We start from the raw sequence: 57,671 nt of genomic DNA, 5'->3' as shown, positions 1-57,671 counted from the left end.
GTTCAGACCGACCCCGATCCGCTTAGCCAGCAAACGTCAGGCGATATTCTCGCCCGGGTGAAGCCGCGCATTGACGCCCTCGCCCTGCCCCACGGCTACAGCATTGAGTGGGGAGGCGATGCGGAAAACTCCAGCGAAGCACAACAGGGGATCTTTACCACGCTGCCGATCGGGTTCCTGGTGATGTTTGTCATCACCGTTTTGATGTTCAGCTCGGTGAAAAACGCCGTTGCCATCTGGCTGACCGTGCCGCTGGCGCTGATTGGCGTCACGCCGGGATTCTTGATCACTGGTATTCCGTTCGGCTTTATGGCGCTGATTGGCCTGCTGAGCCTGAGCGGGATGCTGATCCGCAACGGCATTGTGCTGGTGGAAGAGATCGAGCAGCAGAAAGCGCATAAAGGTCAGCACGAGGCTATTGTTTATGCTGCCACCTCGCGCCTGCGCCCCATTCTGCTCACCGCATTCACCACCGTACTGGGCCTGGCTCCGCTGCTGCTGGACGTTTTCTTCCAGAGCATGGCCGTTGTGATTATGTTTGGACTGGGGTTTGCTACAATCCTGACGCTGCTGGTACTTCCCGTAATTTACGCGTGCTTCCATCGTAAGGACAAAGCGGAACAACAATGAATGCGACAGGCCTGAACATTATCAAGACGCTGGGCTGTATGACGGCGGTAACCTTTTTCACCATCTACAATACGTGGGATCATTATGATTATGACTATCACTGGATCCTGGGGTTTTTAACCTTTATCTCGACCATCGCCACGCCGCTGTTTTTTGTGGTCGCGGGCTACCTCGACGGCCAGTCCCGGCACGGCACCCGCTGGCAACTGGGCAAAATTAAAAGCCTGGTGATTGTCTTTCTGTTCTGGATAACGATCTATTACCTGTGGGAGCCGTATCAACGCGGGTATTTAATTCAGCCGTGGTTCGTGTTTGCGTTTGTGGTTATTTACAGCTTCCACCCGGTGGTGGAGTGGCTTAGCCAGCGGCGCGCGTTGTTCTGCGGCGTAATTGCCTGTCTGCTGCTCTTCTCCTACGGGTATGATTTACTTTCAGCGCTCTATCCCGACGTCCACCTCCTTTCCCTTTCGCCACAGTACCGCCTGTGGACGTGGTTACTGTTTTACCTGACGGGGCAGCTTTTCTGCGATCCCAACATCTCCGGGTGGATTAGCCGCAAGAATGTGGTCAGGACGGCGGTAATCGCCATCCCGTTTATTTATCTCTTCACCTGGTTTTACGAGCGCCACTTCTTTTTTGCCCTGTTCAAGGCCGACAGAAACGCCTTTATTCTTACAGGTTCGCAAATCTACATTCTGATTATTGCGCTGGTGATTGCGGCGAATGGTGTGCGCTTTCGCCGCAATGCTGAGTTTAAAGAGTCGGTCCTGGCCGCCATCAGCAAAACGATGACCGGCGTGTACATTGTCCACTACTCGGTGTTTCACCTGCTGACGGCGCTGATACCGGTGACGTCTCTCGGCATGAAGCTGACGCTAATCGTCCTCACTTTCATCACCTCAGTTCTGTTTTCCATGCTGATACTGTCTAACGCGGTGGCAAAAAAGGTGATCACCCTTTAAAAGCCGAGACGCAGCCAGGCAAAGAGCACGTTACCGTTGTTATAGGTTCCAGGAATATAAGTGAACTGGACGGTAACGCGCTTATACCCGGCAGAGAACAGCGGGAAGATAAACGGCAGGGGCACATAGTTAGCAAAATCATCGCGCGCCGTGATGCCCGCTGCGGCACCGAGCCCAAGCCGGAAGTCCTGGGCATTATCCAGGTACCAGCCCTTCTCCCAGCCGTAGCCCATCGCGGGTTGCCATTCATTGTGCGAATCTTTGAACATCATGGCGAAGAGCGCGCTCCAGTTGCCCTCTTCGTTATAGCGGGACACGCCCAGTCCCCCGCCCCACGGCATTTCGTTATAATTGTCGGTTTTTTCTTTGTCGTACATAAAACGGGCGTGCCAGCTCAGAAACGGAAGGTAAAGATCGTATCGCTCTGGTTGATGCCAGGTCTGGGAAATATCCTCCGTCAGCGCATTCCACCAGCGGCTAATACGCTGCTCACCATAAACGCCGGGTTCCGCATGAAGCGGGAAAATAAATACAAACAGTGCCATCCAAAGTGCTGGAAAGAGGCGTTGCATAGATATTTCCTCAGCTTAAGTCACACAGTATCTCTAATACTTTAAACCATTCAGCACGAACCGGTGCCAAACAGACCGATTTATATTGCGGCCCGTGCAGATGAAATTTTTTTATTCAGCACCCTCAGGAAGGATAAAAACGTTTTCTCATGTCCCCTGTCGCGGTAGTCTCATACCTTCCGCCAATAACGCGGCGGCTATGTGAGTAACCTTTTCTTATACCAATAAATAAAAAATCAGTGCAGACAGGACAACTATGGACTCCACCCTCATCTCCACACGTCCCGGCGAGGGGACACCTTGCCTTAACCGTGCCCGCCGCGCTGCCTTTGGCAGCTTCGCCGGGGCCGTCGTGGACTGGTATGATTTTTTGCTCTACGGCATCACCGCCGCTCTGGTGTTTAACCGCGAATTCTTTCCGCAAATTAGCCCGGCTATGGGCACGCTTGCCGCGTTTGCCACCTTTGGCGTCGGGTTTCTGTTCCGCCCGCTGGGCGGGGTGATCTTCGGCCACTTCGGCGACCGCCTTGGCCGCAAACGTATGCTGATGCTCACCGTCTGGATGATGGGGATCGCCACTGCGCTGATCGGTATTTTGCCGTCGTTTGCCACGATTGGCTGGTGGGCTCCGGTACTGCTGGTCACCCTGCGCGCCATTCAGGGCTTTGCCGTGGGCGGCGAATGGGGCGGCGCGGCGCTGTTATCGGTCGAAAGTGCACCGAAAAACAAGAAAGCGTTCTACAGCAGCGGCGTGCAGGTCGGCTACGGCGTGGGTCTGTTGCTCTCCACCGGGCTGGTGTCGCTTATCAGTCACTTCACTACCGATGCGCAGTTTCTGAGCTGGGGCTGGCGCATTCCGTTCATCTTCAGCATCGTGCTGGTTATCGCCGCGCTGTGGATCCGTAACGGAATGGAAGAGTCCGCCGAGTTTGAACAGCAGCAGGAAAACCCCGTAGCCAGAAAACGGCTGCCGGTGATGGAGGCGCTCATCCGCCATCCTGGCGCTTTTCTGAAAATTATCGCCCTGCGCCTGTGTGAACTGCTGACGATGTACATCGTTACCGCGTTTGCCCTCAACTATTCCACGCAGAACCTTGGCCTTCCCCGTGAGCTGTTCCTGAATATCGGTCTGCTGGTGGGCGGGATCAGCTGTCTGACAATCCCCTGCTTCGCCTGGCTCGCGGACCGGTTTGGCCGTCGCCGCGTCTATATTACCGGTGCGCTGATTGGCTCCCTCAGCGCCTGGCCGTTCTTTATGGCACTGGAGGCGCAGTCGGTCTTCTGGATAGTCTTCTTTGCCATTATGCTCGCCAACATTGCCCACGACATGGTGGTTTGCGTGCAGCAACCGATGTTTACCGAACTGTTCGGCGCAAGCTACCGCTACAGCGGGGCGGGCGTGGGGTACCAGGTGGCGAGCGTCGTGGGCGGCGGATTTACGCCGTTTATTGCCGCCGCGCTGGTGACGTTCTCCGGCGGAAACTGGCACAGCGTGGCGATCTACCTGCTGGCAGGCTGCCTGCTGTCGGCCGCCACAGCGCTGGTGATGAAAGAGACACACCATCCCTGATCTCCCTTTTGTTTCACAGGCGTGTGACATACTATCGGGTATAGCAGCACACCTGTGGAACAAGGAGACAGACATGAATAATAAGGGCTCCAGCCTGACCCCGACTCAGGCACTGGAAAAACTCGACGCGCTGTACGAACAGTCCGTCAATGCGCTGCGCAGCGCCATCAGTGAGTACATCGAAACAGGGAAACTTCCCGATGAAAAGGCCAGAACCCAGGGCCTTTTTGTTTATCCATCGCTCTCTGTCACCTGGGACGGCAGCGCCAGCACCACGCCAAAGACCCGTGCCTACGCGCGTTTTACCCACTCCGGCTGCTACAGCACCACCGTGACCCGCCCTGCGTTGTTCCGTCCTTACCTTGAGGAACAACTCACTCTGCTCTATCAGGACTACGGCGCACACATTGCCGTTGAGCCATCACAGCATGAAATCCCGTATCCGTACGTGATTGACGGTTCGGCGTTAACGCTCGATCGCTCCATGAGCGCAGGGCTGACGCGCCATTTCCCAACCACCGAGCTGTCGCAGATTGGCGATGAGACCGCCGACGGCATTTATCATCCGGCGGAATTTTCTCCCTTGTCGCATTTCGACGCCCGCCGGGTGGATTTCTCTCTGGCGCGCCTGCGCCACTACACCGGGACGCCAGCCGAACATTTCCAGCCGTTTGTGCTGTTTACCAACTACACCCGCTATGTCGACGAGTTTGTCCGCTGGGGCTGTAGCCAGATCCTGGATCCGGAGAGCCCTTATATCGCCCTCTCCTGCGCGGGCGGGATCTGGATCACCGCGGAAACCGAAGCGCCTGAGCAGGCTATCTCCGATCTGGCGTGGAAGAAGCACCAGATGCCAGCCTGGCACCTGATCACCGCCGACGGCCAGGGCATCACGCTTATCAACATCGGTGTGGGTCCGTCAAACGCCAAGACCATCTGCGACCATCTGGCGGTGCTGCGCCCGGACGTCTGGCTGATGATTGGTCATTGCGGCGGGCTGCGTGAAAGCCAGCTGATTGGCGACTACGTGCTGGCCCACGCCTACCTGCGTGATGACCACGTGCTTGACGCCGTGCTCCCGCCGGATATCCCGATCCCGAGCATCGCCGAAGTGCAGCGCGCGCTGTACGACGCCACCAAAGAGGTGAGCGGCATGCCGGGTGAAGAGGTCAAACAGCGTCTGCGTACCGGCACGGTCGTCACGACAGATGACCGTAACTGGGAGCTGCGTTACTCCGCCTCTGCCCTGCGCTTTAACCTGAGCCGCGCGGTGGCGATTGATATGGAAAGTGCCACCATTGCCGCACAAGGGTATCGCTTCCGTGTGCCTTACGGCACGCTGCTGTGCGTTTCCGATAAACCGCTGCACGGTGAAATCAAGCTTCCGGGACAGGCAAACAGGTTCTACGAAGGGGCGATATCCGAACACCTGCAAATCGGCATTCGTGCCATTGATTTACTGCGGGCGGAAGGTGATCGGCTGCACTCACGCAAGCTGCGTACCTTTAATGAACCGCCATTCCGCTGATAACAATAAGGAAAAATAATGCACAACACATCACCGTTATCGGCCCTGCGTCAGTGGCTACAGGAAAATCAACTCGACGGGATGATCGTCCCGCGCGCGGATGCCTGGCAGAGCGAATACTGCGCACCGTATGATGAAAAACTGGCCTGGCTCACCGGCTTCGACGGCTCGGCGGGGCTGGCGCTGGTGCTAAAAGACAAAGCCCTGCTTTTTGTCGATGGCCGCTATCAGGTTCAGGCCCGCGTGCAGGTCAACATGGATGAAGTTGAGATCCACCATCTGCACAACGAGCCGCTGGCACAATGGCTGACGGCAAATGTTGAAGCTGGCACGCGTATTGGTTTTGAAGCGCTGCTGATGACCAATGCCGACTATGAGACGCTGTCTGCGACACCGTGTGAGATGGTGCCGCTTAACCAGTCACCGTTTGATACGTTATGGACCGATCGCCCTGCCGCTCCGGCGGGGCTTATCCGCGAGATGCCGGTTGAAATCAGTGGTGAAAGCAGCGCCGATAAACGTCAGCGCGTCGCCGCCGTACTGGCCGCGAACAATGCCGATTATCTGGCCGTGACCCTGCCGGATAATATCGCCTGGCTGCTTAATGTGCGCGGTTCAGATATTCCCACCAGCCCGGTTCCGCTCTCCTTTGCCCTGCTGAATCGCGACGGTAGCGTTGAGTGGTTTGTTAACGACAATAAACTCAGTGACCTGCCTGATAGCGTGCGAAACGCTTTTACCATTGCGCCGCAGGATGCCTTTATTGAACGCTGCCAGCACCTTTCTCACGGTAAACGGGTCATGCTAGATGCCGATTCAGCGCCGGTGGCTTTGCGTTTTGCCATTGAGCCACACGGTGACATTCTCTGGCGCACCGACCCCATCACGTTGATGAAGGCCAATAAAAATCCGGTAGAACTGGCGGGTTACCGGGAGTGTCATCACCAGGACGGTGCCGCGTGGGTCAATTTCCTGGCCTGGCTGAGCCGCGAAGTGCCCGCACGTGCGGCAGCAGGTCAGCCGGTGACCGAGCTGGAGGCCCAGGCACAGCAACTTGCGTTTCGCGAGCGGCAGCCCGGTTTCATTGAGCAAAGTTTTGCAACCATTTCGGCCTCGTCCAGCAATGCGGCAATGTGCCACTACCACTCAAGCGAAGCCAGCAACAAGCCCATCGGCCATGACCACTTCTATCTGAATGATTCCGGTGGTCAGTACCATAACGGTACCACTGACGCCACGCGTACCCTGGCATGGGGCAAGGTCAGCCCGCAGCAGCGATTACACTACACCGCCGTGCTGAAAGGCTTTCTGTCGCTGATCACCCTGCAGTTTCCGTCCGGCACTCAGGGGCATCAGCTGGATGCCTTTGCACGTCGACCGCTCTGGGAGTTGGGGCTGGATTTCGATCACGGAACGGGTCATGGCGTGGGTCATCAATTGCTCATCCATGAGAACCCACATCGTATTGCCAAAAAGGTCAACCCGTGGCCGCTGGTGGCAGGCAATATTATGACCATCGAGCCGGGATACTATCTGGCGGACAGCCATGGGATCCGCATTGAAAACCAGGTCGAGATTGTGGAGAGCCGTCCAGGATTCTGCAAGTTTGTCTCGCTGACGCTGATCCCAATCGATCTCAGCCAGGTCGAACTCAATCTGTTGAATGAGCAGGAAAAGCAGTGGCTGGATGAGTATCACCAGCAGGTGCGCGAGGCACTGTCACCGTTGGTGGAGAGCGACGCGCGTCCGTGGCTGGTGGAAGCGACAGCACCGATTCGTGTTAACCGGTAGTGCGGTTTATTGCCGGGTGGCGGCTTCCAGAACGCAAAAAAGCAAAAAGCCTGCTTTAAAAGCAGGCTTTTCAAATTTGGCTCCTCTGACTGGACTCGAACCAGTGACATACGGATTAACAGTCCGCCGTTCTACCGACTGAACTACAGAGGAATCGTGTGAACGGGGCGCATATTATCGATGCTACCCGGTGTTGTCAAAGGCAGAATGCAGATTTCCGATCGTTTGCCGATTTATTCAACATTTCGCACATTTGTCAGGCATTGTGTCGCGGATATTTCCAGAGCCAGCGCCCACTTACCATCCGCCAGTAGAACAATGCCCCACGCACGGCCCAGTCAAGGAACATCCCCAGCCAGACACCGACAACCCCCATACCGAGCATGACCCCCAGCGTATAACCCGCCACTACGCGGCAACCCCACATACCGAGCATGGATACCCACATCGCAAAGCGGGCATCGCGTGCGCCTTTTAACCCGGCAGGCAGTACCCAGGACGCCGCCCAGATGGGCATAAAGGCCGCGTTAAGCCAAATGAGGATCTTAACGACCTCTTTGACATCATCTTCGTGGGTGTAGAACGAGGCCATCAGCCCGGCAAAGGGCGCACTCCCCCAGGCAATGAGCGTCAGACCGATGGTCGACAGCCAGAAGACATGGCGCAGCTGCCGCTCCGCCTGCCCTATCTGCCCTTTGCCGAGCCGTTTACCGGTGATGATGGTGGAGGCCGACCCGAGGGCGTTGCCCGGCAGGTTAATCAGGGAGGCGATGGAAAAGGCTATAAAGTTACCGGCAATCACATCTGTCCCCATACCGGCAACAAACATCTGGGTGAGCAGTTTACCGCCGTTGAACAGTACCGACTCGATACTGGCAGGAATACCAATCCCCATCACTTCCCAGATAATGGCGAAGTTAAAGGGTCGGAAGTAGCTTTTTAACGTGAGGCGCAGCGATGGCGTGATCCCCGCCATCAACACCCCGAGGATGGCTGCCGCACCAATGTAGCGGGAGATAGTCAGCCCCAGGCCTGCGCCAACAAACCCCATCCCCTCCCAGGAGAAAACACCGTAAATCAGGACACTACTGATCATGATATTCAGGATGTTCATTCCGCCGTTGATCAGCAAAGGAATTTTGGTGTTGCCTGCCCCGCGCAGCGCGCCGCTACCAATCAGCGCGATGGCCGCTGCCGGATAGCTTAAGACCGTCATTTCCAGATAGGTCAGCGCCAGATCCTTAACTTCATTCGTCGCTTCACCCGCGACAAAATCGATTATCTCTTTGCCGAAATAGTGGATCACCGCCGCCAGGATGATTGAAAAAATGGTCATGATCATCAGCGACTGCCGGGCGGCTTCGCGCGCACGCTTCGGATCCAGCTTGCCCAGGCTAAAGGCCACCACCACCGTGGTGCCAAGATCGATAGCGGCAAAGAAAGACATCACCACCATGTTAAAACTGTCCGCCAGCCCAACCCCGGCCATCGCCTCTTTACCCAGCCAGCTCACCAGGAAGGTGCTCAACACCCCCATCAGCAGAACGCAGGTATTCTCCAGAAAAATAGGTACGGCAAGCGGGGTGATTTCACGCCAGAACAGAACACGATAACTTTTACGTTTTGCATACCATGGCGTGCGCATAATCGCCTGGCGGAGAGTGGCAGTAACGTTCAAAATGGACCTTAGCGAGAAAAGTTGAAACTCCATTTCAAATGATGGGGGAGAAAAGCTCATCCTGCAAAGTATTTTCCATAAAAAGATGTCTGGATTTGCAACAAACTGATGACAGAATCGGCAATCGATCGCTAATCACTAAGATCAGGTTTGACAAAAGTTTTTTCGCCGCTAAGATAAGCCTCCACAACGATTCCTCTGTAGTTCAGTCGGTAGAACGGCGGACTGTTAATCCGTATGTCACTGGTTCGAGTCCAGTCAGAGGAGCCACATTCTGAAAAGCCCGCTTTTAAAGCGGGCTTTTTGCTTTTCTGGTGAGGAAAACATGGACTCTTTGTTTGTCTACGGTACGTTACGCCCGGGTCACTCAAATGCACATATTCTCGAAAACATCGGCGGCGAATGGCAGGTCGGTTTTGTCACCGGGACGTTTTATGAGCGTGGCTGGGGTGCTGCGGCGGATTTTCCGGGTATCGTGCTGCACGCCGATGGTCCGTGCGTAGAGGGCTATCTCTTTACCTCCAGCAACCTCCAGGCACACTGGCCGATGCTGGACGAATTTGAAGACGGTTACGATCGGGTCGAGGTCATGGTGACCACCGCCGAAGGTGACCAGGTTAAGGCCTGGATCTACCAGCTACAGCCGCGCTCTGTGTAATAAAAAAGGCTCTCTGTCACCAGAGAGCCTTTTTTTGCAATCAGCTGCGATTATTCGCTTTTGGCTTCAGCGTTTTTGATTTCGCCCATCACTTTCAGCTTCTTGGAGATGTCACGACGCTCTTTAGACAGCTCAGCGTTTTTGATGATGTAATCATCAACGCGGTCTTCGTAGTCGCTCTTCATGCTGGCGATGATACCCTGGATGGCTTCAACGCTCATACCTGGCTTGATGTAGTCGCTCAGGTTATCCAGCAGCAGAACACGTTTCTGGTTGTCACGGATCTTCTTCTCAACGTCCTGGATTTCACGCTGCAGTTTGTTTTTGCGGCGGAACAGGCGGACGAATTCCAGAACATCCTGGAACGAAGGCTTGGTAGTTTCCATTTTTACACCCCTGATAATGTGAGATTCGGATTCGTTAAAGCAACCGTTGTAACAGTAACCTTACTGACAGCGGTTGCGAATGACAATGAGTATATCGTTTAAAACTATCATAACCCCAATTGATGCTGAATCGAAGCAGCAGCCGTCACATATGGCGATAGCTGCTCTTTATTTGCGCAATGCCCGGCAAATAAGATGCGACAGCAACTCAAGCTGACGCGCCAGTTCCATGCTCAGCCAGACGTAGCCATGAATCGGTGTTTCCGCCACGTTGTCGCTCTGACGCTCGTTGATCAGCTGTTTCAGTTCGGCAACGATCTCATTCAGACGCTCGCTGTTCGCGAGGATAGGTTGCGGGTTACCTTCATAAAGGGCATGAGCGATGGTCAGCAGGGTTTGTTGCGTCATCTGCTGCGTCTCCTTCAGCGTCTGTGCGTTCAGCATCAAGAGATGGCTGGGGCGTGAGGCCCAGTGTGCGTTGATTTGCAGCTCAAGCATGCAGACCAGATTGCGGCTTACGGTCTGGATAGCTTCGAAAATCGATTTCTGGATATGGGTCTCTTTGCTGGCCGGGGTAATCAGACCGCGCATTCTGACCACATCATTAAGGATCTGCTGGAGGTGCTTCTCCAGCCGGGGACGTTCTACCAGATTCGGTGAAAAACCGGCCTGGTAGACGCGGTTAAAGGCAGTGACGTAGTTTGCCATCTGGATGCGCCAGTGCAGGAAAGCGCGCTGCGGCCAGATACCGGTGAAAAGCATCGCCAGCAGTGAACCAAGAATAACATCCCCGCTTCGCCACAGTGCCGTGGTCATATCACCCGCTGGCGCGCCGACCACCACGGCGAGGGTGATACCAATCAGCAGTGCCTGATAGGGCTTTTTACCCAGCGCCAGCCAGCCGCAGAGGAACATTGCGACACCGCACCAGGCCAGCATCACCGGAAATGAAATCAGCTCCAGCTTCAGGGCAATCAGCCCAAGGGCTGAGCCTAAAACCGTACCGCCAATGCGCTCGAAGGCGCGGGGGACAACGTTCCCCCAAAACGAGATTGGCCCCATGACGACCACCAGCGTGATCAGCGGCCACGTGCCTTCAGGAACATCCAGCAAACGGACCAGCACAAACGTCAGAACGAATGCCAGCGCAATACGGCACCCGTGGACCACGCGATAGTGTTTATACAGCCGAATTTCGAAAGATGTTAATGATTTGTCGGGACGCACACCCGCTCTCCAGCTACACGGCAAATCACAATTGTACTGCGTTTTCAGCCGGACGGATCACATCCGGCTGAAAAACCCTACGATTAACAGGACTATCTCGCTTTATTCTCTACGGCGATAAACATTTCGATGTCCCAGTATCCGTCAGCGTTGCCATCATTTAGATAGCGCTCGAAGCACGGTTTAAGCGCCATCTGGTATTTATTGTCCTGCAGGAGGGAATTAAAGAACTGATACCACGGGGTGGCGAAGTCGTAGTTTTCAACACGTGCTTTCGCGACGGCGTAATCTCCGGCAGCAATTTCCGTCATCATGACGCCTTCGCTGTTGTCCGGGATAACGAAATCATCCGGTACCGTAACGGCCGTATCGCAGCGCAGTTTTTCTGCCGGGACTTCGTCCGGATTATCGTAGTACACCGCAACCCACTCCAGTGGCTGAATGTGACGGCCATCGACCCACATGACCAGCTGTTCGAAGCCCTGTTTTACCGTGTGTTCCCATGGCCCGACCAGGTGAAAACCGGCAATCTTACGTTTCTTTTCCTGCCTGATGCTGTAATCCATACTGCCTCCGTTTATTACTGTATATTTATACACTATAAAGCAGAATTTATATTATCGGCAAACGGGGAGTGTTTATTATGTGAGCAGACTCGCAACCCTGCCAGTCTGCTCAAAAAGGTTAGATTTTGTGGTGCAGATAATCACTCAGACGGGAGAAAAGGCCACCTTTATCAACACGCTCAAGCGTCACCAGCGGCCAGTGAGCGACCACCTTGTCACGGTCGTATAACTGGATTTCGCCGACCCGCTGATGCGCGGCAATCGGCGCTTCCAGCTCTTTTTTATCCAGCACGTATTTTGCCTTGATGTTCGGTACTTCAGCTTTCGGTAATGCCAGCCAGAAATCCTGGTCAGTGCCCAGGTTCACCTGTTCTTTATCACCGTACCAGATCCGCTCGGTGCCCACTTTTTTACCGTTATGCAGGATCTGCACGGTATCAAAATTCTGTTGCCCCCAGTGCAGCAGTTTACGGGCCTGATCCTCACGTCCTTTCGGACTGTCTGCCCCCATCACCACGGCGATCAAGCGACGCTGACCGTCCACGGCGGAAGCAATCAGGTTAAACCCTGCGCCCGACGTATGCCCCGTTTTCAGGCCATCCACGTTCATGGTCTTATCCCACAGCAGGCCGTTACGGTTTTGCTGCGTGATCCCGTTCCAGGTCAGGCTCTTTTCGCTGTACATATGGTAAAACTCAGGCTCGCCGTGGATGATGGCCCTGGACAGCACGGCCAGGTCATACGCAGAGCTGTGCTGGCCCGGGGCATCCAGACCATGAACGGTTTCAAAGTGCGTATCGCGCAGATTCAGCTTTTGCACATAGTCGTTCATCATCTTTACGAACTGCGGCTGACCAACGGCCACGTGATCCGCCAGCGCCACACAGGCATCGTTGCCGGAATCCACAATCAGGCCGCGGCTGAGATCGCGCACAGAAACGCGGTCACCCTCTTTCAGGAACATCAGTGACGAACCGTCAAATACCGGGTTACCTTTTGCCCACGCGTCGCGCCCCACGGTCACAATGTCATCCGGCGAAATGCGGTGGCTATCAATAGCACGGTCAACAACATAGCCGGTCATCAGCTTGGTAAGGCTCGCCGGATTGCGTTGTTGATGTTCGTTGCCCGCCGTTAAGATTTGACCCGTAGTGTAATCCATCAGTACCCAGGAGCCGGCCTGAATGGCCGGGGGCTGCGGCGAAAAATCCAGCGGATCGGCCGCAAAAGCAGATGAGACACTCGAAGCGAGTAAAGAAACAGCAATAAACAGACGGCGTTTCAACGGTATATCCTCAGGTCATTAAAAATCGATGACCTTTTTACGGGAGTTCTGTTGTCGTTACCTGGCTTAATTGCAAAAAAATGTGACAGGAAGCATGTTTTGCCCTGAAGCACGCTCGCAAATTTGCAGCATGACGGTGCTTTTTATTCGGTCTGCTCCTCACGATCGTTTACCATAGTGGTGTCACTTTTTAACAGGATGGTATTACTGGTGTCTGACTCTGCCGCACGCCCGACTTTTTTGTTCCACGACTATGAAACCTTCGGCACCCACCCGGCGCTGGATCGGCCGGCGCAGTTTGCCGCCATCCGTACCGACGACGAATTCAATATCATTGGCGAGCCAGAGGTTTTTTACTGCAAACCTGCCGATGACTACCTGCCGCAGCCCGGCGCGGTCATGGTCACCGGGATAACCCCCCAGGAAGCGCGGGAAAAAGGCGTTAACGAGGCAGAGTTCGCCCGCCGTATCCACGATCTGTTTACCGTTCCCCATACCTGCGTGGTTGGGTACAACAATATCCGTTTCGATGATGAAGTGACGCGCAACATCTTCTACCGCAACTTCTACGATCCCTACGCCTGGAGCTGGCAGAACCGCAATTCGCGCTGGGATTTACTCGACATTATGCGCGCTTGCTATGCGCTGCGTCCGGAGGGGATTAACTGGCCGGAGAACGAAGACGGATTGCCAAGCTTCCGGCTGGAGCACCTGACGCGCGCCAACGGCATTGAGCACAGTAATGCCCACGACGCGATGGCCGACGTCTACGCCACCATTGCCATGGCGAAGCTGGTCAAAACCGCACAACCTCGTCTGTTTGAGTATCTGTTGAGTCATCGCAGCAAGCAGAAACTGATGACGCTGATTGATGTGCCGCAGATGAAACCGCTGGTGCATATCTCCGGCATGTTTGGTGCCTGGCGCGGCAACACAAGCTGGGTGGCACCGCTGGCCTGGCACCCGGATAACCGTAACGCGGTCATCATGGTGGATTTAGCCGGGGATATCTCCCCGCTGCTGGAGCTCGACAGCGATACCTTGCGTGAGCGCCTCTATACCCCGAAAGATGCGCTGGGAGATCTGCCCGCGGTGCCGGTCAAACTGGTGCATATCAATAAATGTCCGGTATTGGCGCAGGCCAATACGCTGCGCCCGGAGGATGCCGACAGGCTCGGGATCAACCGTCAGCACTGCCTGGATAACCTTAAAGTACTGCGCGAAAATCCGCAGGTGCGCGAGAAAGTCGTCGCCATATTTGCCGAAGCCGAGCCATTCGTGCCGTCCGAAAACGTGGATGCGCAGCTGTATAACGGCTTCTTCAGCGATGCCGACCGGGCTGCCATGAACATCGTGCTGCAGACCGAACCGCGTAACCTGCCCGCGCTGGACATCACCTTTGCGGATAAACGCATTGAGAAGCTGATGTTTAACTACCGCGCGCGTAACTATCCCGGCACGCTGGATGAAGCTGAGCAGGAACGCTGGCTGCAGCATCGGCGTAATGTGTTTACGCCGGAATATCTGCACGGGTATGCGCAGGAGCTGGAGATGCTTTACGGCCAATACGAAGGGAATGAAGAGAAGCAAGCGCTACTGAAAGCACTGTTCAAGTACGTACAAGAGATCGTCTGAAATTCAGCGATAAAAAAACCGGAGCCGATGGTCTCCGGTTTTTTTTGCCCGGTGGCGCTGCGCTTACGCGGGCCTACGGGTTTTGTCGGTCGGGTAAGCGTAGCCGCCACCCGACACGGTATTACGCAACGTCTTCGTACTGAGGTACCGGGTTACGGAAGCTCTTCGTGACGCAGGCCAGATAAACGAGACCGATACCCGCCCAAATCAGGCCAAGCACCATTGAGCTCTCTTCCAGGTTAACCCACAGTGCACCCACAGTCAGCGCACCGCACATCGGCAGGAACAGATACTGGAAGTGATCTTTCAGCGTTTTGTTACGCTTTTCACGGATCCAGAACTGAGAGATAACCGACAGGTTAACAAAGGTGAACGCCACCAGCGCACCGAAGTTAATCAGCGCAGTTGCCATCACCAGGTCAAAGTTGATTGCCAGCAGCGCAATCGCACCTACCAGGATGATGTTCATCGCCGGCGTACGCCAGGTTGGATGCACGTAGCCGAAGAAGCTTTTCGGGAATACGCCATCACGACCCATTACGTACATCAGACGCGCAACGCCTGCGTGCGCGGCCATACCCGATGCCAGTACGGTGATGGTGGAGAAAATCAGCGCGCCAACCTGGAATGCTTTACCCGCCACGTAGAGCATAATTTCCGGCTGAGAGGCATCCGGATCCTTGAAGCGGGAGATATCCGGGAAGTACAGCTGCAGGAAATAGGTCGAGAAGATAAAGATCAGACCGCCAATCAGCGCCGTCAGGAAGATAGCACGCGGAATCACACGCTCTGCATCTTTGGTTTCTTCAGACAGGTTGCTGATACCGTCAAAACCGGTAAAGGAGAAGCACAGAATGGTTGCCCCGGTAATCATCGGGATCACATGCGCATCACCAGACCAGAACGGCTTGCTGCTCGCCAGGGTGCCTGCGCCTTCGCCATGGAATACGCCATAAATGACCATACCGAGGATCACGGCAATCAGGACAACCTGAAGCACAACGATAACGGAGTTAAAGTTGGCAACAGACTTGATGCTGCGCAGGTTAAAGGCCGTCATAAAGGCCACCAGCGCCACGACGAACATCCAGGATGGGATCGACGGCACCAGTGCTTCAAAGTAAATTTTCGCCAGCAGAATGTTGATCATCGGCGCGAACAGATAGTCGAGCAGCGACGACCAGCCCACCATAAAGCCAACGGTAGGACTGATGGATTTCTGGGCATAGGTGTAGGCAGAACCGGCAGACGGATAACGACGAACCAGTTTACCGTAGCTCAGTGCGGTAAAGAGGATCGCGACCAGCGCGAAGGCGTACGCGGTCGGCACATGACCGTCTGTGAGGCCTGATACGATACCGAATGTATCGAACAGCGTCATTGGTTGCATATAGGCAAGGCCCATCATAACAACCGGAATCAACGTAAGTGTTTTACGTAATTCCACGCGAGAGGTGTTTGGAGTTGCGTTATGCGACATAGTTATTCTCCTTTACGGTGATAACCGCCACGTAAGCGAAAAATTGCCCCATTTCTTTCTTCCTCAGCGACAACAACTGTCGGATTTTAGTAAATATCTATCCGGTACGAAGCCCGGCCTCTTGGTTTTTAGTTTCGTTTCATACATGCAAAAAAAAATAACCGACGCCTTTTATATCGTCGATTATTCATTTGGTTGCTGCGGCGCATTTTGCCCCACATCAGATACAAAACGCAATACTTTACAAAGGCATTGTAAATTTTCCTGCGCTAACTGGCTGATTTCTCGACACCACTCTGCGTGTAGACGGCAGCGATAGCACTATTTGCTAAAATTTCGTCCCGCCACCAGGCGCTGGCTAACCCCGCTGTTTGTTCATTCCAGCCAACCCACACCGATTCATTACTGCTTTGGGCCAGCACCTGTTTTTCAACCAGCGCCCCGCTATCAAGGAACCGCTGTGCCAGGTAGCGGGGCAAATAGCCACACCCCAGCCCACTGATTTGCAATTCCAGCTTGGTTTTAAAATCAAAAACGGTGATGGCCTCTTGCTCATCAAGCAACTGCGACGAGACGGCGCATTCCGGGCGTGAGCTGTCGCCCACCACGATGGCGCGGTAACTTTTAATAATGCGCCGATTAATGGGCTCCGGCTCCCGGGCCAGCGGATGATGTGGAGCGACCGCGAAAACTTGCTCCAGTATCCCGAGGCGGGCAAATCCAAAATCGCTCAGCTGAGGGGGTTCATGTAATGCGCCGACGATGATATCCGCCCTGCCCTGAACCAGGGCCTCCCAGGAGCCGCCCAGCACACCATTAATGAAAATCAGCCGGGTCACGCTGTGGCGCTGATAAAACGCCTCAATCAGCGGCGTCAGGAGAGAAAACGGAAAGGTATCGTCAACACCAATCACCAGTTCATTTTCCCAGCCCTGATGAAGTTTGATGGCCTGTTTTTCCAGTTCGCGGACGGTGTGCAGAACTTCACGCCCTTTTTCCAGCAGCATCTGTCCGGTGCGGGTAAAGCGAGCCCGGTGGCCGGAGCGATCGAGGATCTGGATATTCAGATCGCTTTCCAGTTTATGAACGGTATAGCTCAGCGCTGAGGGGGTTTTGTAGAGCTTCGCCGAGGCAGCCGCAAAGCTGCCTTCTTTTTCCAGTGCATCCAGAATAATAAGAACATCCAGCAGCGGTTTCATGTTCGCCCCCTTCCGGTGTGCGATCGTCTCCGCTGCGGGACTTATGCCATGGGCATCACCAGCGGATCGGGATATTGATACTCAAACCCCAGCTCATGACAAATGCGATTGCCATCAACAATTTTGCCTTTACTTCCGTCCTTCGCGTCACCAAAAACGGGTGGCGCCAGGCCCAGCTGACGCGCCATTAGCGGGTAAAATGTACTACGCGCAGGATGAGAGGGCGCACATATATTATAGATGTGCCCACCCTTTGGAGCCTGTAAGAGAAGCTCAATTGCGCCAATAACGTCCTCTAAATGCACCAGATTGACAACATGTTGCCCATCAGGGGCTGACTTGCCGGCAAAAAAGCGTCCCGGATGCCGGCCTGGGCCAACCAGCCCCGCCAGACGCACGATATCGACCTGCGTACCCGGCAGGTTGTGCAGCCAGTCTTCCAGCTCTTTCAACACCTTGCCGCTCGCGGTGACAGGATGGCGCTCGGTGCCCTCTTTCACTACCCCTTCCACATCGCCATAGACCGATGTTGAGCTGGTAAAGATTATACGCGGTACATGGTGCGCCAGCGCGCTGTCGACAATCTCCTGCATCGCCTGCAGATAAAATGATTCGCCCGGACCGCTGCGTCGCGCGGGAAGCGTAATGACCAGCGCATCCACATTCATCAGCGTGTCCAGATCGTCAGCATCACACACCAGCTCAGGTTCAAGACGCAGTTCGACGCCATCAATACCGCACATGCGCGCCGCCTCTACCCCGTCCGCCGTGGTTTTGCTCCCGGTCACTTGCCAGCCTTTCGCGGCTAATGACATCGCCAGCGGCATTCCCAGCCACCCTAAACCGACAATCGCGACCTTTTTCATGCGAATTCTCCTGACTCTCACTCGTCTGTCTTAAGGCTACGCCAGCCCGGCAGAACACACAATTCATAGCGTCAATATGAAATGAATTAATGATCAAAAAAAGCCCTTGCAATCTGTCATACAACTGGTTTAGGTTAAAAGACATCAAATGAATAAGCATTCATCGAGAATATTTATATGACACGCGTTCAATTTAAACACCACCATCATCACCATCATCCTGACTAGTCTTTCAGGCGATGTGTGCTGGAAGACGTTTGGATCTTCCAGTGGTGCATGAACGCATGAGAAAGCCCCCGGAAGATCTTCTTCCGGGGGCTTTTTTTTGGACCAAATTCAGACAGGTTAACGAGGAACACAGAATGTTAGATAACTCACGTTTACGCATAGCTATTCAAAAATCAGGCCGTTTGAGTGATGATTCACGCGAACTGCTGGCCCGCTGCGGGATTAAAATCAACCTGCACACCCAGCGCCTGATTGCTCTGGCTGAAAACATGCCCATCGACATTCTGCGCGTGCGTGATGACGATATCCCGGGACTGGTGATGGACGGTGTCGTTGACCTTGGCATCATCGGTGAAAACGTGCTGGAAGAAGAGCTCCTGACCCGTCGCGCTCAGGGTGAAGATCCGCGCTATTTTACCCTGCGTCGCCTGGACTTCGGTGGCTGCCGCCTGTCGCTGGCGACACCGGTTGATGAAGCCTGGGACGGCCCGGCCGCGCTGAACGGCAAACGTATCGCGACCTCCTATCCTCACCTGTTAAAACGCTATCTGGATCAGAAAGGCGTGCAGTTTAAATCCTGTCTGCTGAACGGTTCTGTCGAAGTCGCGCCGCGCGCGGGTCTGGCAGACGCCATCTGCGACCTCGTCTCCACCGGAGCCACTTTGGAAGCGAACGGCCTGCGCGAAGTGGAAGTCATTTACCGCTCCAAAGCGTGCCTGATCCAGCGTGACGGCGAGATGGCCGATGCCAAACAGCAGCTGATCGACAAACTGCTGACCCGTATTCAGGGTGTGATTCAGGCGCGTGAATCCAAGTACATCATGATGCATGCACCAACCGAACGTCTGGACGAAGTGATTGCCCTGCTGCCAGGCGCTGAGCGCCCTACCATCCTGCCACTGGCGGGCGATCAGCAGCGTGTGGCGATGCACATGGTGAGTAGCGAAACGCTGTTCTGGGAAACCATGGAAAAACTGAAGGCACTGGGCGCCAGCTCCATTCTGGTGCTGCCAATTGAGAAGATGATGGAGTAACGGCCATGAGCTTTAACACGATCATCCCCTGGAATGAGTGTACTGACGAACAGCAGCGCGAGTTGTTAATGCGCCCGGCCATCAGCGCATCCGAAAGCATCACCCGTACCGTGACGGAGATCCTCAATAACGTCAAAACTCGCGGCGACGACGCGCTGCGGGAATACAGCGCAAAGTTTGATAAAACGGAAGTTGACGCCTTAAAGGTCACCGAACAGGAAATCACTGATGCCAGCAATCGTCTGGGTGATGACATCAAACAGGCAATGGCCGTCGCGGTGAAAAATATCGAGACCTTCCACGTCGCGCAGAAATTACAGACCGTCGATGTGGAAACGCTGCCGGGTGTGCGATGCCAGCAGGTGACCCGCCCGGTCGCCTCGGTGGGCCTCTATATCCCTGGCGGCTCCGCCCCGCTGTTCTCTACCGTATTAATGCTGGCCACCCCGGCGCGTATCGCCGGTTGCCAGAAAGTGGTGCTCTGTTCCCCACCGCCGATTGCCGATGAAATTCTGTATGCTGCAAAACTCTGCGGTGTGCAGGACGTGTTTAAAGTCGGTGGTGCGCAGGCGATTTCTGCCCTCGCGTTTGGCACTGAATCTGTTCCGAAGGTCGACAAAATTTTTGGCCCGGGCAACGCCTTTGTCACCGAAGCCAAGCGCCAGGTCAGCCAGCGTATTGATGGCGCGGCCATTGATATGCCCGCGGGTCCGTCTGAAGTGCTGGTGATTGCCGACAGCGGCGCCACGCCGGATTTTGTGGCGTCGGATCTGTTATCCCAGGCGGAACACGGCCCGGATTCGCAGGTGATTTTATTGACGCCAGATGCCGATATGGCTAAACGCGTGGGTGAAGCCGTAGAGCGTCAGCTTGCCGACCTGCCGCGCGCCGACACGGCACGCCAGGCGCTATCCGCCAGCCGCCTGATTGTGGCGCGCGATCTGGATCAGTGCATCGCTATCTCCAACCAGTACGGTCCGGAGCACCTGATTATTCAGACTCGCAACGCGCGCGACCTGGTCGACAGTATCACCAGCGCAGGGTCTGTTTTCCTCGGCGACTGGTCCCCGGAGTCCGCTGGCGACTACGCCTCCGGCACCAACCACGTTCTGCCGACATATGGTTACACCTCGACCTGTTCCAGCCTGGGCCTGGCCGATTTTCAGAAACGCATGACCGTGCAGGAGTTGTCCCGCGAAGGATTTGCCTCGCTGGCGTCCACCATCGAGACGCTGGCCGCCGCCGAACGCCTGACCGCTCACAAAAACGCCGTTACGCTGCGTGTTGCAGCCCTGAAGGAGCAAGCATGAACATTGAAGAATTAGCGCGGGAAAATGTCCGTCGACTGACGCCTTATCAGTCTGCGCGTCGCCTGGGCGGCAACGGTGATGTCTGGCTGAACGCCAACGAATTCCCGACAGCGGTACAGTTTGAGCTGTCACAGCAGACGCTGAACCGTTATCCGGAGTGCCAGCCAAAAGCAGTCATTGAAAACTATGCGCAATATGCAGGCGTGAAGCCGGAGCAGGTGCTGGTCAGCCGCGGTGCGGATGAAGGTATTGAGCTGTTGATCCGCGCGTTCTGCGAGCCGAGTAAAGATGCGGTGATGTACTGCCAGCCTACCTACGGCATGTACAGCGTCAGCGCGGAAACCTTTGGCGTGGCGTGCCGTAACGTGCTCTCCCTGGAGAACTGGCAGCTGGACCTGCAGGGAATTGCCGACAATCTGGACGGCGTGAAGGTGGTCTTTGTCTGTAGCCCCAACAACCCGACCGGGCAGATTATCAACCCTCAGGATATCCGTACCCTGCTGGAGATGACCCGCGGCAAAGCACTGGTGGTCGCCGACGAAGCCTATATTGAGTTCTGCCCTCAGGCGACGCTGGCCGGCTGGCTGGAAGAGTACCCACACCTGGTGGTGCTGCGTACGCTGTCGAAAGCCTTTGCGCTCGCAGGTCTGCGCTGCGGGTTTACGCTGGCCAATAAAGAGGTGATCGACCTGCTGCTGAAAGTGATCGCCCCATACCCGCTTTCTACTCCCGTGGCTGACATTGCCGCTCAGGCCCTGACCCCGCAAGGGATCAATGCAATGCGTGAGCGTGTGGCACAAATCCTGGAAGAGCGACAGTACCTGGTGACCGCCCTGAAAGCGATCCCTTGCGTAGAGCAGGTGTTCGACTCTGAAACCAACTACCTCCTGGTTCGCTTTACCGCCTCCAGTGCCGTATTTAAATCTTTATGGGATCAGGGCATTATCTTACGTGATCAAAATAAACAACCTTCTCTGAGCGGCTGCCTGCGTATTACCGTCGGCACCCGTGCAGAGAGCCAGCGCGTGATTGACGCACTGAAAGCGGAGAAAGTATGAGCCAGAAGATCCTCTTTATCGACCGAGACGGCACCCTGATTTCGGAGCCACCCACCGATTTTCAGGTCGATCGTTTCGACAAACTGGCTTTTGAACCAGACGTGATCCCGGTGCTGCTGAAACTGCAGAAAGCCGGATACAAGCTGGTGATGATCACCAACCAGGACGGTCTGGGTACCGACAGCTTCCCGCAGGCCGACTTTGACGGCCCGCATAACCTGATGATGCAGGTACTCACCTCTCAGGGCGTGGTATTTGATGAGGTGCTGATTTGCCCACACCTACCTGCCGATGCGTGCGACTGCCGTAAGCCGAAGGTGAAACTGGTAGAACGCTATCTGCTGGATGATGTCCTGGATAAAGCCAACAGCTATGTTATTGGCGATCGCGCCACCGACATTACGCTTGCCGAAAACATGGGCATCACCGGGCTGCGCTACAACCGCGACGATATCAACTGGGCGAAGATTGGCGAGCAGCTCACCAAACGTGACCGCTACTCGCACGTAGAACGCAACACCAAAGAGACACAGATTGACGTGAAGGTGTGGCTGGATCGCGAAGGCGGCAGCAAGATCCACACCGGGGTGGGTTTCTTCGACCATATGCTGGATCAGATTGCCACCCACGGCGGCTTCCGCATGGAGATTACGGTAAAAGGCGATCTCTACATTGACGATCACCACACCGTTGAAGACACCGGTCTGGCGCTGGGCGAAGCGCTGAAGCTGGCCCTGGGCGACAAACGTGGCATCAACCGTTTTGGGTTTGTTCTGCCCATGGATGAGTGCCTGGCGCGCTGTGCGATGGATATCTCTGGTCGTCCTCACCTGGAATATAAAGCCGATTTCACCTATCAGCGCGTGGGCGATCTCAGCACCGAAATGGTGGAGCACTTCTTCCGTTCATTGTCCTACACCATGGGCCTGACGCTGCATCTGAAGACCAAAGGCAAGAACGACCACCACCGAGTGGAAAGCCTGTTCAAGGCCTTTGGCCGTACCCTGCGCCAGGCAATTCGTGTGGAAGGTGACGCCCTGCCCTCATCAAAAGGAGTGCTGTAATGAATGCGGTGATTCTGGATACCGGATGCGCCAACCTGAACTCCGTGAAATCGGCCATTGCCCGCCACGGCTACGAGCCGGTGGTGAGCCGTGACCCGGACGTAGTGCTGCGCGCAGACAAACTCTTCCTGCCTGGTGTAGGCACCGCGCAGGCGGCGATGGATCAGATCCACGAGCGTGAACTGGTCGATCTCATCAAAGCCTGTACCCAGCCAGTGCTCGGGATTTGCCTGGGGATGCAGCTGCTCGGCCGTCGTAGTGAAGAGAGCAACGGCGTCGATCTGCTGGGTATTATTGAAGAAGACGTGCCAAAAATGGCCGATCACGGTTTACCACTGCCGCATATGGGCTGGAACCGCGTTTATGCGAAAGCGGGAGACAGACTGTTTCGCGGCATTGAGGATGGCGCTTACTTCTACTTTGTGCACAGCTACGCCATGCCGGTGAATCCCTACACCATCGCCCAGTGCAATTATGGCGAGGCGTTTACCGCGGCAGTGCAGAAAGATAACTTCTTTGGCGTGCAGTTTCACCCGGAACGTTCGGGTGCCGCAGGCGCTCAGCTGCTGAAAAACTTCCTGGAGATGTGATGATTATTCCCGCTTTAGACTTAATTGACGGCACGGTTGTTCGTCTTCATCAGGGTGATTACGGCCAGCAGCGCGACTACGGTAACGACCCGCTGCCGCGCCTGCAGGATTATGCCGCTCAGGGTGCGCAGGTGTTGCACCTGGTGGATTTAACGGGCGCGAAAGATCCGGCAAAACGCCAGATCCCACTGTTAAAAAAACTGGTGGCGGGCGTGGATGTCCCCGTACAGGTTGGTGGCGGTGTGCGCACGGAAGATGACGTTGCGGCACTGCTGGACGCAGGCGTGGCGCGCGTGGTGGTCGGCTCGACGGCGGTCAAAGACCCCGACACGGTGAAAGGCTGGTTCCGCCGCTTTGGTTCTGACGCGCTGGTGCTGGCCCTGGATGTTCGCATCGACGAACAGGGCAATAAGCAGGTAGCGGTCAGCGGCTGGCAGGAGAATTCTGGCGTCTCCCTGGAGGAGCTGGTGGATATTTATCTGCCCGTTGGCCTGAAGCACGTGCTGTGCACGGATATCTCCCGCGACGGCACGCTGGCAGGCTCTAACGTCTCGCTGTATGAAGAGGTCTGCGCGCGTTATCCGCAGGTAGCCTTCCAGTCTTCGGGCGGAATTGGTGATATCGGCGATGTGGCGGCGCTGCGCGGTACCGGCGTCAAGGGTGTAATTGTTGGCCGGGCCCTGCTGGAAGGAAAATTTACTGTGACGGAGGCGATTCAATGCTGGCAAAACGGATAATCCCTTGCCTGGACGTACGTGACGGCCAGGTCGTAAAAGGCGTGCAGTTCCGCAACCACGAGATCATCGGCGACATCGTCCCGCTGGCGAAACGCTATGCCGATGAAGGCGCAGACGAACTGGTATTTTACGATATCACCGCCTCCAGCGATGGCCGCGTGGTAGACAAAAGCTGGGTCGCGCGCGTCGCAGAAGTGATTGATATTCCCTTCTGTGTGGCGGGCGGGATTAAGTCTGCAGAAGATGCGGCGAAAATCCTCTCCTTCGGTGCCGACAAAATTTCTATTAACTCCCCTGCGCTGGCTGACCCGGAACTGATAACCCGTCTGGCCGATCGCTTTGGCGTGCAGTGTATTGTTGTCGGTATCGACACCTGGTATGACGCAGCCACAGGCAAGTATCACGTCAACCAGTATACTGGCGACGAAAGCCGTACCCGCGTGACCCAATGGGAGACGCTGGACTGGGTGCAGGAAGTCCAGAAACGTGGCGCGGGCGAAATCGTACTGAACATGATGAACCAGGACGGCGTGCGTAACGGTTACGATCTGGAACAGCTGAAAAAAGTGCGTGCGGTTTGTCACGTACCGCTGATTGCCTCCGGCGGCGCGGGCACTATGGAACACTTCCTGGAAGCCTTCCGCGATGCGAACGTTGACGGCGCGCTGGCGGCGTCCGTGTTCCACAAACAGATTATCAATATTGGTGAGTTAAAAACGTACCTGGCCGACCAGGGCGTGGAGATCAGGGTATGTTAACAGAGCAACAACAGGCGCAGCTGGACTGGGAAAAAACTGACGGATTACTGCCCGTGGTTGTCCAGCATGCCGTTTCCGGTGAAGTGCTGATGCTGGGATACATGAACCAGGAGGCGCTGGCAAAAACGGTCGACAGCGGCAAAGTGACCTTTTACTCGCGCACGAAACAGCGCCTGTGGACCAAAGGGGAAACCTCAGGCCACTTCCTGAATGTGGTTAGCATTACGCCGGATTGCGATAACGATACTCTGCTGGTTCTGGCTAATCCCATCGGTCCGACCTGCCATAAAGGTACCAGCAGCTGCTTCGGAGAGGCTAGCCACCAATGGCTATTCCTGTATCAACTGGAGCAGTTACTGGCTGAGCGTAAAACGGCAGATCCTTCCAGCTCGTATACGGCGAAGCTGTATGCAAGCGGCACCAAGCGTATTGCGCAGAAAGTGGGTGAAGAAGGCGTTGAGACCGCGCTGGCCGCGACGGTGCATGACCGCGAAGAGCTGACCAACGAAGCGTCTGATTTGATGTATCACCTGCTGGTGCTGCTGCAGGATCAGGAGCTGGATTTGACGGCGGTGATTGAGAACTTACGTAAGCGCCATAAATAAAAAAAGACCGGGGAAACCTGGTCTTTTTTTGTCTGCGAATCAGGCTTTTGGCTTGTAGTTACGCAGCGCGTTGCGGCCGAGAACCACACCAGAACCGATAATCCCACCGAGCAAGACTGCCAGAATTAACGTGATGGCCTTTTTCGGGCTGTCACGATAGACGGGAAGATCCGGCTTCATAACGTAACGATAAACATGGATGGTATCCGGGTTCACGTTCAACTTCTCGATATCCAGTAAGTTTTGCTTAGTCTGGTAGTAAGCGCCAGAGAAGACCAGCGGACGAGACGCTTCGTTATCAATCATTGATTTCAGCGCTTCGCTCCCCAGCAGGAACATGGTTTCCTGAGTCACATCCTGGGTTTGCTGGATCTGCGGAGTGGTAATTTTCGCCGCTTCCGCGTTCTTAAGCGCCTCAGAAATCTGTTTAATACGCAGATCTTTTTGCTCCTGAGCGACTTTCTCCTGGTTTTCAAGGGAGTCGTTCAGGGTGGTGATCTGCTGCTTAATATTGTCTTTGAGGTCGAGAGCAAGTTCCTTCGCCGTTTGCTCATCCACCTGTTGGATGTACTGCGCAAGCTGTTTCTGTGCCGCTTCTGCTGAGTCACCTTGATAAGTGACGCTTAACGGCAGCGGTTGGCCTTTAACGGTTGCATCGATGGTCAGCTTTTCTGGCATTTCCTGGTTTTCAAGCGCCTGAGCTAAAGCAGAAAATGAGGAATTGAAACGGCCAATGGCACGGTTTTGAATATCCAGCATTGAAGGTGCCGCACTACCGTAAAGGATATTCAGTGCATTCGCGTAAGTGGCAATCTGTGCCGCATCCGGCTGGGCAATAATGGCGGACGAGGTCCATTTTTCTTTTGCGATGGTGATATAAATACCCGCAATGATGATAAAAACAGCAACAAAAGCGCCAATTACCCACTTTCCACGCCACAGCTGTAGCACTAAATCAAGTAAATCAATTTGCTCCGGACCATTACTGCTATTAACCGGAGTATTGTTGTTCTGCGTCATACAATCCCTAACAGATGAAAAAGGGCAAAAACAGTGATGTTTACATAGTGTATCTGTTGCCAGCGATTTTTCTATCAGAATCCGATGAGTTATATCGGAAAGATGGGTTATGTAACTCGCGGTCAACGCGTTATCATATAGCAATTCTGATGCCTCAGGCATCGACAAGATAGAAATATAATGAGGGCAGATATGAAATTTTTGGTCACGGGCGCGGCAGGTTTTATCGGGTCGCATGTCAGCCAACGCTTGCTGGATGCCGGGCATCACGTCGTCGGAATTGATAATTTGAATGACTATTATGACGTCAATCTCAAGCTGGCACGTCTGGATTTACTGAAATCCGGGAATTTCACCTTCCACAAAATGGAGTTAGCCGATCGTGAAGCTATGGCAGCGCTGTTTGCCACCGAAAAGTTTGATCGCGTGATACATCTGGCCGCACAAGCAGGTGTGCGTTACTCGCTGGAAAATCCGCACGCTTATGCGGATGCTAACCTGGTCGGTCACCTTAACGTGCTGGAAGGGTGTCGTCATAACAAGGTACAGCACCTGCTGTATGCCTCATCAAGCTCCGTTTATGGTCTGAACCGCAAGATGCCGTTCTCCACTGACGACTCCGTAGATCACCCGGTGTCACTGTACGCGGCGACCAAAAAAGCCAACGAGCTGATGTCGCATACTTATTCCCATCTGTATAACCTGCCGACCACCGGCCTGCGTTTCTTTACCGTGTATGGCCCGTGGGGACGTCCGGACATGGCGCTGTTCAAGTTTACAAAGGCAATGATAGAAGGCAAAAGCATCGATGTTTACAACTACGGCAAGATGAAGCGTGACTTCACTTACATTGATGACATCGCTGAAGCCATTATTCGTTTGCAGGATGTCATTCCTCAGGCCGATGCAGACTGGACCGTCGAGACCGGTTCCCCGGCGACCAGCTCCGCGCCTTATCGCGTTTACAACATAGGTAACAGCTCTCCGGTTGAGCTTATGGATTACATTACGGCGCTGGAAGAAGCTCTCGGCAAAGAAGCAGAGAAAAACATGATGCCGATTCAACCGGGTGACGTGCTGGAAACCAGCGCGGACACGAAAGCGTTGTATGACGTTATTGGTTTTAAACCGCAGACTTCAGTCAAAGACGGGGTGAAAAACTTTGTCGACTGGTATCGCGCTTTCTACAAGGTCTGAAAATAAAAAAACCCGGCAACATGGCCGGGTTTTTTACGCGCGTTAAAATAATCAATCGCTACCGAACAGATCGCGGGTATAGACTTTATCCGCCACATCCCCCAGCTCTTCCGCCATGCGGTTAGAGATAATCACGTCCGCTTCCTGCTTGAATGCATTCAAATCGCGAATCACACGTGAATGGAAGAACTCATCTTCCTGCATTGCGGGTTCATAAATAATGACCTGTACACCCTTCGCTTTAATACGCTTCATTATCCCCTGAATGGAAGAGGCGCGGAAGTTATCGGAACCGCTCTTCATGATCAGACGATACACACCCACCACTTTCGGCTGACGCGCCAGGATGGAATCAGAAATAAAATCCTTACGCGTGCGGTTGGCATCCACAATGGCTGAAATCAGGTTGTTTGGCACAGCCTGATAGTTGGCCAGCAGCTGCTTGGTATCTTTTGGCAGGCAGTAACCGCCGTAGCCAAATGACGGGTTGTTATAGTGGTTACCAATGCGCGGATCGAGACAAACACCTTCGATGATCTGGCGGGTGTTCAACCCCAGGCTCTCTGCATAGCTGTCCAGTTCGTTGAAGTAAGCGACACGCATTGCCAGGTAGGTATTGGCGAAAAGCTTAATCGCCTCCGCTTCTGTGGAGTCGGTAAACAGTACCGGAATATCTTTCTTGATGGCGCCTTCCTGCAGCAGCGCGGCAAAACGTTCCGCACGCTCAGAACGCTCACCAATCACGATACGGGAAGGATGCAGGTTATCGTATAACGCCCTGCCCTCGCGCAGGAACTCTGGCGAGAAGAAGACGTTATCGATGCCCAACTCTTCTTTGATGGATTGAGTAAAACCTACCGGAATGGTTGACTTAATCACCATCACCGCTTTCGGGTTGATTGCGATAACGTCTTTAATGACCGCTTCTACAGTGGATGTGTTGAAGTAGTTAGTTTTCGGGTCATAGTCGGTAGGAGTGGCAATGATGACGTAATCCGCATTACGGTATGCATCTTCTTTATCCGTAGTAGCGCGGAAATTCAGTTCTTTGTGAGTGAGATAATCCTGGATTTCTTTGTCAACAATTGGCGATTTCTTCTGGTTGAGCATATCCACTTTGGACTGCACGATATCCAGCGCAACCACTTCATGGTTCTGGGCAATCAGAATACCGTTAGAGAGTCCAACATAGCCTGTTCCGGAGATTGTTATTTTCATTCGCTAATGACTTCTGTGAGTTAACTGTTGTGATGGCCGCCAGACCATCGCGATAAACCTGACTGTTGGGCTTTGTACCTCTTGGCCAACAGAACTGTCAAGGCAAACCAGGAGTAATCCCTGTACTCGGGATGACATTCAGACTACTTCGAATATCAGGAGCGAGATTTCACGTAAAAAAAACCCGGAGACAGGCTCCGGGTTGAGATTACAAAGCGTTATTTTATTCCATCCATTCGGTATGGAACACACCTTCTTTATCTGTACGTTTATACGTATGCGCACCGAAGTAGTCACGCTGCGCCTGGATCAGGTTGGCAGGCAGTACGGCAGCGCGATAGCTGTCGTAGTACGCTACTGCAGCAGAGAAGGTCGGCACCGGAATACCGTTCTGTACAGCGTAAGCAACCACATCACGCAGCGCCTGCTGGTATTCGTCAGCAATCTTCTTGAAGTACGGTGCCAACAGCAGGTTCGCGATGCCTGCATTTTCCGCATAGGCATCAGTAATTTTCTGCAGGAACTGGGCGCGAATGATGCAACCTGCACGGAAGATCTTCGCGATTTCACCGTAGTTCAGATCCCAGTTGTTCTCGTCTGATGCCGCGCGCAGCTGAGAGAAGCCCTGCGCGTAGGAGACGATTTTACCCAGGTACAGAGCGCGACGAACTTTCTCGACGAATTCCGCTTTATCACCAGCAGGTTTAGCCTGTGGACCAGACAGCACTTTAGAAGCCGCAACGCGCTGATCTTTCAATGAAGAGATGTAGCGCGCGAATACGGATTCGGTGATCAGAGACAGCGGTTCGCCCAGGTCCAGAGAGCTCTGGCTGGTCCATTTGCCGGTACCTTTGTTCGCCGCTTCGTCAAGAATCACATCGACCAGGTATTTACCCTCTTCATCTTTCTTCGTGAAGATATCTTTGGTGATGTCGATCAGATAGCTGTTCAGTTCGCCTTTGTTCCACTCGGTGAAGGTCTCTGCGAGTTCTTCGTTGGAGAGGTTCAGGCCACCCTTCAGCAGAGAGTAGGCTTCAGCAATCAGCTGCATATCGCCGTATTCGATGCCGTTGTGAACCATCTTAACATAATGGCCTGCACCATCCGGACCGATATAGGTCACACACGGCTCACCATCTTCCGCAACCGCAGCGATTTTGGTCAGGATTGGCGCAACCAGTTCATACGCTTCTTTCTGGCCACCAGGCATGATAGATGGGCCTTTCAGCGCGCCCTCTTCACCACCGGAGACACCGGTACCGATGAAGTTGAAACCTTCAGCAGAGAGTTCACGGTTACGACGAATGGTGTCCTGGAAGAAGGTGTTACCGCCATCAATGATGATGTCGCCTTTTTCCAGATAAGGTTTCAGGGAATCTATGGCTGCATCGGTACCAGCGCCCGCTTTCACCATTAACAGGATACGACGAGGCGTCTCCAGAGACTCAACGAACTCCTGGACCGTATAGAATGGCACCAGTTTCTTACCTGGATTTTCGGCAATCACTTCTTCGGTTTTGTCACGGGAGCGGTTGAAAACGGATACGGTATAACCACGGCTTTCGATGTTGAGCGCCAGGTTGCGCCCCATCACTGCCATACCGACGACGCCGATCTGTTGCTTAGACATTACATACTCCTGTCAGGTGTGGTCACCGCGCGAGACGTGCGCGGTTTTAAATGTGGCTTAGATGTTAACTCAGGTCAAAGTGATGGTGATAGCGGAAGATGCTTTTACTTTTTCGTCCCAGGCTTGAATAGGTCAGTATTTTTTAGCGAACCAGCGTCCCAGAATGCTCGCCAAAGCACTTTCAATTGCTTCAATTGCCCTTTAACGAGGCAAGAACAACCATAGCCAATTGCCAGAACTATCGGCTTATTGCGCACGAAAACATTTGTACCGTAATTCTTGTGAAGGTAGAACAAATTTCTGAGCATAAAGTAACCTTTCCAGGAAAGCAGATCGTTTCCCTGATTGTTTATCAGTAAACGATAGGCTTTAGCTTCAAGGTCACAAACGATAGGGATCCCTTTCCTTTTGGCTTTAATCGCGTATTCAATATCATCGCAGAAGATGAAAAACGCAGGATTAGGAAGTCCGATTTCCGTAACGGCTTTTCTTGAGATTAAAGGCCCTTCAAATGGAATTGCTTCGATATTTATCAGCCGATCTGTTTCTTTATTCTGCTCAAGATAAACCTTGAGCGGTGTACCTTTCGGATTTAGTTTTAACGGATTGGAAAGATCATAACGCAATGGAGATAATTCAGCACAAGTTTCATCCAGATTATAACGGACAGGCTGAGCAATCCCCAAAGGGTTTGTTGATAATAATTTTTCAAGGCAATCATGAGCGGGCATCAAATCGTCATCCATCAGCCACAGATAATCATAACTATGCTTCTCTGCCTCTTTAAAGCCAAAATGGAATCCCCCCGCTCCACCTAAATTGCCACCAGTATTGATATATTCAACGACGGAGGACAATTTACTGGTTACGCTCTCTTTCGTACCATCCGAGCTGTTATTATCGATGATAAGGATCTTTTTCAATGGATAGCTTTGATTAGCAACCGCATCGATAACCTTACCTAATAACTCTTTACGGTTATACGTGACGATAACTGCGACAACATCCTTATTCACTAATATTCGCCTCTTTTCGGAAACTGGTCAACGCCGATTTTATGACCTGATGCATGTCATAATATTTATATTCTGCTAGTCGGCCGCCAAAAATCACGCCATCCAATCCTTTTGATTTTTCACGATATTTTTTATAAATATGCATGTTTTTTTCATCATTCACTGGGTAATAATACTCATCACCTACAGCATATTCTTTTGGGAATTCACGTGTTATAACAGTTTTAGGTTGCTGCCCAAATTCAAAGAATTTATGCTCTATAATTCTGGTAAACGCAAACTCTTTATCATTATAGTTAACAACAGCATTACCTTGATAATTATCAGTCTCTAATACCTCAGTTTCAAATCTAAGTGATCGATAATCAAGAGCACCGTAACAATAATCAAAATACAAATCAATTGGGCCTGTATATACAATTTTATCAGCTAATGAATCCCAATATTCTTTCCGATCAAAATAATTGGTATTAACTTCGAATTCAATGCCGTCCAGCAACCCATCAATCAAAGCATTGTAACCACCAGTAGGAATCCCCTGGTATTTATCATTGAAGTAGTTGTTGTCGTAGGTGAAACGCACAGGCAAACGCTTGATAATAAAAGCAGGTAATTCCTTACAAAGACGGCCCCACTGCTTTTCGGTATATTCTTTTATAAGAGTCTCATAAATATCCCTTCCAACCAGAGAAATTGCCTGTTCTTCTAAATTCTCAGGTTCCTTTCCCTTTAATTCGGAACTCTGTAAGACAATCTTTTCTTTTGCCTGTTCAGGAGTGACAACGTTCCAAAGCTGATTAAATGTATTCATATTGAAAGGCAAATTATATACTTTGCCTTTTGATATAGCGACAGGCGAATTTGTGAAACGATTAAATTCGACAAATTTATTGACATAGTCCCAAACTTCTTTATCACTGGTATGGAAAATATGCGCACCATATTTGTGGATATTAATGCCTTCAATATTTTCACAATATATATTACCACCAAGATGGGAACGTTTTTCAATTACTTTGACTTTTTTTCCGGCTTTCTTAGCCTCATGAGCAAAAACCGATCCAAAAAGCCCGGACCCTACAATAATATAATCATACATAAGTTATAGCTCACTCAGTCTTGATAATTTATTGAAATGAATTTCAGTTAATGTATTTTCACCAAAATAGTTTAAATCCATTAAATACCTATGAATATATAGTCTCAATCTGGTCTTATCGAAATTACTGTAAATTGCACGACCTAAAACAGTTAGTTCTTTTTCAAAAATTAGTGCCTCAAGTCCTACCGTCGAATTAACTGTATATATTCTTTTGGCATTTTTAATTAATGCAATAGTATTGTTACTTACAATTCGGATTTTTTTTTGTTTCTCTAACTCTAAAAAATAATTAATAGTTTCAATGTTTGATTCAGCTGGATGGATTTTAACGTATATATCGATATCTTTTTCACGTTCTAAAATAATACTCATAGCCTGAAGATTATCAATATCGCTATTAATTTTAAGTTGTGTATCAGAGGTAACTTGCGTAGGGAAGAAAATATAGGGTTGAGTTAAATCAGCGTGCTCAGCAGAATCGAGGATTTTTCTAGATTTAAATTTACTGCGAAACATTTTGACTTTATCGATAAAGGAGAGAGAGTCTTCCTTTATTATATTTTTAAAAAGCCTTGCGAATATATCATCAACAGCAAGCAATAAATACGTTGGAACGTTTATTTTTGACTGTGGAATGGGTTTTTCTTTATAGGTAATATAATCATTTACCCATGCTTCATGCTGAGCGTCTGATACACTTTCCAGAGAGTCCAATACTTCGGGTTTTGAATAAAGTATGGATTGCGCATTAACGCCTTTAGGGTCAAATACCATTTTATCTGGAAGATTGCTTATCTCAGCATAAAGTGTTTTAGCGCCTTTGCTGTTAAAAACATCAGTTGTTGCAATAGCACTGGCATGATTACCATTGAAAACAATCACCGTATCATTGCAACCGATATTATTTATAACTTTAGAAAATAACGATGCTCTTACAGCGCAATAGTTTTTAATGGCATCGTCCAAAGTTTGTCGACCATTCAGAACAGAGATGGTTTTTGACAAACGAGCACGATCCACAATGGAATCAGATTCATGCTTTGAAGATCCAGAAAGCAAGATGATTTTTTTATTTGTTTTTTTTCTTAGAAAAAGAAAGCACGATATCTTATTCGTTAAATAAATTACATTATCAACTTCTTGAAAACACGAAAAAAAACGAGCTTTAACTATATCATCGACCAAAATATATAACATAACGAATCAAACCCAAAAGTTTTATTTAATTTCTCGTATCAATTGATACGTCACATATTTCATTACTTAATATACAGTAGTTTATTTTATAATTACCATAGGAATCATCTTCCAGACCACGAGGCACAAACATTATGATATTAGTTATAGTTAAGAATACAACAAAGCCAAGCAATGCCATCGATTTTGAATTGTCTGCAATTTTGTATTTAATAAAATAGGCGATACTATAAGCAGTAAACAAATAGAGTACAGGAGAAAGATACCTCGATAACCTTGCAAAAATAAACAGTTCATTTGAAAAGATCCTGAAAGCGATAAACAGGATAATTGAAAGCTGGAAAATTCCTTTTGTTCTGTTATCTATGATACCTATTTTTTTCATAAAGAAATAGTAAAATAACAGAGCAAGGGCAACACCACCATAAGCCGAAAGTTGTCCAATAAATGTTGCCGGTACAGCATAAGTATCTGAAAGGAAATAGTTGTAATACATTAGCTTATAATTTACAAAAATATAAGCAACCAGACTCAACGGATTAAGGAGAATTATTGTTACAAAAGCAATAAACGTCTTGCGTTTGACCGGAAAGATAAAGGCCAATGACAACCAAGTTATTAACGCAATGGGTATCATGCTGAAGTGAATAAAACAGCCTGCAATAAATGTGAGGATAGTAAGGAACGATCTTCGCTGTATGTAATAGTATAAGCCTAATACATAAAGACTCGCAGCAAGGCAAGATCTAATACTATTCAAGCTTAAGAAATAATAATTACCTAAATACAAAATTGTACATAATGCAAATACTATTTTTGGTTCAACGTCAGTAAATGCATTCGACATTTTATAGAAGAACATCGCAAAGAATAATGTCGTTAAGACTGCATAAATAAAAAATATAAATTGTGGCCCAAATCCCGCGCATAAAGCTAACTCATTTACTGCAAGATGGAAAGGCTCCATATGCAAATAACTCTGGAATCCATCTCTTATATCATAGAATAAATTAACATAGTTTGGATAATCGGTGCCAACCTCAAATCTGATTGCAGCAATTAAAGCCAGTAAAAACCAAAATGCGAGGGTGACGCGATTTCGACATAAAATGACAAGCATCGTGATGCAAATAATAAAAATGAAAAAAATCATTCTTTATTCCATACCTGAATATACTTTGAGCAAATCACATCAGATGAGTGGTATTTATCTATATACTCTTTAGCAGAAATTCGCAGAGAATTATAGTCTTCATAATTTTCAATTATATGTGTTAATTTTATTGCTAGCGCTTTAGCGTCAGGTTCAGCATTGATACAGGGTATCGTTCGACCATAGAATTTTTCGATATCTGGTTCATTTCCGCTAAATGTGATCATACCGTTTGCCATACCGATGATGCCCGACATACCTTTGTCATAAGATAATGTCTGGTCCAGCAAGATATCACAGTCGGCTAACAATGCTTTATACTGTTCGAAGGGTATACCATTAGCAGTGACTAACTGATAAGAAATTTTCTTTTCATCTAAAATCGCAAGGGCTTCATCGAAATATTTATATCCTTTCTTATAATAATCACCCATATGTGGTTTTTTGCTATAAAATATCTTTACCAGGCCACCGTGGGTTGATGTTGATATAGATGGATGATATTCCCCACTATTAATTGGTAAACCTATTATTGAAGTGCATTTTTTATTATTCTCATAAGCGCGTCTATATTCATAGAGTCCCGGAATAATTGCTTTAACCTGTCGTGTCACATAAAAATGTAACGCAGCATGTGCGGGGAAAAAGAAAGATATGTTTTGATAAAAATATTTAACCCGATTGATCTTAAAACTGCTCCAAGGGGAATATTTCAATCTCCTCATGATAAAAAATGTTTCTACGCATAAATCACCGCCAAGAGCACATAAAAAAATCTTAGGTGCTTTTCTGGATAATTTTCTGAATAAACATAAATTCCCAATAGCGCCGAATGCCTTTATGGCCTGAGGATTAATAAATTGTATGACATCGTAATTGTCGAGATTGTCAATCAAATTACGGTTTTCACGATAGGATGAGAGCCCAGCTAATCCTAAAAAATCGAGTACCGGGAAAAGTAATTTTCCTATGCCTTTGATTGGTTGCCGTTTAGGGATCGTTATAGTTGAATTAAACCCTTTCCACCCGTCACCATCCGACAGTAGATCGCAATAAATGCCTTGTTTGTTTAATTGCTCCATCAGATTGCGATGAACACCAGAGAACTCACCTACCAACAATACTCGCATAAACCCTCATATTACTTCGCAAATTTTTTCATATTGAACATCATGAAAATTAGATAAAAACCATATGCAAGTGTATAGGCTAAATTAGCGCCTTGGGCTCCCATCATGTTTATAAGGAATAGAGATAGCGCTACCCACACGAACGCAAAAGCAATCTCTGTTGAAACATACCACTTTACAGCAGCACGTGAAAGCATTGGATACGCATATATCCAACTCCAGATCTTCAGTACATCACCAACAAGTTGGATCATAAAAAGATCACGAGCTTTAGAAAACTCATTAGTGAATAGAATCTGGATAATCCAATCTCGTGTGAAATAAATACACAAAGACATAGCAATGATTACAGGAAGTATAACCAAAACAACGCTGTGTATTTCTTTTTGTATCTCATCGACACTCTTTAGCTTCGCTAACTTTGGCATAAAATAAGTACCAAGTGCCATTGTTACAACACTGAGATACACTTCAGAAATCTTCCAGACAGATTGCCATTGACCAGCCATATCCCAACCAGCTTCGGCGATGAGAATCTTTCTTATACACACCTGTGCTACTGGTAGTGTCAATGCTGATACCATTGCCATAGTAAGATATTTATTAATATCTGATCTTTGCTGTTTGGCTACTTTTCCCCAGAAATTACTTAACTTAAACCAGCTAAATTTCAAACAGCTAATGCCAAGTGTAACACCGAGTATCGCAGCCTGTAGCGAGGCTGCCATCAGGGCCCCCTGAACACCATATATTACGGTGAGCAGACACATTAATGCGAAAGAGCCAATTACTGAAATCATTCCAGTAAAAACAAATCTTTTATACTGTTGTAAACCGTTCAGGACAGAATTTAAAAGAGTGCCTAATAAGGAGAATGGAAGAAATAAGCCAATAAGTATGATATAGACAGTATAATCATTACTATCAAATACTAGCTTAGACAATAATGGAGAAAGGAGTATTATCGCAGGGCAAAGGGAAGCATAAATAATCAAGCCGACCTGCACCCCTCCCTTCCACCACATGGTAAATTTCTCGTCGGGATCATCAGAATGCTCAGATGTATAACGAACAATGCCACTGCTGACAGAAGCATTGATAACTCCGTTACAAATGGAGGCAAAACTTTGTAATTGTCCAAGCAGGGCCAAACCAGTAGGCCCTGTATAGACAGCAATAATTTTACTGATGATAAAGCCACAACACATTCGCAAGAGCGTTAGCATTCCTGAGAGAAATGTAACGGTTAACAATTTCCTCATAATGCAAAACTATTAATCGCGTCGGCTACTATTTTTGCATCGTCTAATGTCATTGTCGGTCCCATTGGAATGGAAAGAACTGTACGATGTATCTCTTCAGCAATCGGCAAAGACATATGTTCAAATTGCTTGTATGCCTGTTGTTTATGTGGCGGGATAGGATAATGAATTAAAGTTTGGATATTTTTATCTGTTAAATGTTTAGCTAAAGCCTCACGGTGCGCACAAGTGATCACAAAAAGATGCCAGACGTGCATTTCCTCTGAAACAACACGCGGAAGATTTACTAATGGATTGTTAATATTGCTTAAATAGAAATTGGCTATTTCTCTTCTTTTTATTACTTCAGTCTCTACTGAATCTAGCTTAACTGACAACAACGCAGCCTGCATTTCATCTAAGCGACTGTTCACACCTGTATAAAGATTTTCGTACTTTTTATGTGACCCATAGTTACGTAGCGCTAATAATATTTCAGCTAATTTGTCATCATTTGTTGTGATGGCACCAGCATCACCTAATGCGCCAATATTTTTCCCAGGATAGAAGCTAAAACCCGCTGCATCACCCCAGTTACCAGCCATAACCTTTTTTGACATTGCACCATGTGCCTGAGCGCAATCTTCAAGGATTAAGAGATTTTTCTGCTGAGCTAGCTCTTTAATATCTGCCATCTCACAGAGCTGGCCATAGAGATGAACTGGTAAAATAGCTTTTGTTCTTTCAGTTATTTTTTCTTTAATACCAGCTGCAGTAATATTAAAAGTTGAAGGGTCCGGTTCAACAAATACGGGAACAAGATTATTCTGGGTAATGGCAAGCACTGAAGCAATGTAAGTATTTGAAGGTACGAGCACTTCGTCACCTTCGCTGAGCAGACCTAGTTCTTTCCATGCTCGCAATACTAATATGAGCGCGTCAAGGCCATTTGCAACCCCAATGCAGTGCCTGGTACCGCAAAACTGTGCAAAACGTTGTTCAAAGGTGCTAAGCTCTTTGCCCATAATATACCAGCCAGAATCAAGCACACGCTCAAATGCTTGCATTAATTCTTCTTTATATTGCTGATTAATAGCTTTCAGATCCAGAAATGGCAACATTATTTGATTTCCTTAAGAATTTTTGCCGGATTACCTGCAACTACAGTAAAAGGTGCAACGTCCCTGGTGACTACTGCCCCGGCACCGACCATTGCACCTTCGCCAACAATAATCCCCGGCAAAATCGTTGCATTAGCACCAAGAGAAGCACCCTTTTTAATAGTCGTTTTTAGAAATTTTTCGGGGTACTGTTTAGAGCGAGGATGTTTATCATTAGTGAACGCGACACAAGGACCAATAAAAACATCATCCTCAATATTAATGCCATCCCACAAGAATACCCCTGATTTTACCGTAACGCGGTTCCCTATTTTGACATCATTTTCAATAAATGTATGAGCACAAATATTACATTCGTTTCCAATTACTGCTCCTGGCAAAATTACAGAATATTGCCAGATAGTTGTATCTTCTCCGATCTGAGTGGATTGCACGTCACTTAATTTATGGATTTTCATTCTACAGACTCCACAAACTCATCGTAATTACGGATATAGTCACTTTCGTTGTAGACATCACTGGCTAAAACTAAAAGAATACAATCATGGGAATAATCATACATCTCATGCCAGATGGAAGGTTCAATAAGTAATCCCAAGGCAGGATTATCCAGAAGAATATCAACCTTCTCTTTCCCGTCATCTAGCATAAAACGACAAGAACCACTTACCGGTATAGCAAGCTGTCTTAATTCCTTGTGAGCATGGTAGCCTCTGCGAACGTTAGTCTGGGTACCAAACATGTAATAAACACGTTTAATCTCAAACGGCACATTTTTAGTCTGCTCAAGTGCCACCAGCATGCCACGTTCATCATCATGCTTTTGTAATGGAATCAGTTCAACTTTCATGTTTCTTTACCAGATTAATAAGATATTTACCGTAATGGTTTTTCTCAATTTGTTTTCCAAGATGACATAACTCATCATCCGTTAGCCAGCCATTACGCCAGGCAATCTCTTCTGGACAGGCAACCATCATGCCCTGTCTTTTCTGAACAGTTTCAACGAAACTGCCAGCCTCAATAAGACTGTCGTGAGTGCCTGTATCAAGCCACGCAAATCCGCGGCCAAGTAATTCAACATTCAAAGCATTGTGTTTTAAATAAACCTCATTCACTGCTGTGATTTCTAATTCACCACGCGCTGAAGGCTTAATTTCTTTTGCAATTTCAATAACACTATTATCGTAAAAATAGAGACCTGTTACTGCCCAGTTTGATTTTGGCTTAACAGGTTTCTCTTCTATGCTGATCGCCCTGTAATTTTTATCAAAGGCCACAACCCCAAAACGTTCAGGGTCCATAACCTGATAACCGAAGATTGTCGCGCCGGAGTTTCTTTCCGCGGCTGCTTTCAATTTAGGTGTAAAACCTTGCCCAAAGAATATATTATCGCCAAGAACCAGGCAGATAGAATCATTACCAATGAATTGTTCTCCAATAATGAACGCCTGAGCTAAACCATCCGGGCTCGGTTGAACTGCATACTGAATCTCTACGCCCAGATGGTTACCATTACCAAGAAGACGCTGGAAACCAGCCTGATCTTCAGGTGTAGTAATGACCAGAATATCCTTTATACCAGCCAGCATCAGCACAGACAGGGGATAATAAATCATCGGTTTGTCGTAAACCGGAAGCAATTGCTTCGAAACCCCCATTGTAATTGGGTATAAACGAGTTCCCGAACCGCCAGCTAAAATAATTCCTTTCATATTAAATGATTCCCAGGCGCTCACGCTGATAGCTGCCATCCTGCACGCGGCGGCACCATTCAGCGTTGTTTAAATACCATTCGATAGTTTTTCGGATACCGCTTTCGAAAGTCTCTTGCGGTTCCCAGCCTAATTCTTCGGCGATCTTGTGGGCATCAATGGCATAGCGGCGATCGTGCCCCGGCCGATCTGTGACATATGTGATTTGATCACGATATGTTCCTTGTTTTGGTACGATTTCATCCAGCAGATCGCAAATAGTTCGCACCACATCAAGATTCCGCTTTTCGTTATGCCCACCAATATTATAGGTTTCGCCGGGTTTTCCTTTGGTCACCACGGTGTATAACGCGCGCGCATGATCTTCAACATATAGCCAGTCACGGATCTGATCGCCTTTGCCATAAATTGGCAACGCTTTACCATCCAGCGCGTTCAGAATCACGAGTGGAATCAGTTTTTCCGGAAAGTGGAATGGACCATAATTATTGGAACAGTTAGTTACAATTGTCGGGAAACCATAGGTACGTAGCCATGCCCGAACCAGATGGTCACTCGACGCTTTGGATGCGGAATAAGGACTACTTGGGGCATAAGCTGTCTTTTCTGTAAACAGCGGCAATTCAGCCGAAGCAGGATGCTCGTCAGGATGTGGCAGGTCACCATACACTTCGTCGGTCGAAATTTGGTGGAAACGGAACGAACTTTTTTCCGCCTCATTTAAGCCAGACCAATAGGCACGAGCGGCTTCCAGCAGTACATAAGTACCAACAATATTTGTTTCAATAAACGCAGCCGGGCCAGTGATTGAACGATCGACATGGCTTTCAGCAGCCAGATGCATCACCGCGTCTGGCTTATGCTCAGCAAAAATACGTTCCATCGCCTCTTTATCGCAAATATCTGCATGCTCAAAGGCATAACGAACGTTATCACTTACTTCTGCGAGCGATTCCAGGTTACCAGCATAGGTCAATTTATCAACATTGACGACTTCGTCCTGAGTATTTTTAATAATATGTCGCACCACCGCTGAGCCGATGAAACCGGCACCGCCCGTAACAAGAATTTTCACGTTAACTATTCCGTCTGAAGGATATTCGAGATATTGATGCTATGAGCCAGCCATATACAGCTGGCTCAGGAAATTTGCACGCTACCGCCCCTGGCTTAACAGCTACCAGTGTACTGAGCGAAGATAGAATGTCATATTTCTAGGGTCCGAATGTATCTGAACAAAAAATTGTCATCAGTTCATCACAAAACTGGCATTAATTGTCGTCCTAAACAACATCAGAAACAAGCACAAATCGCTACAAGCCAGCCAAAAAAAATACAGATAACCTCTTGTTATCTCAGCTTATTCATAAATACAAAAGCGGCGCCCCTCATTCTGGCTGTCTTATCTGCTCAGAAAGAGTGTTGCCGCTTTTGAAAAGCTCGTCTGTTATTCGCTAGTCAGCAGTTTCTGTATCCTGTCTCTGAACTTCTGCCCTTCCTTCAGGTTACGCAGCCCGTAGTTCACAAACGCCTGCATATAGCCCATTTTCTTGCCGCAGTCGTAGCTTTCGCCCGTCATCAGCATAGCGTCAACCGACTGTTTTTTCGCCAGTTCTGCAATCGCGTCGGTCAACTGAATACGCTGCCAGGCACCCGGCTCCGTCTTCTCCAGCTCCGCCCAAATATCCGCATTCAGAACATAACGGCCAACAGCCATCAGGTCGGAATCCAGCGTTTGTGGCTGATCAGGCTTTTCAATAAACTCAACGATACGGCTCACCTGCCCTTCTGTCTCGAGCGCTTCTTTCGTCTGAATAACAGAATACTCAGAAAGATCGCCCTTCATCCGCTTAGCCAGTACCTGGCTGCGACCGGTTTCATTGAAACGTGCAACCATCGCCGCCAGATTGTAACGCAACGGATCGGCCGAAGCGGTATCAATAATGATGTCAGGCAGAACAACGATAAACGGATTATCACCCACAACCGGGCGAGCACATAGAATGGAGTGCCCCAACCCCAGTGGCTGCGCCTGACGTACGTTCATGATGGTGACGCCAGGAGGACAAATGGACTGAACCTCAGCCAGAAGCTGACGTTTAACGCGCTGCTCAAGCAACGCTTCGAGTTCGTAAGAGGTGTCGAAGTGGTTCTCAACCGCATTCTTGGAAGAGTGGGTAACCAAGACGATTTCTTTGATCCCTGCAGCAACAATTTCGTCGACAATGTATTGAATCATCGGTTTATCGACGATTGGCAGCATCTCCTTAGGAATCGCTTTCGTTGCTGGCAGCATATGCATGCCCAAGCCTGCTACCGGAATGACGGCTTTTAAATTGATCATTATCTCTTCCACCTAAAAATGGTTGACGAAGTATAGACCTGACCAGGAAAAATGCCTGATAAATGAAGTCTACCGCGCCTAATGCAAATCACGTTTCAAGTCGAAACTCACCCTACTACACCTCATTACGCTTCAAGTGTGACCCAGAATTGTCGGAAACCCTACAGAGAAAAACGCAAAACGCCCCGTTTCCGACTAATCGTAGCCATCAAAAGTTATTCAGAGACAAACGTGATGTCATCTTTCTTTTCATGGACAAACTCATATTTCAGCGTACGGTCCAGTCCCTGAGATAAGGTGTAAGGCGCATTAAAACCAGAAGTATGTACTTTAGTTGCGTCGAACTGAGTGGTGGCGCAGAATTTTTTCACACGCACGGAGCTGATTGCGTATTTTTTACCCGTCACTTTACTGAGAAGATCAAAGCAATAGCCACCTAGCATACCGAGCGGATAAGGAAGATGGACAGAAGGGATTTTCTTGTTAAGACTTTTTTCGACTTCAGCAACCAACTGATTCATATTCAGGTCTGGTTTGTCGACGTAGTTATACACATCGTAACCCGGTTTAACAGTGGTCAATTTGAACTTGATAAACTCAACAATATTTCCCACGTAAGCCATTGATTTATAGTTAGTACCCGCGCCAACCATAGCAAATTTCCCCCTCGCAATTTGCTTCAGGAGGTTGTAAACATTACCGCGATTACGCTCACCAAAGATGACCGTTGGACGAATAATCGTCAGAGAGCGATCCTGTGGGGCTTTGTTGAACCACTCGCGCAGCACTTCTTCAGCCTGCCATTTACTTTTGCCATAGTGGTTAAAGGGATCGTACGGGTGAGATTCGTCAGGGTTCACCTTATTGAGGCCATACACGGCAACTGAACTGGTAAAAATAATATTTTTAACATTATTTTTTTCCATTGCTTCCAGTACGTTACGCGTACCCTGCACGTTTACATCATAGTAAAGCGACGTTGGGCTTACATCATCACGGTGTTCAGCGGCGAGGAGAACCACTGTATCGAAACCGGCTAATGCTTGATCGAGCTGATCCTGATTACGAACATCGCCAGAAACGGTAATGTCGGGATAGAAATGACTTTGCTGCTTATCGAAGTTAGTGACATCAAACGCTGTCTGCGAAACTTCAATCAAACGGGTCCCAACGAAACCAGACGCGCCAATAAACAAAACTTTATCGTTCATACACCACTCAATGCGTTATGTGTGTTGGGAAAACCTCTGGCGATCGCTATCTTCCCTGAGGTATCGCTAATGATTAGACAAATATTGCAAAATAGTGGCATTGATTATAAACCCTAAATTTACTGAATTCAGTAACAAATTTTAGTGAATGTCTCAGACTTCTCGACGCAAGCCTAGGATACTTACTCCACTTTGGAGGGCAGCGCAAAATTCAGCCGTTCCGTATTCACCACATGCTGATCCACCCGGTCAATATCCACCGAGCTCTGCCCCTTCTCATTCACTGCTTTGATGTTTGCCAGCGACAGCAACGTCTCGTCTTTCGCCATGAATTTACCCCGTACATCCTTACGCAGGTCAAAGTTCAGCTTGAGGGCCGGCCCGATTGCCGCTTCCTGCATCACATTGATATTGCGTAAGAAAAGATGCTGAGGTTTGTTATGCAACTCTAGCGTCGCGCGCTGCATCTCGACGTTGGTGATGGCCACAAACGAGGTCGCGTTACCGGATGAAATTTGTATGCCGCGCAGCTTATAGGCAAGCTGGCTATTATTCAGACGAATATCGTTAAGCTTGAAGTTCTGCGGAATCGACAGGTAGTCACCTTTAATCACACCGTAACCGATTAACATTCCGGCACTATTGACCATATCGACATTATCAATAACGAAATTATCACAGCCATAAATTGCTACCGTGGCATTGTCTATTCCCGCCTTTTTACTGAAATCAGGCGTAATATTTTTGGCCTTAATATTGCGGATAATAAAGTGTTTACCGTTCTCAACGTGGACCAACTGGCGGCAGTTGCTGCCGGTGATATTGGCAACCACAAAGTTCTTCACGGTCTGCTTTTCCGGGTAGTCGTTGTCGTAGGTACTGCCTGCAAGGCCAATACCAATCCCCCAGTTAATCTTCCCGTTGGTGCAGTTGATGTTGTCGATCACATGGTCGGAGATCAGGATATTTCGATCATTGATGGCCACGTTCCACTCGATCGCATCGCCCTGCAGATGGCTGAATGTGCTGTTGGTGATGCGGGCGCCGTCCACCTGGTTATGAAACCCCTGGCGCAGAATGGCGTAATTGGCCTGGCTCACACGGATGTTATCAATGACCAGATTACGCATCACGCTGGGCTTTTTGCCGCCGATGTAGATTTGCGTTACCGGGCCAAATCCGCTCATCGCCAGCCCTTTGATCACACAGTCTGAGCCGCGAACGTCAAGGGTGATATTTTCGGTACGGCCTTCGCCCTCACCGATGACTTTGCTGCCCTCCTGCAGGACAAAGCGCCCCCGGCCATTGCCGGTTAACGCCCCACGAATCAGCAGCGTTTTGCCGTCAGGAATGAAAATGCCCGTGTTGATGTTTTTGCAGGTGAGCCCTGCAGGGACAACGACGGTGTCGCCTTCGCTAAACGCCTGCTTAAAGGCGGCGATCCAGTCGTTGTTGTTGTATTGATTAACAGAGACCGTCTTGCCGGTTGCCGCCCGCGCAACGCGGGACGACAGCAGCGGCATTGCCGCAAGGACGGACAGAGAAGAGACAAAGCTGCGTCGGGTAATCTTTTTCAGCATACAACCTCGGCGTTACAACGTTTGCAGCAGGCTCGCTAACTGGCGATTGATCACCTGCTGGTTAAAATCTGCCTCGACTTTTTGTCGGGCATTGTGCAGCACGGGCTCCAGCGTCTGCTGGTCGATATCGCTAAACGCGGCCAGCCGATCGGCCAGGGCCATGGCGTTATTTTCGGGGACCAGCCAGCCGGAATGGTCAGACTTGATCAGCTCCGGGATCCCGCTGTGCAGGGTCGATACCACCGGGATCCCCACCGCCATCGCTTCCATCAGCGCCACCGGAATGCCTTCCATGTCGCCATCGGCACCGGTAACGGACGGCAGCAGAAACACGTCGGCTTCATCGAGCATGGCCTTCACCTCGTGGCTCGGCTTAAAGCCCGGCATCTCCACGTGCGCTTCCAACTGATATTGTTCAATCAGCGTACGCAGACGTCGTTCCCACGGGCCGATACCCAGAATGCGATAGTGGAAATCCACGCCGCGCGCCTTTAACTGACGGCAGGCTTCAATCGCCACATGCAGCCCTTTCTTCTCGGTCAGTCGGGCAACGGAGATAATCTGCAGCGGTTTACCCGGCACCTTGACCGGACGACGAGTAAAGCGCGCCAAATCCACGCCCATCCGCGAAACGGTGATTTTCTCGCCCGGGCAGCCCATGTTTTTGAGGCGTCCGGCCCACAGATCGCTGATGGGCAGCATCATGTCGCCGCGCTGGAACAGCTGCTGATACTCTGGGGTGTAATGGTTCAGCACCTCACGGCTGGAGATATCGATACCGTGGAAGATCGTGGCGATCTTCCCGTCAATGACCCCCAGCTCGCGCAGCTTGGCTGCGGTCACTCCCGCAGGGCCAAAGTGGGCGATAAACACATCAGCACGGTACGGCTGCGCCGTTTGCCCGCAGATGGCCGACAGGATCAGATTGCGCGACTCCGCGCCATAGCGGGAGATATTCAGCGCACGCCAGGTTGACGCGCGATGGAGCCCGCGTAAGGTCTGGCTGGCACGGTAGCGCAGTTTGTTCACTTTTCCGGAGGGCTCATCCTGCAGCCAGCGGGTTTTCGCCTCCAGCCCATACTGGGTATACGCCGCATGGGTGTTTTGTGTATCGCCCTTTTGCAGGGCGATAATTTCCACGTCATATCCCATATCGATAAACGCGGTGATTTGATTGAGTACAAAAGTTTCAGACGACAGTGGAAATTTCAGTAAGAAGAAACCAACCTTCATTTCCCCTCCCGCACGCGGTCAAGCACCGATTTCACCATCCCCATGCCCTTTTCGCGCTCGGCTTTCACCGCCACGGCCAGGCGCTCATTGACGGCGGGCAGTTGCCCAAGGGTGTCGCCCACCATTGCGCCGAGCGAGCCATCCAGCAGATGACGGATATCCACGGCCATTTCCGGCATCCCCAGTTGCTGCATAATCCCGGCAGATTTGTGCTCATAGTTAATGGCAATGGCCGGCGTGCCGAAGTTCATCGAGATGATGGCAGAGTGCAGACGAGTACCCACGGTCAGGTCACAGGCGGAGAGCAGTTTGCCCATCTCCAGATCGTTCAGTTCGTCCATTACCACGTGATACCGGGACGGATCGTTCACCAGATGACGCAGGTTCAGCGCCACCATGCGATCATCCTTGTTGTAGCTATCGATACCAGTACAGGTGGAGAGCGCCAGCACCTGATAACCGCTGTCCAGCACGCGGTTAACGACCTCGGCAAAGGCCTTCTCGTAGGCGGCCTGAGTCGTACCTAAACGTTTATCAAAAGGCGCCAGCTCGCGCAGGGTAATGGCGACAGTTTTCTGTTTCGCCGCCACGTCCAGCCAGTGTTGCACCGCGTAGCTCGGCTGGAAGCTGTCGTCCTGGTGATCCACCAGCCACGCAGTATCCACCCCGTGCTCGACTTTCGAGGTGTCGATCTCGCTGCGCTTCATCATGTCGAGGCTGACTGACTCACGCAAAATCAGGGCATCGCAGTGGCCAAAAACATAGTTTGCCAGTTGGTTGAACTGAGGTTCCTGGAATGGCCCGACGCTGTGACCAATCATAAACAGCGGCTTCTTCGCCATAAAGGTGCAGAGGGCGTGCTCAAACTGCGGCACGCCGTAGAGATCGACAAAGAACGAACCGCCCACCTGAATGATGGCGTCATAGCCGGAAAGCAAACGCACAAAATCGGTAAAGCCCTGCGCGATGGCGATGTTGCGCAGCTTGCCGGTGTCGGTTACGCGAGAAAGCAGCACCTGATGCTGGTAGCGGCGACGCAACACTTTCTTCACGCGCCCCATTACGCCCGCAGCGTTATTATGCTGTTTCATCTGGCTGTAGAGCGGGTCGCCCATCACCGGGCGGTTCAGTAACCAGGATGAGCTGACCGGGTAACGGCTCATCACGTCCACTTCTGTCTCAGGCTTAAGGGTGTTAATTGCATCCAGTAAACCGCGCAGGATGGCGCTGTCGCCACGGTTGCCGCAGGTATGGTTGCCAAGAATTAATAATTTCATAATGGCCTCTTAAATAACTAGCCTGCGCGAAGCAGCGTTTTCATTTTTTCGTTACGGCAAAACTGGCGCTTCATCTCCACCACCAGCGCATTGCGTGACAGCACAATCATCACCCCAAACGCCAGCGCGCCCGCGGCAACCTGCACTGCCAGCAGCGCGGCCAGGGGCAAATGGCCCTTCAGGAGCACGCCCAGACCGTAGCTCACCACCAGGGTCGGCAGGGAGAGATAAAACGGCAGCCACAGGCTCAGGATGTACTGACGGTAGCTGGAGCCCAGCACCGGCTTGATCATGATGAAGTAGCTCAGCACGGTGTTGATGATTTGCACCAGCAGAAAGCCCAGCGTGACGCCAATGGCGCCCGCCATGTGTCCGCCGACGATAATTGCCGGAATAAACAGGAAGGTTTTAAACACATTGAACTTAAAGCTGATATCCACGCGCGCTTTCGCCATCAGCAGGGAGCCAATCGGGTTCCCCACGGAGCGCAGCAGCCCCACCACGCAGAGCAACTGCAGGATCGGAATGATGCTGTTCCATTTCTCGCCAAACACCAGCGGCACAAAGTTACTCGACACCACCATCAGACCCAGCAGTACCGGGAAGTTAATAATGCCGACCACGGATAGCAGCTTGTAGAAGTTGACGCGCAGCTTTTCAGTGTCGTCCTGAATCTTGGCGAACGCCGGAAACAGCACGCGGGTGATAATTGGGTTGAGCTTCATCGGCGGGACGACCGCAACGTTGTAGGCCAGGTTATAGCCCCCCGCGACGCTCGCCCCCAGAATGCGCGCCAGCACCAGCGTGGAAAGGTTGGTATTGACGTAGTTGATGATGCTGTCGGCCGTCAGCCAGGCGCCAAAACGCAGGTTCGAGGAGACGGACGCCAGGGAGAAATGCAGCCCCGGGCGGTAGATCTTGCGGCCAAAGTAGCCGAACAGCAGCGTGCGCACGGCAGAGTTCACCAGATACCCGAGAATGGCGGTCATGGCCAGCGGCCAGAAATGGGCGCTCACCACCGTGAAGGTAAAGCCCGCCAGCACGGCGCTGGTTTCAATCATGCCGATCTTGTTGAACTCCAGCTCTTTTTGCATCAGCGCGCGGAACTGCTGCCCGTGCGGGATCACCACAAAGGCAAACGACAGCGTGCGCATCAGCGGGGCCAGATCCGGGTTGTGCAGCACGCTGGCGATCACATCGCTCAGCAGGAACACCAGCACAAAAACAAACATCCCCAGCCCGACGTTCAGCCAGTAGAGCGTGGTCAGCTCCAGCTGGCTAATCTCTTTGCGCTGGATAATCGAGTTGGCGATACCGAAGTCAGACAGCGTGTCGGCCAGCGCGATAATCACCAGCGAGACGGTCAGCAGACCGAACTGGTGGTTATCGATAATGCGCGCCAGCACGGTCATCTGCACCAGACCCAGGCCAATGATGACGATAGTCGCCATCGCTGACCACTTGGCGCCGCTGATGGTTTTTTCACGTAAGCTCATCTTAGTACGCCGCTTTGTTCACGAAACCTTTGAAGATGGTCAGAAAGACGATTTTGATATCGAACCAGAGGCTCCACTCACGGATGTACTCCAGGTCGAACTCAACGCGTTTTTCCATTTTTTCCAGCGTGTCGGTTTCACCGCGCCAGCCGTTAATTTGCGCCCAGCCGGTAATGCCTGGCTTCACTTTATGGCGCAGCATGTAACCTTCAATCAGCGAACGGTACTGCTCGTTATGGGCGACCGCATGCGGACGTGGCCCGACAATCGACATACCGCCAGTAAAGACGTTGATAAACTGCGGCAGCTCGTCCAGCGAGGTGCGGCGCAGGAAATTCCCCACGCGGGTCACGCGCGGATCGTTCTGCGTTGCCTGCGTCACCACTTTGTCGTTCTCCATCACCTTCATGGAGCGGAATTTCCACACCATGATCGGCTTACCGTCCATGCCGTAGCGCGTCTGACGGAAGATCACCGGTCCGGGAGAGCTCAGCTTCACCGCCAGCGCAATGCAGCACAGCACCGGGGAGATCAGCAGAAGGATCAGCGAGGAGAGCACGATATCTTCCAGACGCTTCAGCACGCGGTTAATACCTGACAGCGGCGTGTCATACAGCGGCACCACCGGCACACCATTCACCTCTTCAATACGGGAATGGAGAATGTTGAAGGTAAAGACGTCCGGAATGAGGATCACGGAACAGGTGGTGTCCGCCAGGTCGCGCATCAGTTTCTTAATGCGGGATTCCTCTTTCATCTGCATGGCAATGTAGACGTTGTGAATTTTGCCCGCTTTCGCATCGTCAATCAGCTGGTCGTAGTTGCCCGCCCAGTCCGACGGCACGCCACCCGGTTTCGCGTCGTGGTAGATGCCCACCACTTCAAAACCTAACCACGGCTCTTTGCGGAAGCTATCAAGCAGCACCTGCCCCACCGGCAGATCGCCCGCCACGGCGACGTAGCGGCGGTTATAACCACGGTTACGCAGCCAGCCCGCGCCAAAGCGGATCAGCGAGCGGCAAACCACCATGCCGACACTGGTCAACAGATACCAGCACAGATACGTCACCAGACGATTATCAAAATCATGGCTGAACGCCACCAGGCCCGCGCTGAAGATCAGGCTTAAGGTCCAGTTCTGCAGCAACAGCATCAGTTCGGTGGTCATCTTGACGCCACGCCACGAACGATAGAAATCCGTCATCCCGCCGATCATCTGAAACACGACCAGCGCAATCAGTGCCATCAGCAGATGCATGTATAAGAACGATTGCCCGCTGATCCAACACACCGCCCACAATCCGCCGACCATGATGGTGATATCAGAAAAACGCTGCACCATAGAGATTAACGATGCATTCGTTCTCGCTCGTTCGCGCTTTTTTAGATTCGTCATCGTTGTTCCTGTATTCGGTTTCCCCTCCCACCGGGAGGGGCAAATATTACTGATTCAACAGCGCCAGAATGTCCTTCGTTCGGGCTTCCATCAGCGCGGTGTCGGCGCGTGATTCCACGTTCAGGCGCACTACCGGCTCGGTATTGGACGAGCGCAGGTTAAAGCGCCACTGCGGGAACGACATGCTGATACCGTCGGTACGGTCAATTTCCAGCGCGTGGATAGCAAAGTGCTGCTCCACGCGGGCAATGGCCTCAGCAGGCTGCGCCAGTTTGCTGTTGATCTCTCCACTTGCCGGGAAGGCTGCCATACGGTCACGCACCAGCTCGCCCAGCGTCTGCCCTTTCAGGCACAGCAGCTCGGTCACCAGCAGCCACGGGATCATCCCGCTATCGCAGTAGGCAAAATCACGGAAGTAGTGATGGGCGCTCATCTCGCCGCCATAGATGGCGTCTTCTTCGCGCATACGCTCTTTAATAAACGCATGACCGGTTTTGGACATCACCGGCGTGCCGCCTGCTGCAGATACCACGTCAACGGTGTTCCAGGAAAGGCGTGGGTCATGAATGATCTTCGCCCCCGGATTTTTTTCGAGGAACGCTTCCGCCAGCAGGCCGACAATGTAATAGCCTTCGATGAACTGCCCTTTCTCATCGAACAGGAAGCAGCGGTCGAAATCGCCGTCAAAGGCGATACCCATATCCGCACCGTGTTCAATCACCGCATTGCGGGTGTCGTCGCGGCACTCTGGCAGCAGCGGGTTCGGGATACCGTTCGGGAAGTTGCCGTCCGGGGTGTTGTGTACCTTGACGAAGGTCACCGGCACGTTCAGCGCCTTGAAGCGGGCTTCCAGGGCATCTACCATCGGGCCCGCCGCGCCGTTACCGGAGTTGATGACCAGCTTCAACGGCTTAAGGTTCGCCACGTTGATGTAGCCCAGTAGGTGGTCGATGTACTCTTTACGCAGATCGATCTGCTTGTAGCTGCCGCGTGCAGACTCGTTCACCGGCGGGAAGTCGTTGGCTTCCGCCAGACGTTGCACGTCGCGCAGGCCGGTGTCGCCGCTGATAGGGCGCGCACCCTTGCGCACCAGCTTCATGCCGTTGTAATCCATCGGGTTATGGCTGGCCGTGACTTCAATCCCGCCGTCCACGCCCAGGTGGAAGGTGGCAAAATAGATCTCTTCGGTACCGGAAAGGCCGATATCCAGCACGTCCACGCCCGCGTCCTGCAGCCCTTTCGCCAGCGCCAGCTTCAGGGATTCGCTGGTCAGACGCACGTCACCGCCCAGCACGATAGTTTTCGGTTTCAGGTATTCGCCGTACGCGCGGCCGATGCGCCACGCAATGTCTTCATTCAGCTCTTCACCCAGCTTGCCGCGAATATCGTAGGCTTTAAAACAGGTTAACTTTTCCATCATGACCCCTTTTTCAGGCAACAGTTGGCCCGCCCAATTAACAGGCAAAATATTTTTTATTCATTCGTAGGCCCGGTAAGCACAGCGCCACCGGGCATGATGCGAAGCGGTTACACCCGACCGTAGCGGTCCTGGAAACGGACAATATCGTCCTCTTCCAGATATGAGCCGGAGCGCACTTCAATTAAATCGAGAGGTATCTTCCCTGGGTTTTCCAGACAGTGTGTCGCCCCCAGCGGAATATAAATTGACTCGTTTTCACCGAGCAGTTTCACTTCACCGTCGATAGTGACTTTGGCGGTACCCGCCACCACCACCCAGTGCTCAGCGCGATGGTGATGCATCTGTACCGATAACCCCTCACCCGGCTTCACGGTAATGCGCTTCACCTGGTAACGTTCGCCCGCATCGATGGAGTCGTATTTGCCCCACGGGCGGTACACTTCGCGGTGAATATGGTGCTCGTGGCGACCGTCGGCTTTGATCTTCTCCACCACTTTTTTAACGTCCTGCACGGCGTTACGGTCGGCAATCAGCACGGCGTCTTTGGTCTGGACGACCACCAGATCCTTCACCCCCACCGTGGTCACAAGGCCGGATTCGGCGTAGACGTAGCTGTTCTCGGTTTTGTGGCTAATCACATCACCGTGATGGACGTTACCCTCCGGGGTATGGGCGCTGATCTCCCACAGGGATGACCAGGAGCCAACATCGCTCCAGCCTGCATCCATCGGCACCACGACGGCATCCGCCGTGCGCTCCATCACCGCATAGTCAATGGACTCTTCCGGGCAGGCAAGGAACGCGGCTTCGTCGACGCGAATAAAGTCGAGATCCGGATCCACCACGTTCATGGCTTTCTCGCAGGCGCTCAGGATATCCGGACGATACTTTTGCAGTTCTTCCAGATAGCGACCTGCGCGGAACAGGAACATGCCGCTGTTCCAGTAGTATTCACCGCTGGCAACGTAGGCCTGCGCGGTTTCCAGATTCGGTTTCTCAACGAACTGCGCCACGTCAAACGCCACGCTGTCGCCTTCGCCCGGCGTCACGCTGCCGCGGCGGATATAGCCATAGCCGGTTTCTGGCAGATCCGGCACGATGCCGAAGGTCACCAGCTTGCCGCTTTCTGCGTAAGGAATGGCCGCCCGCACTGCGTCGCGGAACGCCTCTTCCTGCTGGATGACGTGGTCTGCCGCCAGCACCAGCATCAGCGGATCGCAATCCGGGCTGCTGCGTTTTGCCGCCAGCGCCGCCAGGGCAATGGCTGGGGCGGTATTTCGTCCGGCAGGCTCCAGAATGATGTTTTCTGTGAGTTTGTTCAGCTGGCGCAGCTGCTCGGCAACAATAAAGCGGTGCTGTTCGTTACAAATCACCACCGGGCTTTCACACTCCACACCCTGCAGACGATTAACCGTCGTTTGCAGCATGGTGAGATCCCCTTTCAGGCAGAGGAACTGTTTTGGATAGAGCACGCGGGACAGCGGCCACAACCGGCTACCAGAGCCACCTGCCATCACAACCGGATACAACGTGGTTTGACTCATGATTTATCCCCGTATATCTGCAATAAATTGGCTCAGCACGTTCTCTTTCTCGAGCGTGCGTTCGGCATATTCACGTGCCACCGTGTTCACTTTTGGCATGGCGAGTGCCTGTTCAATTCCGGTCACCAGCGCCGGAACCGATTCCGGCTCCACGCAAACGGCGATCCCCGGGTAGCTGTCACACAGCTGGCCTAATTCGGTTTCGGCTTCTGCCGTGATTACGGCGTTCCCGCCCACGGCCAGAATGTTGGTCAGCTTGGACGGCAGCACCGCATCCGCCGCGCCGCGCTTTTGCACCACCAGATGGCAGTCACCCATCTTCAGCAGCGCAGGCAGCGCCTCGTAAGACTGAAGCGGGAAGAATTTCACGTTAGTCAGGCCGCGTTCGCTTGCCATCTTTTCCAGCCGCGCTTTTCCGCCGCCCTGACCAACAATCACAAACATCCACGGATGTTCGCTAAGCTGTTGAGCCGCCTCGATAACGTTCTCCAGCCCCTGCTTTTCGCCGATGTTGCCTGAATAAAGAATGATTTTTTGGTCATCAGGCAAACCGAGCTCTGCGCGAAGCGCCTGCGCGTCGCTGTCTGTCACGTCGCGGAAACGGGCCACTTCGGACCAGTTCGGGAAAAAGATCACCTTTTCCGGCGCGACGCCCTTCTCCTGCGCTTTGTTCATCATCGAGCGCGAGATGGTGGAGACATAATCCACGTTATGCAGACCGCTACGCTCAAAAGCACTGGCGAGTTTCGCCACTTTGCCGCCCTTGCCTTTACCTGCCATCCCCAGGCCCAGCATGGCGTCAACTTCATAATCCTGAATATGCAGCAACGTGCGCGCTCCGGAGAGCTTACCCAGCAGGCGCATGCCCGGCGTGCAGAACAGCGTCGGCACCACGCCGATGATGCGATCCGGCTTCCAGCGACGCTGCGCCATCAGCGGAAAGAAACTGCTCAGGGCAAAGCTGCCCAGATGAATTAAACGTTTCAGCGTCGAGGGCTGCTTCGGCACGTACAGCGGGCAACGCCAGACGGTCGCCGCACCCTCTTCGCGGCGATAGCGCCAGCTGGAGTAGCGCTCGCCCACTTTCCATTCCGGGTAGTACGGCGGCGCGGTAATGACCCGCACGTCATGTCCCTGGCTCGCCATCCACTCGACCATCTCGCCGGTGTATTTCCCGATACCGGTTAATTCCGGCGAGTAGTTGATTCCATATACGAGGATCTTCATAGTCCCGGCACCTCAGACTGACGATCGGCCAGGAAATAGGCACGACTGTTGTCATGCACATTGTCGCTGGCCAGCAGCGCCTCTGGCGTCTGCCAGCGATAGTCGTCATGCTGAGAATCAGGCAGACGCAGGTCTGCCTCACTCACCTTCAGGCGGAACCCCAGCACGATGTAGTGCGTGGTGAAGCCGGTGCCTGAAAAGTTATCGTCATAGAAGTGCTGCCAGACCCCGTAAAACTGGCCTGCTGCCATCGGCAGTTGCAGACCCAGTTCCGCCAGAGTGAGACGCTCAAACGCGTTGGCCAGCGTCTCATCCTTCTGCACGCGCCCGCCGGGCACGAACCAGAAGCCCTGAGCAGGACGATTGGTTCGTTTCCCCAGCAAGAACTCGCCGCGTTCGTTCTCCACGATCAAATCAATTGAGATGAGCGGAGTGGAGCGCACTACCGTGGCAAAATCTTCCTGACTTAAAAACATTGTTACCCCCGGAAGCGGTGCTGATTTTCCAGGAACCACTGGTAGGTACTTGCCAGCCCTTGTTCCAGCGACACCTCGTGATACCAGCCCAGCTGATGCAGACGGGTGACGTCCAGCAGTTTGCGCGGCGTGCCGTCCGGTTTGGTGGCGTCAAACACCACGCGGCCCTTGTAGCCCACCACCTGAGCGATGGTCTGCGCCAGCTCGCGAATGGTGCAATCCACGCCGGTGCCAACGTTGATGTGCGACAGCATCGGCTCGGTGTTCTCCTGCCACACCTCGCGATCCAGCTCCATCACGTGAATGCTGGCCGCGGCCATGTCATCCACGTGCAGGAATTCGCGCATCGGCGTGCCGCTGCCCCACACCACCACATCCGGTGCGTTCTCGGCGGTCGCCTCGTGGAAACGGCGCAGCAGCGCCGGGATCACGTGCGAGTTGCTCGGGTGGAAGTTATCGTGCGGCCCGTACAGGTTGGTCGGCATCACCGAGCGATAGTCACGGTTGTACTGACGGTTGTAGGACTCGCACAGCTTGATCCCGGCAATTTTGGCAATCGCGTAAGGCTCGTTGGTTGCTTCCAGCGTCCCCTGCAGCAGTTCGCACTCGGCGATCGGCTGTTTCGCCATTTTCGGGTAGATACAGGATGAGCCAAGGAACAACAGCTTGTTCACGTTGTGCAGATGCGCCGCGTGAATGATGTTGCTCTCAATCATCATGTTCTCGTAGATGAAATCTGCCGGGTAGGTGTTGTTGGCGACAATGCCGCCCACTTTTGCCGCCGCCAGATACACCTGATCGATACGTTCATTGGCAAAGAAGTCCTGTACCGCACGGCTATCGAGCAGATTCAGCTCGTCGCGGGTACGGACAACCACTTCCACGTCACCGCGCTGCTCCAGCTGGCGAACAATCGCGGAACCCACCATTCCGCGATGACCGGCGACAAAAATACGTTGTTTTGTCATTCTCAGGACTCCAGCGCGATGGCAACCTCGTAGCCATGAGACTTGAGCAGGGAGTGTTTTTTCGCTGCTTCAAGATCTTTGGCTACCATCTCAGAGACCATCTCCTGCAGAGTGGTTTCTGGTTTCCAGCCCAGTTTCTCGTGCGCTTTGGTTGGGTCGCCCAGCAGGGTTTCCACTTCCGCAGGACGGAAGTAACGCGGGTCAACCTGCACAATCACATCACCTGGTTTCACGCCCGGTGCGTCATGGCCGGTCACAGAGACAACGATACCCTTCTCTTCCACGCCGGTGCCTTCGAAGCGCAGTTTGATACCCAGCTGCGCGGCAGCCATTTCCACGAACTGACGGACGGAGTACTGCACACCGGTCGCAATCACGAAGTCTTCTGGCTGCTCCTGCTGCAGCATCATCCACTGCATCTTCACGTAGTCTTTGGCATGGCCCCAGTCACGCAGGGAGTCCATGTTGCCGAGGTGCAGGCAGGATTCCAGACCCTGAGCGATGTTGGCGATAGCGCGGGTAATTTTACGGGTCACGAAGGTTTCGCCACGACGTGGGGATTCGTGGTTGAACAGAATGCCGTTACAGGCGTACATGCCGTAAGATTCACGGTAGTTTACGGTGATCCAGTAGGCATACAGTTTGGCTACCGCGTAAGGAGAACGTGGGTAGAACGGGGTGGTCTCTTTCTGCGGGATTTCCTGCACCAGACCATACAGTTCAGAGGTCGATGCCTGGTAGAAACGGGTTTTCTTCTCAAGGCCGAGGAAACGAATCGCTTCCAGCAGACGCAGCGTACCCATGGCGTCAACGTCAGCGGTGTATTCCGGGGATTCGAAAGAAACCGCAACGTGGCTCATCGCGCCCAGGTTGTAAACTTCATCCGGCTGTACTTCCTGCAGGATGCGGGTCAGGTTGGAAGTATCGGTCAGGTCGCCGTAGTGCAGATGGAATTTCGGGTTCGCCGCATGCGGATCCTGGTAAATATGATCCACACGTTCCGTGTTGAAAGAAGAAGCACGACGTTTAATACCGTGAACTTCATAACCTTTTTCCAGCAGCAACTCTGCCAGGTAAGAACCATCCTGCCCGGTAACGCCGGTGATGAGAGCGACTTTAGACATGTTTATATTCCTCTACTTATGAATTTAATCAGTTTCAACGCGTTCGCGTATCACCACTGCGGGGTTGCCACGGCAAATTTTATTTGCCGGTAGCGATTTAAAAACGCTGCTGCGGGCACCGACTACCGTGCCATCGCCAACAGAAACACCAGGTGCAACAAATACATCTGTTGCCAGCCAGCATTTTTCACCAATCACAATTGGCGAAGCGGTAATAT

The 57,671-nt window shown here is 51.5% G+C and carries 55 protein-coding genes, 2 tRNA genes and 1 other annotated feature (2 of these 58 only partly in view); of the genes, 18 read left to right on the top strand and 39 right to left on the bottom strand.

Features of this window, described 5'->3' with window-relative positions; translation table 11 throughout:
- Both ACTJJI_RS09030 and ACTJJI_RS09025 read left to right on the top strand, forming a co-directional pair.
- Positions 1-630, top strand: the end of a protein-coding gene (locus ACTJJI_RS09030) for an efflux RND transporter permease subunit (RefSeq protein WP_047360981.1). It extends 2,433 nt beyond the left edge of the window; the window shows 630 of its 3,063 coding nt (coding positions 2,434-3,063); its start codon lies off the left edge, out of view; the stop codon is at positions 628-630.
- On the top strand, positions 627-1,592 hold the full coding sequence (locus ACTJJI_RS09025) for an acyltransferase (protein WP_014832579.1): 966 nt from the start codon (positions 627-629) through the stop codon (positions 1,590-1,592). Before ACTJJI_RS09030 ends, ACTJJI_RS09025 begins: the two co-directional genes overlap by 4 nt.
- Here the strand turns inward: ACTJJI_RS09025 and pagP are convergent.
- Positions 1,589-2,164: a lipid IV(A) palmitoyltransferase PagP gene (gene pagP / locus ACTJJI_RS09020; RefSeq protein WP_014832580.1), complete on the bottom strand. Its 576-nt coding sequence runs from the start codon at positions 2,162-2,164 to the stop codon at positions 1,589-1,591. The genes ACTJJI_RS09025 and pagP overlap by 4 nt on opposite strands.
- A 256-nt stretch (positions 2,165-2,420) precedes the next feature.
- On the opposite strand from pagP, the gene shiA reads away from it, so the two are divergent.
- From shiA to ACTJJI_RS09005, 3 genes are all read left to right on the top strand, one after another.
- On the top strand, positions 2,421-3,734 hold the full coding sequence (gene shiA / locus ACTJJI_RS09015) for a shikimate transporter (protein WP_050860240.1): 1,314 nt from the start codon (positions 2,421-2,423) through the stop codon (positions 3,732-3,734).
- Positions 3,735-3,807: 73 nt separating this feature from the next.
- Positions 3,808-5,262 carry an AMP nucleosidase gene (locus ACTJJI_RS09010; RefSeq protein WP_020684707.1) on the top strand — a complete coding sequence of 485 codons (1,455 nt, stop codon included), beginning with the start codon at positions 3,808-3,810 and terminating at the stop codon, positions 5,260-5,262.
- A gap of 18 nt (positions 5,263-5,280) precedes the next feature.
- A complete protein-coding gene (locus ACTJJI_RS09005; RefSeq protein WP_440653683.1) occupies positions 5,281-7,053 on the top strand; it encodes an aminopeptidase P family protein in 1,773 nt (590 codons plus the stop codon).
- A gap of 77 nt (positions 7,054-7,130) precedes the next feature.
- Here ACTJJI_RS09005 and ACTJJI_RS09000 read toward each other — a convergent pair.
- Both ACTJJI_RS09000 and emmdR read right to left on the bottom strand, forming a co-directional pair.
- A tRNA-Asn gene (locus ACTJJI_RS09000) sits at positions 7,131-7,206 on the bottom strand.
- 103 nt (positions 7,207-7,309) lie between these two features.
- Entirely contained in the window at positions 7,310-8,764 is a 1,455-nt protein-coding gene (gene emmdR / locus ACTJJI_RS08995) for a multidrug efflux MATE transporter EmmdR (protein WP_014832583.1), read from the bottom strand.
- 161 nt (positions 8,765-8,925) lie between these two features.
- Between emmdR and ACTJJI_RS08990 the strand changes: the two genes are divergently transcribed.
- Together ACTJJI_RS08990 and ACTJJI_RS08985 are read left to right on the top strand one after the other, a co-directional pair.
- A tRNA-Asn gene (locus tag ACTJJI_RS08990) sits at positions 8,926-9,001 on the top strand.
- A gap of 55 nt (positions 9,002-9,056) precedes the next feature.
- Positions 9,057-9,389 carry a gamma-glutamylcyclotransferase family protein gene (locus ACTJJI_RS08985; protein WP_047360985.1) on the top strand — a complete coding sequence of 111 codons (333 nt, stop codon included), beginning with the start codon at positions 9,057-9,059 and terminating at the stop codon, positions 9,387-9,389.
- Between the two features lie 50 nt (positions 9,390-9,439).
- On the opposite strand, the gene ACTJJI_RS08980 is transcribed toward ACTJJI_RS08985, so the two are convergent.
- From ACTJJI_RS08980 to dacD, 4 genes are all read right to left on the bottom strand, one after another.
- On the bottom strand, positions 9,440-9,775 hold the full coding sequence (locus ACTJJI_RS08980; RefSeq protein ID WP_010432067.1) for a DUF496 family protein: 336 nt from the start codon (positions 9,773-9,775) through the stop codon (positions 9,440-9,442).
- Between the two features lie 168 nt (positions 9,776-9,943).
- Positions 9,944-11,002, bottom strand: a complete 1,059-nt coding sequence (locus ACTJJI_RS08975) for an FUSC family protein (RefSeq protein WP_014832585.1) — start codon at positions 11,000-11,002, stop codon at positions 9,944-9,946.
- A gap of 92 nt (positions 11,003-11,094) precedes the next feature.
- Positions 11,095-11,568, bottom strand: a complete 474-nt coding sequence (gene sbmC / locus ACTJJI_RS08970) for a DNA gyrase inhibitor SbmC (RefSeq protein ID WP_125364542.1) — start codon at positions 11,566-11,568, stop codon at positions 11,095-11,097.
- Positions 11,569-11,686: 118 nt separating this feature from the next.
- Positions 11,687-12,853, bottom strand: a complete 1,167-nt coding sequence (gene dacD, locus ACTJJI_RS08965) for a serine-type D-Ala-D-Ala carboxypeptidase DacD (RefSeq protein WP_440653680.1) — start codon at positions 12,851-12,853, stop codon at positions 11,687-11,689.
- 198 nt (positions 12,854-13,051) lie between these two features.
- Here dacD and sbcB point away from each other — a divergent pair, with 198 nt between their 5' ends.
- The gene (sbcB, locus tag ACTJJI_RS08960) at positions 13,052-14,488 is read left to right on the top strand and encodes an exodeoxyribonuclease I (RefSeq protein ID WP_369701520.1); all 1,437 of its coding nucleotides are present in this window, start codon (positions 13,052-13,054) and stop codon (positions 14,486-14,488) included.
- 121 nt (positions 14,489-14,609) lie between these two features.
- On the opposite strand, the gene plaP is transcribed toward sbcB, so the two are convergent.
- The 4 genes from plaP to ACTJJI_RS08940 all read right to left on the bottom strand — a co-directional run bounded on the left by plaP (position 14,610) and on the right by ACTJJI_RS08940 (position 18,033).
- Complete coding sequence (gene plaP, locus ACTJJI_RS08955) at positions 14,610-15,968, bottom strand: putrescine/proton symporter PlaP (protein ID WP_014832589.1); 1,359 nt, start codon at positions 15,966-15,968, stop codon at positions 14,610-14,612.
- Positions 15,958-16,020, bottom strand: coding sequence for a membrane protein YoeI (yoeI, locus tag ACTJJI_RS08950; protein ID WP_099458931.1), 63 nt, complete (start codon positions 16,018-16,020; stop codon positions 15,958-15,960). The genes plaP and yoeI overlap by 11 nt, the downstream gene beginning before the upstream one ends.
- Before the next feature lie 217 nt (positions 16,021-16,237).
- Positions 16,238-17,167 carry a LysR substrate-binding domain-containing protein gene (locus ACTJJI_RS08945; protein WP_014832590.1) on the bottom strand — a complete coding sequence of 310 codons (930 nt, stop codon included), beginning with the start codon at positions 17,165-17,167 and terminating at the stop codon, positions 16,238-16,240.
- 41 nt (positions 17,168-17,208) lie between these two features.
- Positions 17,209-18,033 carry an SDR family oxidoreductase gene (locus tag ACTJJI_RS08940; RefSeq protein WP_014832591.1) on the bottom strand — a complete coding sequence of 275 codons (825 nt, stop codon included), beginning with the start codon at positions 18,031-18,033 and terminating at the stop codon, positions 17,209-17,211.
- Between the two features lie 177 nt (positions 18,034-18,210).
- Between ACTJJI_RS08940 and hisL the strand changes: the two genes are divergently transcribed.
- The 9 genes from hisL to hisIE all read left to right on the top strand — a co-directional run bounded on the left by hisL (position 18,211) and on the right by hisIE (position 25,417).
- A complete protein-coding gene (gene hisL / locus ACTJJI_RS08935) occupies positions 18,211-18,261 on the top strand; it encodes a his operon leader peptide (RefSeq protein WP_001364200.1) in 51 nt (16 codons plus the stop codon).
- Positions 18,237-18,360 (top strand) — a sequence feature (His leader region). (Overlaps the previous gene by 25 nt.)
- 35 nt (positions 18,361-18,395) lie before the next feature.
- On the top strand, positions 18,396-19,295 hold the full coding sequence (gene hisG / locus ACTJJI_RS08930; protein WP_000886595.1) for an ATP phosphoribosyltransferase: 900 nt from the start codon (positions 18,396-18,398) through the stop codon (positions 19,293-19,295).
- 5 nt (positions 19,296-19,300) lie between these two features.
- Positions 19,301-20,605 carry a histidinol dehydrogenase gene (gene hisD / locus ACTJJI_RS08925; RefSeq protein ID WP_440653677.1) on the top strand — a complete coding sequence of 435 codons (1,305 nt, stop codon included), beginning with the start codon at positions 19,301-19,303 and terminating at the stop codon, positions 20,603-20,605.
- A complete protein-coding gene (hisC, locus tag ACTJJI_RS08920; protein WP_440653675.1) occupies positions 20,602-21,663 on the top strand; it encodes a histidinol-phosphate transaminase in 1,062 nt (353 codons plus the stop codon). Before hisD ends, hisC begins: the two co-directional genes overlap by 4 nt.
- Complete coding sequence (gene hisB / locus ACTJJI_RS08915) at positions 21,660-22,727, top strand: bifunctional histidinol-phosphatase/imidazoleglycerol-phosphate dehydratase HisB (RefSeq protein WP_196372593.1); 1,068 nt, start codon at positions 21,660-21,662, stop codon at positions 22,725-22,727. Before hisC ends, hisB begins: the two co-directional genes overlap by 4 nt.
- The gene (hisH, locus tag ACTJJI_RS08910) at positions 22,727-23,317 is read left to right on the top strand and encodes an imidazole glycerol phosphate synthase subunit HisH (RefSeq protein WP_440653672.1); all 591 of its coding nucleotides are present in this window, start codon (positions 22,727-22,729) and stop codon (positions 23,315-23,317) included. Before hisB ends, hisH begins: the two co-directional genes overlap by 1 nt.
- Positions 23,317-24,054 (top strand): 1-(5-phosphoribosyl)-5-[(5-phosphoribosylamino)methylideneamino]imidazole-4-carboxamide isomerase, encoded by a 738-nt coding sequence (gene hisA / locus ACTJJI_RS08905; RefSeq protein ID WP_440653670.1) that lies wholly within the window; start codon positions 23,317-23,319, stop codon positions 24,052-24,054. Before hisH ends, hisA begins: the two co-directional genes overlap by 1 nt.
- On the top strand, positions 24,036-24,812 hold the full coding sequence (gene hisF, locus ACTJJI_RS08900; protein WP_013097847.1) for an imidazole glycerol phosphate synthase subunit HisF: 777 nt from the start codon (positions 24,036-24,038) through the stop codon (positions 24,810-24,812). Before hisA ends, hisF begins: the two co-directional genes overlap by 19 nt.
- Positions 24,806-25,417, top strand: a complete 612-nt coding sequence (gene hisIE, locus ACTJJI_RS08895; protein ID WP_014832598.1) for a bifunctional phosphoribosyl-AMP cyclohydrolase/phosphoribosyl-ATP diphosphatase HisIE — start codon at positions 24,806-24,808, stop codon at positions 25,415-25,417. The genes hisF and hisIE overlap by 7 nt, the downstream gene beginning before the upstream one ends.
- A 39-nt stretch (positions 25,418-25,456) precedes the next feature.
- Here hisIE and wzzB read toward each other — a convergent pair whose 3' ends face one another.
- Positions 25,457-26,437: an LPS O-antigen chain length determinant protein WzzB gene (gene wzzB / locus ACTJJI_RS08890; protein ID WP_125364549.1), complete on the bottom strand. Its 981-nt coding sequence runs from the start codon at positions 26,435-26,437 to the stop codon at positions 25,457-25,459.
- A gap of 192 nt (positions 26,438-26,629) precedes the next feature.
- On the opposite strand from wzzB, the gene ACTJJI_RS08885 reads away from it, so the two are divergent.
- Positions 26,630-27,634: an NAD-dependent epimerase gene (locus ACTJJI_RS08885; protein ID WP_063424946.1), complete on the top strand. Its 1,005-nt coding sequence runs from the start codon at positions 26,630-26,632 to the stop codon at positions 27,632-27,634.
- A gap of 51 nt (positions 27,635-27,685) precedes the next feature.
- On the opposite strand, the gene ugd is transcribed toward ACTJJI_RS08885, so the two are convergent.
- The 27 genes from ugd to wcaF all read right to left on the bottom strand — a co-directional run.
- Complete coding sequence (gene ugd / locus ACTJJI_RS08880; protein WP_440653667.1) at positions 27,686-28,852, bottom strand: UDP-glucose 6-dehydrogenase; 1,167 nt, start codon at positions 28,850-28,852, stop codon at positions 27,686-27,688.
- Between the two features lie 223 nt (positions 28,853-29,075).
- Positions 29,076-30,482: an NADP-dependent phosphogluconate dehydrogenase gene (gndA, locus tag ACTJJI_RS08875; RefSeq protein WP_440653665.1), complete on the bottom strand. Its 1,407-nt coding sequence runs from the start codon at positions 30,480-30,482 to the stop codon at positions 29,076-29,078.
- A 104-nt stretch (positions 30,483-30,586) separates the two neighbouring features.
- On the bottom strand, positions 30,587-31,498 hold the full coding sequence (locus tag ACTJJI_RS08870; RefSeq protein ID WP_097535662.1) for a glycosyltransferase: 912 nt from the start codon (positions 31,496-31,498) through the stop codon (positions 30,587-30,589).
- Positions 31,491-32,597, bottom strand: a complete 1,107-nt coding sequence (gene glf / locus ACTJJI_RS08865) for a UDP-galactopyranose mutase (RefSeq protein WP_440653662.1) — start codon at positions 32,595-32,597, stop codon at positions 31,491-31,493. The genes ACTJJI_RS08870 and glf overlap by 8 nt, the downstream gene beginning before the upstream one ends.
- Positions 32,598-32,600: 3 nt before the next feature.
- Complete coding sequence (locus ACTJJI_RS08860; RefSeq protein WP_440653660.1) at positions 32,601-33,620, bottom strand: capsular polysaccharide export protein, LipB/KpsS family; 1,020 nt, start codon at positions 33,618-33,620, stop codon at positions 32,601-32,603.
- A 202-nt stretch (positions 33,621-33,822) separates the two neighbouring features.
- A complete protein-coding gene (locus ACTJJI_RS08855; RefSeq protein WP_097535668.1) occupies positions 33,823-34,950 on the bottom strand; it encodes an EpsG family protein in 1,128 nt (375 codons plus the stop codon).
- The gene (locus ACTJJI_RS08850) at positions 34,947-36,080 is read right to left on the bottom strand and encodes a glycosyltransferase (RefSeq protein WP_440653658.1); all 1,134 of its coding nucleotides are present in this window, start codon (positions 36,078-36,080) and stop codon (positions 34,947-34,949) included. Before ACTJJI_RS08850 ends, ACTJJI_RS08855 begins: the two co-directional genes overlap by 4 nt.
- An 11-nt stretch (positions 36,081-36,091) precedes the next feature.
- Positions 36,092-37,333 carry an O-antigen translocase gene (locus ACTJJI_RS08845; protein WP_440653656.1) on the bottom strand — a complete coding sequence of 414 codons (1,242 nt, stop codon included), beginning with the start codon at positions 37,331-37,333 and terminating at the stop codon, positions 36,092-36,094.
- 5 nt (positions 37,334-37,338) lie between these two features.
- The gene (locus tag ACTJJI_RS08840; protein WP_097535674.1) at positions 37,339-38,442 is read right to left on the bottom strand and encodes a DegT/DnrJ/EryC1/StrS family aminotransferase; all 1,104 of its coding nucleotides are present in this window, start codon (positions 38,440-38,442) and stop codon (positions 37,339-37,341) included.
- Positions 38,442-38,900 carry an acyltransferase gene (locus tag ACTJJI_RS08835; protein WP_440653654.1) on the bottom strand — a complete coding sequence of 153 codons (459 nt, stop codon included), beginning with the start codon at positions 38,898-38,900 and terminating at the stop codon, positions 38,442-38,444. Before ACTJJI_RS08835 ends, ACTJJI_RS08840 begins: the two co-directional genes overlap by 1 nt.
- On the bottom strand, positions 38,897-39,292 hold the full coding sequence (locus ACTJJI_RS08830; protein ID WP_097535678.1) for a sugar 3,4-ketoisomerase: 396 nt from the start codon (positions 39,290-39,292) through the stop codon (positions 38,897-38,899). Before ACTJJI_RS08830 ends, ACTJJI_RS08835 begins: the two co-directional genes overlap by 4 nt.
- Complete coding sequence (gene rfbA / locus ACTJJI_RS08825; protein WP_097535681.1) at positions 39,282-40,157, bottom strand: glucose-1-phosphate thymidylyltransferase RfbA; 876 nt, start codon at positions 40,155-40,157, stop codon at positions 39,282-39,284. The genes ACTJJI_RS08830 and rfbA overlap by 11 nt, the downstream gene beginning before the upstream one ends.
- Before the next feature lies 1 nt (position 40,158).
- Positions 40,159-41,232, bottom strand: a complete 1,074-nt coding sequence (rfbB, locus tag ACTJJI_RS08820; protein WP_409243491.1) for a dTDP-glucose 4,6-dehydratase — start codon at positions 41,230-41,232, stop codon at positions 40,159-40,161.
- Positions 41,233-41,604: 372 nt separating this feature from the next.
- Positions 41,605-42,501: a GalU regulator GalF gene (gene galF / locus ACTJJI_RS08815; protein WP_097535685.1), complete on the bottom strand. Its 897-nt coding sequence runs from the start codon at positions 42,499-42,501 to the stop codon at positions 41,605-41,607.
- Between the two features lie 215 nt (positions 42,502-42,716).
- Positions 42,717-43,712, bottom strand: coding sequence for an NAD-dependent epimerase/dehydratase family protein (locus tag ACTJJI_RS08810; protein WP_440653650.1), 996 nt, complete (start codon positions 43,710-43,712; stop codon positions 42,717-42,719).
- 182 nt (positions 43,713-43,894) lie between these two features.
- Entirely contained in the window at positions 43,895-45,292 is a 1,398-nt protein-coding gene (gene wcaM / locus ACTJJI_RS08805) for a colanic acid biosynthesis protein WcaM (protein ID WP_440653648.1), read from the bottom strand.
- Between the two features lie 12 nt (positions 45,293-45,304).
- Positions 45,305-46,525, bottom strand: coding sequence for a colanic acid biosynthesis glycosyltransferase WcaL (gene wcaL / locus ACTJJI_RS08800; protein WP_046888355.1), 1,221 nt, complete (start codon positions 46,523-46,525; stop codon positions 45,305-45,307).
- Positions 46,522-47,802, bottom strand: coding sequence for a colanic acid biosynthesis pyruvyl transferase WcaK (gene wcaK / locus ACTJJI_RS08795; protein WP_021558691.1), 1,281 nt, complete (start codon positions 47,800-47,802; stop codon positions 46,522-46,524). The genes wcaL and wcaK overlap by 4 nt, the downstream gene beginning before the upstream one ends.
- A gap of 17 nt (positions 47,803-47,819) precedes the next feature.
- Positions 47,820-49,298: a colanic acid undecaprenyl disphosphate flippase WzxC gene (wzxC, locus tag ACTJJI_RS08790; protein WP_057072532.1), complete on the bottom strand. Its 1,479-nt coding sequence runs from the start codon at positions 49,296-49,298 to the stop codon at positions 47,820-47,822.
- A 1-nt stretch (position 49,299) separates the two neighbouring features.
- Entirely contained in the window at positions 49,300-50,694 is a 1,395-nt protein-coding gene (wcaJ, locus tag ACTJJI_RS08785; RefSeq protein WP_440653645.1) for an undecaprenyl-phosphate glucose phosphotransferase, read from the bottom strand.
- A 46-nt stretch (positions 50,695-50,740) separates the two neighbouring features.
- Positions 50,741-52,111 (bottom strand): colanic acid biosynthesis phosphomannomutase CpsG, encoded by a 1,371-nt coding sequence (gene cpsG, locus ACTJJI_RS08780; RefSeq protein ID WP_440653872.1) that lies wholly within the window; start codon positions 52,109-52,111, stop codon positions 50,741-50,743.
- 110 nt (positions 52,112-52,221) lie between these two features.
- Positions 52,222-53,658 (bottom strand): mannose-1-phosphate guanyltransferase, encoded by a 1,437-nt coding sequence (cpsB, locus tag ACTJJI_RS08775; RefSeq protein WP_014832618.1) that lies wholly within the window; start codon positions 53,656-53,658, stop codon positions 52,222-52,224.
- A gap of 3 nt (positions 53,659-53,661) precedes the next feature.
- Entirely contained in the window at positions 53,662-54,885 is a 1,224-nt protein-coding gene (gene wcaI, locus ACTJJI_RS08770) for a colanic acid biosynthesis fucosyltransferase WcaI (protein WP_014832619.1), read from the bottom strand.
- Positions 54,882-55,361 (bottom strand): GDP-mannose mannosyl hydrolase, encoded by a 480-nt coding sequence (locus ACTJJI_RS08765; protein WP_013097873.1) that lies wholly within the window; start codon positions 55,359-55,361, stop codon positions 54,882-54,884. The genes wcaI and ACTJJI_RS08765 overlap by 4 nt, the downstream gene beginning before the upstream one ends.
- A gap of 2 nt (positions 55,362-55,363) precedes the next feature.
- Positions 55,364-56,329: a GDP-L-fucose synthase gene (gene fcl / locus ACTJJI_RS08760; RefSeq protein ID WP_440653642.1), complete on the bottom strand. Its 966-nt coding sequence runs from the start codon at positions 56,327-56,329 to the stop codon at positions 55,364-55,366.
- Positions 56,330-56,331: 2 nt separating this feature from the next.
- Entirely contained in the window at positions 56,332-57,453 is a 1,122-nt protein-coding gene (gene gmd, locus ACTJJI_RS08755; protein WP_003863514.1) for a GDP-mannose 4,6-dehydratase, read from the bottom strand.
- 24 nt (positions 57,454-57,477) lie between these two features.
- A protein-coding gene (gene wcaF / locus ACTJJI_RS08750) for a colanic acid biosynthesis acetyltransferase WcaF (RefSeq protein WP_013097875.1) crosses the window boundary here: on the bottom strand, positions 57,478-57,671 show its final stretch. It continues 355 nt past the right edge of the window; 194 of the gene's 549 nt are visible here — the last part of the coding sequence; its start codon lies off the right edge, out of view; it ends in the stop codon at positions 57,478-57,480.

It is taken from the genome of Enterobacter sp. 22466, from assembly GCF_052044775.1.
Taxonomy (GTDB): domain Bacteria; phylum Pseudomonadota; class Gammaproteobacteria; order Enterobacterales; family Enterobacteriaceae; genus Enterobacter; species Enterobacter dissolvens.
Note: the sequence above shows the minus strand (reverse complement) of the source record. Positions and strands in the feature narration are given on the sequence as shown.

What these genes read in the sequence shown, in the direction of transcription:
- ACTJJI_RS09025 (WP_014832579.1), top strand. Translation starts at nt 627, where the DNA reads ATGAATGCGACAGGCCTGAACATTATCAAGACGCTGGGCTGTATGACG.
- hisA (WP_440653670.1), top strand. Translation starts at nt 23,317, where the DNA reads ATGATTATTCCCGCTTTAGACTTAATTGACGGCACGGTTGTTCGTCTT.
- wcaJ (WP_440653645.1), bottom strand. Translation starts at nt 50,694, where the DNA reads ATGACGAATCTAAAAAAGCGCGAACGAGCGAGAACGAATGCATCGTTA.
- plaP (WP_014832589.1), bottom strand. Translation starts at nt 15,968, where the DNA reads ATGTCGCATAACGCAACTCCAAACACCTCTCGCGTGGAATTACGTAAA.
- ACTJJI_RS08840 (WP_097535674.1), bottom strand. Translation starts at nt 38,442, where the DNA reads ATGTTGCCATTTCTGGATCTGAAAGCTATTAATCAGCAATATAAAGAA.
- ACTJJI_RS08945 (WP_014832590.1), bottom strand. Translation starts at nt 17,167, where the DNA reads ATGAAACCGCTGCTGGATGTTCTTATTATTCTGGATGCACTGGAAAAA.
- wcaI (WP_014832619.1), bottom strand. Translation starts at nt 54,885, where the DNA reads ATGAAGATCCTCGTATATGGAATCAACTACTCGCCGGAATTAACCGGT.
- hisIE (WP_014832598.1), top strand. Translation starts at nt 24,806, where the DNA reads ATGTTAACAGAGCAACAACAGGCGCAGCTGGACTGGGAAAAAACTGAC.
- ACTJJI_RS08885 (WP_063424946.1), top strand. Translation starts at nt 26,630, where the DNA reads ATGAAATTTTTGGTCACGGGCGCGGCAGGTTTTATCGGGTCGCATGTC.
- gndA (WP_440653665.1), bottom strand. Translation starts at nt 30,482, where the DNA reads ATGTCTAAGCAACAGATCGGCGTCGTCGGTATGGCAGTGATGGGGCGC.
- wcaK (WP_021558691.1), bottom strand. Translation starts at nt 47,802, where the DNA reads ATGAAATTATTAATTCTTGGCAACCATACCTGCGGCAACCGTGGCGAC.
- pagP (WP_014832580.1), bottom strand. Translation starts at nt 2,164, where the DNA reads ATGCAACGCCTCTTTCCAGCACTTTGGATGGCACTGTTTGTATTTATT.
- ACTJJI_RS08980 (WP_010432067.1), bottom strand. Translation starts at nt 9,775, where the DNA reads ATGGAAACTACCAAGCCTTCGTTCCAGGATGTTCTGGAATTCGTCCGC.
- ACTJJI_RS08850 (WP_440653658.1), bottom strand. Translation starts at nt 36,080, where the DNA reads ATGCGAGTATTGTTGGTAGGTGAGTTCTCTGGTGTTCATCGCAATCTG.
- ACTJJI_RS08940 (WP_014832591.1), bottom strand. Translation starts at nt 18,033, where the DNA reads ATGAAAAAGGTCGCGATTGTCGGTTTAGGGTGGCTGGGAATGCCGCTG.
- ACTJJI_RS08855 (WP_097535668.1), bottom strand. Translation starts at nt 34,950, where the DNA reads ATGATTTTTTTCATTTTTATTATTTGCATCACGATGCTTGTCATTTTA.
- galF (WP_097535685.1), bottom strand. Translation starts at nt 42,501, where the DNA reads ATGATCAATTTAAAAGCCGTCATTCCGGTAGCAGGCTTGGGCATGCAT.
- hisG (WP_000886595.1), top strand. Translation starts at nt 18,396, where the DNA reads ATGTTAGATAACTCACGTTTACGCATAGCTATTCAAAAATCAGGCCGT.
- hisF (WP_013097847.1), top strand. Translation starts at nt 24,036, where the DNA reads ATGCTGGCAAAACGGATAATCCCTTGCCTGGACGTACGTGACGGCCAG.
- wzxC (WP_057072532.1), bottom strand. Translation starts at nt 49,298, where the DNA reads ATGAGCTTACGTGAAAAAACCATCAGCGGCGCCAAGTGGTCAGCGATG.
- ugd (WP_440653667.1), bottom strand. Translation starts at nt 28,852, where the DNA reads ATGAAAATAACAATCTCCGGAACAGGCTATGTTGGACTCTCTAACGGT.
- ACTJJI_RS08985 (WP_047360985.1), top strand. Translation starts at nt 9,057, where the DNA reads ATGGACTCTTTGTTTGTCTACGGTACGTTACGCCCGGGTCACTCAAAT.
- sbmC (WP_125364542.1), bottom strand. Translation starts at nt 11,568, where the DNA reads ATGGATTACAGCATCAGGCAGGAAAAGAAACGTAAGATTGCCGGTTTT.
- ACTJJI_RS08765 (WP_013097873.1), bottom strand. Translation starts at nt 55,361, where the DNA reads ATGTTTTTAAGTCAGGAAGATTTTGCCACGGTAGTGCGCTCCACTCCG.
- ACTJJI_RS09010 (WP_020684707.1), top strand. Translation starts at nt 3,808, where the DNA reads ATGAATAATAAGGGCTCCAGCCTGACCCCGACTCAGGCACTGGAAAAA.
- emmdR (WP_014832583.1), bottom strand. Translation starts at nt 8,764, where the DNA reads ATGGAGTTTCAACTTTTCTCGCTAAGGTCCATTTTGAACGTTACTGCC.
- wcaL (WP_046888355.1), bottom strand. Translation starts at nt 46,525, where the DNA reads ATGAAGGTTGGTTTCTTCTTACTGAAATTTCCACTGTCGTCTGAAACT.
- cpsB (WP_014832618.1), bottom strand. Translation starts at nt 53,658, where the DNA reads ATGAGTCAAACCACGTTGTATCCGGTTGTGATGGCAGGTGGCTCTGGT.
- gmd (WP_003863514.1), bottom strand. Translation starts at nt 57,453, where the DNA reads ATGTCTAAAGTCGCTCTCATCACCGGCGTTACCGGGCAGGATGGTTCT.
- glf (WP_440653662.1), bottom strand. Translation starts at nt 32,597, where the DNA reads ATGTATGATTATATTATTGTAGGGTCCGGGCTTTTTGGATCGGTTTTT.
- sbcB (WP_369701520.1), top strand. Translation starts at nt 13,052, where the DNA reads ATGGTATTACTGGTGTCTGACTCTGCCGCACGCCCGACTTTTTTGTTC.
- cpsG (WP_440653872.1), bottom strand. Translation starts at nt 52,111, where the DNA reads ATGGAAAAGTTAACCTGTTTTAAAGCCTACGATATTCGCGGCAAGCTG.
- ACTJJI_RS08810 (WP_440653650.1), bottom strand. Translation starts at nt 43,712, where the DNA reads ATGAACGATAAAGTTTTGTTTATTGGCGCGTCTGGTTTCGTTGGGACC.
- fcl (WP_440653642.1), bottom strand. Translation starts at nt 56,329, where the DNA reads ATGACAAAACAACGTATTTTTGTCGCCGGTCATCGCGGAATGGTGGGT.
- ACTJJI_RS09005 (WP_440653683.1), top strand. Translation starts at nt 5,281, where the DNA reads ATGCACAACACATCACCGTTATCGGCCCTGCGTCAGTGGCTACAGGAA.
- hisB (WP_196372593.1), top strand. Translation starts at nt 21,660, where the DNA reads ATGAGCCAGAAGATCCTCTTTATCGACCGAGACGGCACCCTGATTTCG.
- ACTJJI_RS08830 (WP_097535678.1), bottom strand. Translation starts at nt 39,292, where the DNA reads ATGAAAGTTGAACTGATTCCATTACAAAAGCATGATGATGAACGTGGC.
- shiA (WP_050860240.1), top strand. Translation starts at nt 2,421, where the DNA reads ATGGACTCCACCCTCATCTCCACACGTCCCGGCGAGGGGACACCTTGC.
- wzzB (WP_125364549.1), bottom strand. Translation starts at nt 26,437, where the DNA reads ATGACGCAGAACAACAATACTCCGGTTAATAGCAGTAATGGTCCGGAG.
- wcaM (WP_440653648.1), bottom strand. Translation starts at nt 45,292, where the DNA reads ATGCTGAAAAAGATTACCCGACGCAGCTTTGTCTCTTCTCTGTCCGTC.
- hisD (WP_440653677.1), top strand. Translation starts at nt 19,301, where the DNA reads ATGAGCTTTAACACGATCATCCCCTGGAATGAGTGTACTGACGAACAG.
- rfbA (WP_097535681.1), bottom strand. Translation starts at nt 40,157, where the DNA reads ATGAAAGGAATTATTTTAGCTGGCGGTTCGGGAACTCGTTTATACCCA.
- hisC (WP_440653675.1), top strand. Translation starts at nt 20,602, where the DNA reads ATGAACATTGAAGAATTAGCGCGGGAAAATGTCCGTCGACTGACGCCT.
- ACTJJI_RS08835 (WP_440653654.1), bottom strand. Translation starts at nt 38,900, where the DNA reads ATGAAAATCCATAAATTAAGTGACGTGCAATCCACTCAGATCGGAGAA.
- hisH (WP_440653672.1), top strand. Translation starts at nt 22,727, where the DNA reads ATGAATGCGGTGATTCTGGATACCGGATGCGCCAACCTGAACTCCGTG.